This window comes from Caldimonas sp. KR1-144 (assembly GCF_049446155.1).
GTDB lineage: Bacteria > Pseudomonadota > Gammaproteobacteria > Burkholderiales > Burkholderiaceae_C > Rivibacter.
In genome coordinates this window covers 707,677-763,080 of the sequence record NZ_JBMSEE010000002.1, presented here as the reverse complement: position 1 = coordinate 763,080, position 55,404 = coordinate 707,677, and the positions used below count along the sequence as shown (strand labels likewise).

Sequence of the window (55,404 nt, the reverse complement as noted above, 5' to 3'; positions counted from 1 at the left end):
GCGTGCGGTCGCGCTCGATGTAGTAGTCGGTCTTGATCTGGACCTGGCCGTCCTTGATCAGCGAGCACTTGGCGGTCGTGCCGCCGATGTCGAGCGCGATGACGTTGGGCTCGTCGATCAGCCGCCCGAGCGCCGCCGCGCCCCACATGCCGCTGGCGGGCCCCGACTCGACCATCGTGATCGGCGCGATGCGCGCATGGTCCAGCGTATCGACGCCGCAGTTCGACTGCATGACGTAGATCGGGCCGCCGTAGCCGTGCTCGACGAGGCGGTCGCTCAGCCGCGTCAGGTAGCGGTGCGCGATCGGCTGCACATAGGCCGACAGCACGGCGGTGTTGGTGCGCTCGTACTCGCGCCACTCGCGCGTGATCTGGTGGGAGGCGACGACCGAGACCTCCGGCCACAGCTGGCGGACGCGTTCGACGACCAGCCGCTCGTGCCTCGGATCGGCATAGGCATGCAGCAGGCTCACGGCGATGGCTTCGACGCCCTCGCGGCGGAAGTCTTCGAGGATGGCACCGAGCCCGTCGAGCTCGAGCGGCGCGAGCTCCTGCCCTCGCGCGTCGAGGCGACCGCCGATCTCGCGACGCAGGTAGCGCTCGACGAAGGGTTCCGGCTTGCGGTACTGCAGGTTGAAGAAGTCCGGGCGCGCGCCGCGGGCGATCTCGAGCGTGTCGCGAAAGCCGCGGGTGGTGATCAGCCCGGTCTTGACGCCGCGCCGCTCCGTGAGCGCGTTGATGACCACGGTCGTGCCATGCGCGAAGGCCGACATCTCGCGCACCGACACCTTGCCTTCGCGCAGGACGTCGAGAATGCCCTCCTCGAAATTCGGCGGCGTGGTGTCGGCCTTGGCGGTGCGCAGGGTCTGCGCTCCCGTGGCCTCGTCGGTCTCGAAGTAGACGAGATCGGTGAACGTGCCACCCACGTCGGTGCACACGCGGATTTGCTTCTTGCTCATGCACGGTCTCCCGAGGCTTCTTCGCGGACATGGCAGCTCGCCAGCAACGGCGCGTAGACCCAGGCGCTCAGTTGCTTCGCCCGCTCCACCCGCGGCGGCGTGTACCAGCCGCGTTCGTTGAACAGGTTCACCGACCCGACGACCCGCCGCGCAACCACGATGGGCACGTTGATGCCCGAGGCACAACCCAGATCGCGCAGCATCGTGTGGTCGTCGAAGGCGCCCGCCAGTTCGGCCTCGCCGTCGCACACCATCACGGAAAGTTCATCCAGCACGGTGCGCCGCCAGGCCTGCGTACCCAGCGGCTTGCGCCCTCCCACGGGGAAGACCGCGTCGTTCGAGCTCCACAGTCGCCGCACCGGTGCGGTGGCCTGGATGTCGATGGCCGAGATGGTCATCAGTCGGTACCCCACTTCATGCGCGTACAAGTCGGCAATGCACCGGTAGACCACCGGCCATTGCGCCTGCGACAGCCCCTCGGTGACCGTCGCCAGAAATGCGTGATCAATGGATCCGCCATCCTTCATATTCAAGAAAAACCTCCTCCCTTGCAGCGGTCGAAACCGCGCAATCCTTTTGCTCTCGTGATTCAGGTGCGGGCCGAGCCCGCGCGGGTCAGGGGACGATCTGGTCGTTGAACTCGGTCCCCCGAAGTTCACTGGCGTGGCCGTTCGATCGGGCCACTTCATGGTCGCCAAAGATGTCGAGCGTGCCGGACCAGATCACCTCGGCACGCCCGTTCGGCCCGCCGGTCGCCTCGATGCTGTGCGGAATCTTGGCGTCGAAATGAAGGCTGTCGCCGGCCGTGAGCTCGTAGCACTGCTGGGCGACCCGATAGACGATGTCGCCCGACAGGACGAACACCATCTCCTCGCCCGCGTGCGACACGGTCTCGGATCGGTAGCCGACCGGCATCATGAACTTCACGGAATGCAGCACGCTGCCGGCGAACACGGTCGACAGCCGCTCGTAGCGCACGCGGCCGTCAGGCAGCTGATAGGAGACGCGCTTGGCGCCGTAGGTGTCGGGATGCGGCTCGCTGGGCTGGACCGACAGGTCGGCGATCGTGGTCTTGAGCACCGACGCCACGCTGGCCAACGAGGAGAGCGAGGGCACCGTGAGGTTGCGCTCGATCTGCGACAGGAAGCCAATGGACAGCCCGGACGCCTGGGCGACGTCTTTGAGAGTCATCTTGAGGTCCAGCCTTCGGTGTCGAAGCCTTTCTCCCAGTCGGTCGATGGCGTTCATGCTGGGTTGGTCTTCGGTCATGTTCCGTGGGAAATGATTTTAGGAAGGCTAAAGTTTTAGACAAGCTAAAACACTGACAGGCCTCTCGGTGTTTTCACCGAGGACCTCGATTCTCCTGGGAATGAAGAGAGAACGAAGCAAGAGAGATGACGGACAGCCCGGTTGAATGCCGCTTTCGATGATGGTTGATCTAAATTTTTTACTTAGACTAAACAAGATCATCCGCATCGATGGAGGGAGACGATGAGCCACTCGGAACCAGGAACCGCCGCGATCTCGATCGGCGCGCTGTACGAACGCATGCCCGTCACGGCCAGGCACTGGCAGGCCGGCCTGGTGCTCTTCATGGCCTTCGTCATCGAGTCGTGGGAAATGATGACGCTGATCCTGTGCGGCCCCTCGGTGACCAAGGACCTCGGGATCGACTACGTGGTGCTCGGTTCGCTGCTCGGCGCGCTGTTCTTCGGCATGATCCCCGGCGCGTTTGCCTGGGCCTGGATCAGCGACCGCTTCGGCCGCCGCGCCTCGATCATGTGGAGCCTGGCGAGCTACGGCGCCGTGAGCCTTGCCAGCTCGATGGCACCGGACGCCGGCAGCCTGTGGACGCTGCGCTTCATCTGCGGCTTCGCCCTCGCCGGCGTGCTGGTCAACACCTTTCCCTACTTCGAGGAGCTGCTGCCGGCCGCCGTGCGTGGCAAGGCCGCGGTCTACCTGGCGGCCGGCTGGCCGCTCGGCCTGCTGATCTCGATCGGCGTGGTGCACGCCTTCTCGGAAGCCGGCTGGCGCTGGACCGTGCGGGCAAGCTCGCTGACCGGCCTGTGGGCGATTGCCGTGTGGCTGTGGGTGCCGGAATCGCCGTACTGGCTGCAGCAGAAGGGGCGCCTGATCCAGGCCCGAGACGTGATCCGCCGCCTGTGGGGTGCCACATGGCCCTCGCATCACGACCAGCGCCCCATCGCGCCGGCGCAGGCCGCGGCCGCCGAGGCGGGGTCCGGCCTGCTCGGGCTGTTTCGCGGCCACCAGCTGCGCGTGACCTTGCTGCAGACGGTGGTCAACTTCACGTTCTCGTGGGGCTACTGGGCCCTGACCTCGTGGATGCCCACGCTGCTCGCCAAGCGCGGCCTCGATGCGCCGCAAGGCCTGGGCTTCATGGCCTTGTCTGCACTGTTCATGTTCCCCGGCTACATCGCCGCGTCGTTCCTGACCGGGCGCTGGGGCCGCAAGCGCGTCATGGTCAGCTTCGTGGCCTGCGCCGCCATCTGCGGCTTCGGCCTGGCCGCCTCGGGCAGCATCACGACGATGATGGCGTGGAACTTCGGACTGTCGTTCTTCAGCCTCGGCGCGTGGGGCGTGTGGAACACCTGGATGGGCGAGCTCTACGGCACCGAGCTGCGGGCCATCGGATACGGTTGGGGCATCGCCGCGCAGCGTGTGGCCAACGCCATCGCGCCAGCGGCCATCGGCGCGGTGCTGGCGACGCAGGGCTATGTCACGACCGTCACCTTCATCGCGGCCTTCCTGGCCGCAACCGTCGTGGCGTCGGCCTTCATCCACGAGACCGAGGGCACGACGCTGGAATGAGCGCGGCCCCGTTCGCCTCGGCGGCCCGGCTCAGAACAGGACTGTGCTGAGCCCGTAGGCCAGTGCGGCCATCAGCGCCGATGCCGGGATCGTGAAGATCCAGGCCCACACGATATTGCCGGCCACGCCCCAGCGCACCGCGCTCATGCGCCGCGTCGAGCCGACGCCGACGATCGCGCCGGTGATCGTGTGGGTGGTCGAGACCGGAATGCCCAGGCTTGTGGCGAGGAACAGCGTCAGCGCCCCGCCGGTCTCGGCGCAAAAGCCGCCCACTGGCTTGAGCTTGGTGATCTTCTGGCCCATGGTCTTCACGATGCGCCAGCCGCCGAACATCGTGCCCAGGCCGATCGCGATGTAGCAGGTCCAGATCACCCACCACGGCGGCGAGGCATCGCTCGCGGCGGCATAGCCGCTGGCCACGAGCAGCATCCAGATGATGCCGATGGTCTTCTGCGCGTCGTTGCCGCCGTGGCCCAGGCTGTACAGCGCCGCCGAGGCGAGCTGGCCGCGCCGGAACAGGCGGTCGATCTTCAGTGGCGAAACGCCCTGGAACAGGTGCGCGACGAGCACCATCAGCAGCGAGCCGAGCACGAAGCCGAGCAGCGGCGAGACGAAGATGAAGGCCACCGTCTTGCCGATGCCCGCGCCGATCAGCGCCTGCGGTCCGCTCTTGGCTATCACCGCGCCGACGATGCCGCCGATCAGCGCATGCGAGCTCGACGACGGGATGCCGAAGTACCAGGTGATCACGTTCCACGCGATCGCTCCGCACAGCGCGCCGAACACGACGTGCGAATCGACCACGCCCGGCTCGACGATGCCCTTGCCGATGGTCTTGGCCACCGAGAGGTGGAAGATGAAGATCGCGACGAAGTTGAAGAACGCCGCGAACACCACCGCCTGCTGCGGCTTGAGCACGCCGGTGGAGACGACGGTGGCGATCGAGTTCGCCGCGTCGTGGAATCCGTTCATGAAGTCGAACGCGACCGCCAGCAGCACCAGCAGCGCGACGACCCAGAACCCGAGCTGGACCGCTTCCATCTCAGAAAGCCCTTCGCCCGGGGGTCAGGAGTTCTCGAGGACGATGCCCTCGATCAGGTTGGCGACATCCTCGCAGCGGTCGGTGATCGACTCGAGCATCTCGTAGATGGCCTTGAGCTTGATCAGCTCGCGCACGTCCTGCTCCTCGCGGAACAGCTTGCTCATCGCCGAGCGCATCACGCGGTCGGCGTCGCTTTCGAGGTGGTCGATCTCCTCGCAGGCCTTGAGCGCGGCTTCCACCGCGGTCGGCTGGCTGAGCTTGGGCAGCAGCGCCACCGCGTGCTGCACGCGCTCGCAGCAGCGCGCGCTGAGCTGGCCCAGGCTGAGCGTCTCCTCGGTCATGCGGCGCACGTCGTAGAGACTCATGGTCTCGGTCGTGTCCTGCAGCAGGTCGAGGATGTCGTCCATCGCGTTGATCAGCGAGTGGATCTGCTCGCGGTCCAGCGGCGTGATGAAGGTCTTGTGCAGCAGCCGGTTGACCTCGGCGGTGATCTTGTCGGCCTGGCGCTCGGCCGTGTCGACCGAGGCGGCCAGGCGCTCTCGCTCGGTGAGGTTGCCGTAGCTCTCGATCATCTGCAGGAAGGCACGCGAACCCTCCACGATGTGGTGGCCATGCTGGTTGAAGAGCTCGAAGAAGTTGCCTTCGCGAGGCAGCAGCTTGCCGAACAGCATGGGATCTCCAGGGTTCGCGGATCGGGGTCGGTGGCAGACGTGAAACGCCCCGGGGGTGCCCGGGGCGCAGGCCGGATTGTCACACGACTGACACGCTGCCCCGCGGGCCGGTCGCGGGCCGCCGGTCAGGCGCTGCGAAACATGAAGTAGACGGCGCCGACCATGCACAGCCCGGCCCACAGGTAGTCCCACTTCAGCGGCTCGCGCAGGTAGAACACCGCGAACGGCACGAACACCGACAGCGTGATCACCTCCTGCAGGATCTTGAGCTGGCCGACGCTGAACTGCGTGGCGCCGATGCGGTTGGCCGGCACCTGCAGCAGGTACTCGAACAGCGCAATGCCCCAGCTCAACAGCGCGGCGACCAGCCAGGTGCGGTCGGCGAGGTTCTTGAGGTGGCCGTACCACGCGAAGGTCATGAAGACGTTGCTGGCGACGAGCAGGCCCACGGTCTGCAGCGGTACGGGAAGCGAGGTGGCGGTCATGGTTGGCGCGATGTCGGCCGCTCAGCCGGGACAGGCGACGCGGCGGTAGGGGAAGTCGATGGCGCGCGGCTGGCCGCCGAGCACGCCTTCGATGCGCGCATCGAGCCGGCCATCGGCGCCGCGGCGGTAGATCACGCGCTGCGGAAAGTCGTGCTCGCGGTTCTCGAACACGACCGCGCCGTCGGCGATCTCGATGGCGCGAAAGCTCGCCTCGGGCTGGCGCGCCGGCCTGGCGGTGAAGACCAGCCCGCCGCCCTCCTCGCGGATCAGCATGTGCTCGAAATCGACCAGCACGCCGGCACTGACAGTGCGGCTCGAACCCAGCAGCGCGCCGCCCGAAGGCGCCATCCATTGCTCGTCGACGATGCGCGGGCCGCGCTCGGTGCGGCGCTCGAGCTGCCAGCATCCGGCCAGCCAGCCGAGCTGTTGCACGCGCCCGGGCGCGTCGGCGGCCGCGGCCACGCCGGTGGCGGCCGAGATCGCGCAGGCGAGTGCGGCAGTGCATGCAATGCTTTGCGCCACCGCGGTCTCCCGATGTCTCGTCAGGGCCAGGGAACGACCGGCATCTCGCAGCGCTCGATGTGCTGATCGGCCACGCGATCGAGGTAGGACGCGAGCGGGCCCAGCCCCGGCGCCTCGAGCGCCGGTGCGAGTTCCAGCAGCGGTCGCAGCACGAAGGCACGCTCGTGCAGGCGCGGATGCGGCAGCGTCAGCGCGTGCGTGTGCAGCTGCCGCTCGCCATGCAGCAGCAAGTCGAGGTCGAGCGTGCGCGGCGCATTGCGGTAGGGACGCTCGCGGCCGTGGCGTGCCTCGATGTCGAGCAGCGATTGCAGCAAGTCCTCGGGTTCCAGCTCGGTGTCGAGCGCGGCCACCGCATTGAGGTAGTCGGGGCCGCTCGAATCGATCGGCGCCGTGCGGTAGAGCGAGGACACGGCGGCCACCCGCGTGGCCGGCAGCGCCGCCAGCGCGCGCAGCGCCGCGGCCAGCGCGCCGCGCGCATCGCCGAGGTTGGCGCCGAGACCGATGTAGGCGCGCTGCATGCCGGCCCGCGTGGTTCAGTCGCCCTGCGGCGCCGTGGCAGCGCCGGTCCCCGCCGGCTTGCGGCGACGACGGCGGCGCTTCTTGGCCGGCGCCGAGGTTTCGTCGACGGACGGCGCGTCGCCTTCCTCGTTCGACGCGGCGGCCTCGTCTCGCACGCGCTCGACGCGGTGCACGCGGCCGCCCGCGGGCTTGCGGCCTTCGGACTTGCGGGCCTCGTCGATCATCGCGCGACGCTCGGCTTCGTCTTCCGTCGAGGAGAACGACTCCCACCAGCGCGCGAGCGACTCGTCGACCTCGCCCACGGCGGCGCGCAGGCGCAGGAAATCGAAGCCGGCGCGAAAGCGCGGCTGCTCGACCAGCGAGAACGGGGCATTGCCGACGCGGCGCTCGAAGCGCGGCTGCATCGACCAGATCTCGCGCATGTCCGCACCGAGCTTGCCGCGCCCGGAGATGTCGCCGACGCGCGCGTCGAACACCGCGTCGATCGCGTCCTGCAGCGCCGGGAACGGCGCATCGCCGCGCGCCTTGTTCTTCTGCCAGCGCTGCAGCACCTCGTGCCACAGCAGGCAGGCGAGCAGGAAGCTGGGCGCGACCGGCTTGTCCTCGCCGACGCGGCGATCGGTGTCTTCGAGCGCGAGCTGCACGAAGCGATCGCGCTCGGGCTGCTTGCCCTCGGCCTCGACCACCGCGTCAAGGATCGGGAAGATGCCGCGATGACCCTGCCCGCCGCCGACCAGGCCGTGCGTGCGCAGCTCGGCCAGCGATCGCACCGCGTGGCCGGTCTGCAAGAGCTTGATCATCTCGTCGAACATGCGCGAGGCCGGCACGTTGCGCAGCAGCTGCGCGCCCTCGCGCAGCGGCGCCAGGGTCTTGGGCTCGATCGTGAAGCCGAGCTTGGCCGCGAAGCGCACCGCGCGCAGCACGCGCACGGGATCCTCGCGGTAGCGCGTGGCGGCGTCGCCGATCATGCGCAGCACGCGCTTCTTGGCATCGGCCAGGCCGTGGAAGTAGTCGACCACGACCTCGGCCAGCGGGTCGTAGTACATCGCGTTGACGGTGAAGTCGCGCCGCGCGGCGTCGTCGTCCTGCGAACCCCAGACGTTGTCGCGCAGCACGCGCCCGCTGGCATCGACGACGTGGCTCTTGCCGGCGAGTTCGCTCTTGCTGGTCTTCTCGTTGCCCTCGACCTGCTCGGCGGCGCTGGCGTCGACCAGGGCGCGGAAGGTCGAGACCTCGATCACCTCGTGCTCGCGCCCGCGGCCGAACACCACATGGACGATGCGAAAGCGCCGGCCGATGATGAAGGCGCGGCGGAACTGCTGCTTGACCTGCTCGGGCGTTGCGTCGGTTGCGACGTCGAAATCCTTGGGGCGCAGGCCCAGCAGCAGGTCGCGCACCGCGCCGCCGACGATGTAGGCCTGGAAGCCGGCGTCCTTGAGCGTCTTGACGACCTTGATCGCGCGCTCGTCGACCAGGCCGAGGTCGATGCCGTGCTGCTCGCGCGCGATCTCCACGCGCTTGGCCTTGACGCCCTTGCCGCCCGCGGCGGCCGAGGCCGGGCCCTTGCCGAGCAGCTTGTCGATGAGTTTCTTGATCATGAGCTCAGGTTCAGAAGACGCCAGCCGCGCTCGCGCGCCACCGCTTCGAGCGCGGGCGTCGGATTGGTGGCCACCGCGTCGGTGGCCATCTCGAGCAGCGGCAGGTCGTTGGGAGAGTCGCTGTAGACGCTGATGCGGTTGAAATCGGCCGTCGACAGGCCGTCGGCCGCGAGCCATTCGCGCACGCGCTCGACCTTGCCCTCGCGGTACGAGGGCACGCCGCGGATGCGGCCGGTCACGCGGCCGGCGCCATCGCGCTCGAGCTCGATGGCGATGAGGCTCGCCACGTCGAACGCGCGCGCGATCGGTGCGGTGACGAACTCGTTGGTCGCGGTGACGATCGCGACGCGGTCGCCGCGCGCACGGTGCTCCTCGACCAGCGCGCGCGCCGCGCGCGGGATGGCCGGCTCGATCACCTCGCGCATGAAGCGCGCCTGCGCCTGCGCGAGCTCGGCCTGGGAGCGATCGCGCCAAGGCCGCGTCGCGAAGTCGATGTAGGCGTCGAGGTCGAGCCGGCCCGCCTGGTACTGCGCGTAGAACGCGTCGTTGGTGGCGCGGTGGGCGTGTGCGTCGGCCCAGCCGATCGTGATCATGAACTCGCCCCACTCGTGGTCGGAGTCCAGCGTGATCAGCGTGTGGTCGAGGTCGAACAGGCAGAGGTCCATGGCTTCAGTCGGCGGGCGCCTCGCTGCCGAGCATCTCGCGCAGCAGCGGCACGGTCACGGCACGCTGGCGCTCGAGCGCGTAGACGTCGAGGCGGTCGAGCAGGCCCATCAGCGAGCCGAGGTCGCGCGCGTGGCGCAGCATGACCCAGCGCATCAGCTCGTCGGAGAGAAAGATGCCGCGCCGGTCGGCCTCGCGGCGCAGCGCGGCGCGCACCTCGGCCTCGGTCGGCGGCTGCAGCTGGAACACCAGGCCGAAGCCCAGGCGGGTGCGCAAGTCCTCGCGCAGCGGCAGGTCGACCGGCGGCAGGCGGCCCGCGGCCACCAGCGGCACCTGCGCGCCCTGCGCCTCGACGAACAGCGCAAAGGCGGCGTGCTGCTGCGCGGCGTCGAGCGACTCGCAATCGTCGATCAGCACCGCGCGCCAGGTTTCGTCCCAGGCCCAGGGTGCGGACGAGCGCACGCCGAAGGCGCCGATCGACGCGCCCTCGCCGTCGCGCAGCTCGCGCGCCAGGGCCTGCAGCAGATGGGTCTTGCCGGTGCCGGTCTCGCCCCACAGGTACAGCGGCGTCGCGGGCAGCGGCCGACGGCGCAGCGCCGCCAGCGCCGCGGCATTGGTTCCGGGCACGAAGTTGTCGAACCCCGGCGCGGGGCCCGGCGCGATCGCGAGCGGAAGCTGGCGCATGGCGGTCATGCGCCCACGCGCGGGCGCTGCGCGCACAGGCGCGGCGACGTCGCGATCACATGAACGAGCGGGCGAGGCACGGGGTGCAGGAACTCGAGGTAGGCGGCGGGCGCGGCGCCCGGCACCGGGCCCGACCGCAGGCTGCGGCGACACGGCGCGCATTGCGCGGGCCGCAAAGGCGCGACGATTCTATCGGGGCCGGGCCCCGGTGCGGCCGTGCCGTGACGGCGGTCAGTGGAGGTGGCGCGGGCCGGCCGCGCGCAGTTCGGCCACGCGCTCGGCGATCTCGTCGCGATCCTCAGCGGCCGGCGACTGGCTCAGGTAGGCCTCGAGGTCGGCCGCCGCGCCGGCCGCGTCGCCCAGCTCGGCACGCGCCAGGCCGAGGTCGCGGCGCTCGGTCGCGTCGGCGGGCAGCAGCACGACCAGGCGCTGCAGCACCGGCACCAGCCGAGGCCAATCCTCCTGGCTGCGGTAGAGCTCCTTCAGGTTGCGCAGCATGCGCGCGATCACCTCGCGCGGCGGCGCGGCCTGCAGGAACAGGCCCAGCGGGATGTCGAACTCGCCCAGCAGCCCCTGACGGCGCTTGTAGGGCGCGAGCCGCTCGTCGAGCTGCTCGCGCGACAGGGACTTGCCGGTGAACGGGTCGATCACCACTTCGCCCTGCGGCATCTTGAGCTTGACGAGGAAGTGGCCGGGAAACGAGACGCCGCGCGCGGCCAGGCCGATCTGTTGCGCGATCTCGAGGTAGATCACCGCCAGCGAGATCGGGATGCCCAGGCGCGTGCGCAACACCTCGTGCAGGTAGCTGTTGCCCGGGGCGTAGTAGTCATTCACGTTGCCCGCGAAGCCCAGCTCCCGATAGAAATAGCGGTTGAGCAGGCGCAGCTTCTGCACCGCACCGGCGTCGGCCGGCAGGCGCTCGCGCACGCGCTGCGCGAGGCTGTCGATGTCCGACAGCACGGCCTGCACGTCGAGCCGCGGCTCCTCGTCCTGCGCGATCGCGACCGCAGCCTCGGTGAGCGCGAAATGGGCGTCGTCGGCCACGAGCGACGCGAAGTACTCCAGCGGCGTCAGGGGAGCGTAGGTGGGCATCTCGGACACAGTGTAGGCCGTGCCTGCGCCGCGTCGGCACCGGCATTGCCCGCGTACGGATCAGCCGCGACGGATGAACGATTTCAGCCGCAGCCCGCACGCCAGCAGCGTGCCGAAATACAGCAGCGCCGCGCCGCCGAGCACGGCCGCCAGCAAGCCGGCTCGCAGCAGCTCCTGGCGGCCGAGCGCCACCCAGTCGAAGCGCCAGGTGGCCGCGGCCAGCAAGGCGCCCATCAGCGCGGTGGCCAACACCACGCGCGCGAGGAAGGCGCCCCAACCAGGCGCCGGCAGCCAGCTGCCGCGCCGGCGCAGCCCGACCATCAGCCAGGCCGCATTGACCAGGGCCCCGCAGCCGATCGACAGCGCCAGGCCCGCGTGGCCCAGCCACGGCACGAAGGCCAGGTTCAGCAGCTGGGTCAGCACCAGCACGACGATCGCCACGCGCACCGGCGTGCGGATGTCCTGCTTGGCGTAGAAACCGGGCGTGAGCACCTTCAGCCCCACCAGGCCCAGCAGGCCGACGCCGTAGCCGCGCAGCGCAGTCACGGTCTGTGCGACGTCGTTGGCGACGAAGGCGCCGCGCTGGTAGAGCACCGCCACCAGCCCCTGCGGGAACACCAGCAGCGCGACCGCGCATGGCAGCGCGAGCAGCACGACCAGGCGCAGGCCCCAGTCGAGCATCGCGGAGAACTGCACCGCGTCGTCGCGCGCCTGGGCGGCCGACAGCTGCGGCAGCAGCACGACGCCGAGCGCAACGCCCAGCAGGGCAGTCGGGAACTCCATCAGCCGGTCGGCATAGCTCAGCCACGACACCGCGCCCGGGCCGACCTGGGTTGCGATCTGGGTGTTGATCAGCAGCGAGATCTGCGCCACCGAGACGCCCAGCAGCGCCGGCGCCATCTGGCGCAGCACGCGGTGCACGCCGGGGTGCCGCCAGGCCGTCGCGATCGCGGCCGGCGCGACGCCGATGCGCGGCAGCATGCCGATGCGCGCCAGCGCCGGCAGCTGCCAGGCGAACTGCAGCACGCCCCCGAGCATCACCCCCGCTGCCAGCGCGTAGACCGGCTCGATCCCATGGCGCTCGAACACCGGCGACAGCCACCAGGCCGCGGCGATGAAGCTCAGGTTCAGCAGCACCGGCGTCGCGGCCGGCACGGCGAAGCGCTTCCAGGTGTTCAGCACCCCGGCAGCCAGTGCGACCAGGGACATGAAGCCGATGTACGGAAACATCAGCCGCGTCATCACGACCGCCAGGTCGAAGCCGCCGCTGGCCTTGAGGCCCTGGGCGATCAACCACACGAGCAGCGGCGCGCCGACCACGCCGACGATGCATGTCGCCAGCAGCGCCCAGCACAGCACCGTGGCGACTGCGTCGACCAGGCTGCGCGTGGCTTCGTCGCCCTGGCGGGTGCGCGTTTCGGCGAGGATCGGCACGAAAGCCTGCGAGAACGCGCCCTCGGCGAACAGCCTGCGCAGCAGGTTTGGCAGGCGAAACGCGACGTTGAACGCGTCGGTCACGACGCTGGCGCCGAAGGTGGCCGCGACGACCTGCTCGCGCACCAGACCGGTGATGCGCGAGGCAAGCGTCAGCAAGGAGACGGTGGAGGCAGCGCGCAGCAGGTTCATCGGGGGCCGGAGCCTGGCAAAGCGGCGGATTATAGGAAGCGGCTACTAACGTCTTGCCGCCCGGCCTGGCTTGCTGTAGGCGAGCGTGGTACACTCGCGGGCTTTCCACCCGGACACCTTTCATCTCAACATGGCCACCTCCGCCAAAGCCAAGAAGAAGTCGCCCCGCATCAAGTCGGGTCGCAAGCGCGCTCGCCAGGACGTCGCGCTCAACGCCGCCAACTCCTCGCTGCGCTCGAAGTTCCGCACCGCCGTCAAGGCCGTGCTGAAGGCCGTCACCGGCGGTGACAAGGCCCAGGCCACCGAAACCTTCAAGGGCGCCCAGAAGGTGATCGACTCGATCGCCGACAAGGGCATCTTCCACAAGAACAAGGCCGCTCGCTACAAGAGCCGCCTGTCGGCCAAGATCAAGGCGCTGGCGGCCTGAAGCCGCTGTCCGGGTGATGAGAAAAGGGCTCGCAGTGCGAGCCCTTTTCGCTTTTTGAGGGCCCGCTCGCGCGGGCCCTTTGGCTTTTAGCTGCCGACACGGCCGCCGTCGTTCTTGGTGATGGCCAGCGTGGCCGAACGCGGACGCGCCGTCGCACCGCCCGCGCCGTAGCCGGCGTTGCCCGGCCAATGGCTGGTGTAGCTGCTCGGGTTGGCCACGTTCGCCGAGGTGATCGACTCGCCGGGGTGCTGGATGTTGACGAACAGCGTCTTGCCGTCGGGCGTTTCGGCGCAGCCGGTGAGTTCGCAGTCCTTCGGGCCCACGAGGAAGCGCTTGAGCGTGTCGGCCGCCGGCTTCTTGCCGACGCGGGTGGTGATCGCCAGGGTGCTGGCATCGGCCTTCGTGTAGCTGAGCGTCACCTCGGTGCCGTCGCCCACCTGGCCCGGCACGCCGGCGAGCATCATGCAGTTCGTGACGTCGGTGTAGGCGCCGTCGTCGGTCTGGATCCAGCACAGGCCGGTGTTCTTGCTGAACCACAGGCCGTCGGGGCTGGAGAAGTCCTGGTCGGCCGTCAGCGACGAGAGGTTGATCTTCGTCGCATCGGCGTCCGACTGGGCGCCGAACAGATAGACGTCCCACGTGAAGCCCGTGGCCGCGGCCTCGCCGCCGGTCTCGGCGATGCGGATGATGTGGCCGTTGATGTTGCCGGCCGAGCCCTCGGCGCCGCCCGCATAGCTGTCCTTGTAGGAGCGCGGATTGGCCGCATCGACGGCCATCTGCGAGCCGCTGCTGGGCTCGACCTTGCGGTTGCTGTTGTTGGTGAGCGTGTAGTAGATCTCGCCGGTGGTCGGATGCACGGCGCACCACTCGGGACGGTCCATCTTGGTCGCGCCCACCGCGTCGGCCGCGAGGCGGGCGTTCACCAGCACATCGGCCTGGTCGGCGAAGGCGTAGTTCGCGTAGCCGGCGATCGCCGCATTGGCGATGTTCAACTCGATCCACTGGCCCGTGCCGTCGGCGGCGAACTTGGCGACGTACAGCTTGCCGGCGTCGAGGTACTTGTCGCCCGTGGCGACGCGGTCGGTGGCCTGCGCATCGGCGGCATCCCAGTTGGCCGTCGAGACGAACTTGTAGATGTACTCGCCGCGCGAGTCGTCGCCCATGTAGACGGCCAGGGGCTTGCCGGCCGCGAGCTTGGAGAACGACGCGCTCTCGTGCGCAAAGCGGCCGAGCGCCGTGCGCTTCTTGATCGCCTTGGTCTTGTCGTAGGGATCGATCTCGACGATGTAGCCGAAAGTGTTCAGCTCGTTGCGGTAGTCGTCGCTGCCGTCGGTCGACGCGCCGCTCTTGCTGATGTTCCAGCGCGCGTACTGGTCGGCGGCGCCACCGGTTTCCCAGCCGTGGCGGCTGGCCGCGCCCTGGCTGCGGCCGTAGCGCTGCAGCGAGACCACGCTGCGGTCGCCGCGCGCCGCATCGTCGGCCGCGCCGCGGGTGAAGTAGCCCGCCCAGTTCTCCTCGCCGGTGAGGTAGGTGCCCCAGGGCGTGATGCCGGTGCCGCAGTTGTTGAGCGTGCCGCGCGCCTGCGTGCCGGCGGTCGAGTACTTGGTCTTCATCAGCGCATTGCCGCGCGCCGGGCCGGACAACTCCACCGGCGTCAGCGGCGTGACGCGGCGGTTGAAGTTCGAGCCCTGGACATAGGCCCACTGGCCCGAAGCCTTGGTCACCTCGACGACCGACACGCCGTGCAGCGGCACCTCGCGGTCGACCTCAGCGGCCGGGCGCGGCAGCGTGTTGGTGCCGCCATTGGCGTGCACGAAGGCCGACGCGAGTTCCCCGTTGCCCTGGCTGGTGGCCTCGTGGTTCATCACCAGCAGCCCGCGGGTCGAGCTCTCGTCGTCGCGCTGGCCGGCGGCCGACAGGCCGAAGTACTCCATGCCGTCGTGGTGGTCGCCGGCGCGGTTGTCGAAATCGGCATCGGTGCCGTCGTTCTTGAAGGCGGTGGCGCCGGCCAGGATCGGGTCGCCGAGCGCGTAGATGATCGACGCGGTGTAGCCGGTCGGCACCGAGACGACGTCGGCGACGCTCTTGGCCACGGCCGTGAAGGCCAGCGTGGTCAGCGGCGCGGGCGCTTCGCTGCCGTCGTCGTCATCGTCGTCGCTGCCGCCGCAGGCCGTCATGCCCAGGCCGCCGAGCAGCGCGGTCGCCGCGGTGCCGACGCCGCCGCGCAGGATCGAGCGGCGGCTCAGGCGCGCGTCGAGCACCTCCATGAAGCTGGGGTTGGCCGAGCGGTTGCTGTCCTCTTCTTCGCTGCGAAACAGGTCGAGCGCGCGCTTGGGAAGGTCGACGAGGCGGTTCATGGTGTCCTTGCTGCTTTGAAGTGGCGGGGACGCGGGCCAGCAGCCCGCGAAGCCCGCGCACGTTAGGCAGCGCGGATGAACCGGCCGTGAAAGCAGCGTGACAGGCGCGTGACAGCCCGCGCACGCAGGCTCAGTCGATGGGCGTCAGCTTGGCCACGCCCAGCGCCAGCCACTTCATGCCATGACGGCCGAAGTTGATCTGCGCGCGCGCCTCGGGCCCGCTGCCTTCGAGCGTGACGATCACGCCCTCGCCGAACTTGGTGTGGAACACGCTCTTGCCCACGCGCAGGCTCTGGCCCGACGACGACGTCGCCTCGCGGGTCTTGGGCGCCGCGCCGTGCCAAGACGGCGGCGCGTCGACGCGACCGGCGCCGACCACCGAGCCCAGCCCGCTGCCGCGCTGCCAGGCCTGCTGGTAATCGCGCGCAAAGCCCGAGCCGAAGGCCTGCGCCTTGGGCGTGAGCCACTTGAGCGTGTGCTCGGGCAGCTCGTCGAAGAAGCGGCTCTTGAGGTTGTAGCGGGTCTGGCCGTGCAGCAGGCGCGTCTGGCTGAAGCTCAGGTACAGGCGCTTGCGCGCGCGCGTGATCGCCACGTACATCAGCCGGCGCTCTTCTTCCAGCCCATCGGTATCCGACAGCGCGCGCTCGTTCGGGAACAGGCCTTCCTCGAGGCCGGTGATGAAGACCTGGTCGAACTCGAGTCCCTTGGCCGCGTGCACCGTCATCAGCTGCACGGCGTCCTGCCCCGCCTGGGCCTGGTTGTCGCCGGCTTCCAGCGCCGCGTGCGTCAGAAAGGCCGCCAGGGGCGAGACGATCTCGCCGGTCTCGGCGTCCGGCGCGAGCTCGACCGCGGCTGGCGCCGGCGGCGATCCGGGCGCGATGTCGCCGGGCGCGAACCGCGGCTCGGTGGCTTCGCCGCCCAGTTCGTCGACCGGCAGCGCGACCGCGTCGCGCCCGAACCCTTCCTGCGTGACGAAGGCCTCGGCGGCGTTGACGAGTTCGTCGAGGTTCTCGAGCCGCTCGGCGCCCTCCTTCTCGGCGCGGTAGAACTCGCGCAGGCCCGAGGCCTCGAGCATGTGGTCGATGATCTCGCGCAGCGTGAGCCCGCGCGTGGCCTCGCGCATCGCCTCGACGAGCGCGACGAAGCCCTGCATGCGCGTGCCGCCCGCGCCGGTGACCGACGCGGTGCTCTGCCACAGGCTGCGCCCGCTCGCGCGCGCGGCATCCTGCAGCTGCTCGACGGTGCGCGCGCCGATGCCGCGCGCAGGGAAGTTCACCACGCGCAGGAAGCTGGTGTCGTCGTTCGGGTTCTCGATCAGGCGCAGGTAGGCCAGCGCATGCTTGATCTCGGCGCGCTCGAAGAAGCGCAGGCCGCCGTAGACGCGGTAGGGGATGCCGGCATTGAACAGCGCGCTTTCGATCACGCGGCTCTGCGCGTTGCTGCGATAGAGCACGGCGATCTCGCTGCGCGCCGAGCCTTCGCGGTGCAGCTGTCGCACCTCGTCGAGCAGCCACTGGGCCTCGCCGAAATCGCTGGTGGCCTCGAACACGCGCACCGGCTCGCCCGGGCCGGCGTCGGTGCGCAAGTCCTTGCCGAGCCGGCGCGTGTTCTGGCTGATGAGCTGGTTGGCCGCGTCGAGGATGTTGCCGAACGAACGATAGTTGCGCTCGAGCTTGATCACCTGCGGCACGCGGAACTCGCGCTCGAAGTCGGCCATGTTGCCGACCTGGGCACCGCGAAACGCGTAGATGCTCTGGTCGTCGTCACCGACCGCGAACACCGAGTTGCCGCCGGGCGCGCCGGCCGGCGCGGCGAACATCTTCAGCCACGCGTATTGCAGCCGGTTGGTGTCCTGGAACTCGTCGACAAGGATGTGCCGAAAGCGCCGCTGGTAGTGCGCGCGCAGGTCGGCATGGTCGCGCAGCAGCTCGTAGACGCGCAGCATCAGCTCGGCGAAGTCGACCACGCCTTCGCGCTGGCACTGGTCTTCGTAGGCCTGGTAGATCTGCTGCAGCGTGCGCGTCTGCTCGTCGCGCACGGCGATGTCCTTGGGCCGCAGCCCCTCCTCCTTGCTGCCGGCGATGAACCACGCGGCCTGCTTGGGCACGAAGCGCTCCTCGTCGAGGTTCATCGCCTTGATGACGCGCTTGACCGCCGAGACGCTGTCTTGCGCGTCGAGGATCTGGAAGCCCTGCGGCAGCGCGGCCAGTTTCCAGTGCGCGCGCAGGAAGCGGTTGCACAGGCCGTGGAAGGTGCCGATCCACATGCCGCGCACGTTGACCGGCAGCATCGTGGAAAGCCGCGTAAGCATCTCCTTCGCGGCCTTGTTCGTGAAGGTCACGGCCAGCACGCCGGCCGGCGAGACCTGGCCGGTCTGGATCAGCCACGCGATGCGCGTGGTCAGCACGCGCGTCTTGCCCGATCCCGCGCCGGCGAGGATCAGCGCATGGCCCGGCGGCAGCGTGACGGCCGCGAGCTGCTCGGGGTTCAGGTTCTGGAGCAATCGGGCGTTGCCGTCGCTCGAGGGCGCCGCGGTCTCGTCGTCGAAGGGGAGCTGCATCGCAGCATTTTAAGAAGCCCCCTCTTCAAGGCCCTTCGGCCCTGCGGCGGGCACGGCGGGACTATCCTTTGGCCATGCCCGACGCGCTGCTCATCGGAATCTCCGCGCGCATCTACCACCCCGGCGAACCGGTGGCCGACACCAGCGGCATCTTCACGAAGACGCTGCACTACCTTGAACAGTCGGTCGCGCACTGGGTGCTGCGCCGCGGCGTGCTGCCGATGATGATCCCGGCGATCGAGAGCGAAGGCCTGATCCGCCCCGGCGAGGTGCGCCTGACCGATTACGCGCGCCACCTCGACGCGCTGGTGCTGCAAGGCGGCAACGACGTCGCACCGCAGACCTACGGCGAGGAGCCGCTGCACCCCGACTGGTCCGGCGATCGCGTGCGGGACCGTTACGAGATCGGCCTGTTCCGCGCCTTCGTCGCGGCGGGCAAGCCGGTGCTGGGCATCTGCCGGGGCTGCCAGCTGATCAACGTCGCGCTCGGCGGCACGCTCTACCAGGACATCGCGACCCAGGTGCCCGAGGCGATCGCGCATCGCGACCTGGTGCGCTACGACCAGCAGTTCCATCCGGTCAACCTGGTGCCGGACAGCCGCCTCGCGCAGCTCTATGACGGCACGACGCGGGCCGAGATCAACTCGATCCACCACCAGGCAATCAAGACGCTCGGCAAGGACCTCGCGATCGAGGCACTGGGCGTGCCCGACGGCATCGTCGAGGCGGTGCGCTGGCGCGGCCCGAGCTACGTGTTCGGCATGCAATGGCACCCCGAGTTCATGGCCCAGCGCCAATTCCACCCCGGCCAGCTCGACGGCGAGCCGATCCTGCAGGACTTCCTCGATGCCGCGCGCGAGCGCAAACATCGAACTTCAAACAACTGAGCCGCACCCGATGCACCGACGCCTGATTGCCACCGCGCTGTCGCTGACCGCCGCCATGCCGGCCTGGTCGTTCTGTCCGCCGCCCGCGCCGACGATGGTGCTCGAGCGCTTCGTGCCGGCCGACTGCGAGCGCTGCTGGACCGCGGCACCGCCGAGCCCCGGCTCGACCCTGTCGCCGCGCGAACGCGTCTTCGCGATGGACTGGATCGTCCCCAGCGCCGCCGGCGACGCCGCGCCGCTGGCCGCGGCCGCCGTGGCGGAGGCGCGCGAACGCGTCGCCGGGGCCGGCGCACTGCCGCCGGACGAGGCGCTGAGCGTCGCGCGTCCGCTGCCGCGGCGCAGCAGCGCCTTGCGGCTCGAGGTCTCCGACGGCCCGGTGGTCAACGGCTACGTCGCGCTGCGCCTCGTCGCGCGCACCAGCGGCGGGGCGCTTCCGAACGGCATCGCCGGCTACATGGCGCTGGTCGAGCGCGTGCCGGCCGGCGAGGAAGGCAGCCCGGTCGACCGCCAGCTCGTGCGCGCGCAGGTCGGACCGCTGTCGCTCGACGGCTTGCGTGTCGGCGCGCCGGTCGAGCACTTCCGCGCGATCCGCCTGCCCGAGACCGCCAAGCCCGAGCGGCTGGCCGCCGTGGGCTGGGTCGAACGCGGCGAGCAGCGCGTGATCGCGATCTCCGCAAGCCCGTCGGTGGCTTGTCCGGCGGTGCCTTGAGCGCCGACATGCCGGCGTAGAATCAGCCACCGGGCCCAAATTTTGGCGCCCGGTTTTTCGTTTCCGGCCCCCGCATGACATGCGGGTCCACGCCGGACGACCGGGCATACGTCAAGTCAAGCGCTCGCAGCCCTTGCGCGGCACTGCGTTCAACGCCGAGCACCCCTGCACGAGCCGCCCCGCACGCTGCCGCGGCGGCTCGCATTGACGAGACCGCTCATGGAAATCTTCGACTACGACAACATCCTGCTGTTGCCACGCAAGTGCCGCGTCGACAGCCGCAGCGAGTGCGACACCTCGGTCGAGTTCGGCGGTCGGCGCTTCAAGCTGCCGGTGGTGCCGGCCAACATGAAGACCGTGCTCGACGAGCCGATCGCGCAGATGCTGGCCGAGACCGGCCACTTCTACGTGATGCACCGCTTCGACCTCGACAACCTGGCCTTTGCCAAGCGCATGCGCGAGCGAGGGCTGTTCGTCTCGATCAGCTCGGGCGTCAAGGCCGCCGACACCGTGGTGATCGACCGCCTCGCGGCCGAGGGCGTGGGTGCCGACTACATCACCATCGACATCGCGCACGGCCACGCCGAGAGCGTGCGCCGCATGATCGAGCACATCAAGCGCAAGCTGCCGCAGGCCTTCGTGATCGCCGGCAACGTCGGCACGCCGGAGGCGGTGATCGATCTCGAGAACTGGGGCGCCGACGCAACCAAGGTCGGCATCGGCCCCGGCAAGGTCTGCATCACGCGCCTGAAGACCGGCTTCGGCACCGGCGGCTGGCAGCTCTCGGCGCTGAAGTGGTGCGCTCGCGTGGCCACCAAGCCCATCATTGCCGACGGCGGCATCCGCCATCACGGCGACATCGCCAAGAGCGTTCGCTTCGGCGCCGCGATGGTGATGGTCGGCTCGCTGTTCGCCGGCCACGAGGAGTCGCCGGGGCAGACGGTCGAGGTCGACGGCAAGCTCTACAAGGAGTACTACGGCAGCGCCTCGGACTTCAACAAGGGCGAGTACAAGCACGTCGAGGGCAAGCGCATCCTCGAGCCGGTCAAGGGCACGCTGCCCGAGACGCTGCGCGAGATGCGCGAGGATCTGCAGAGCTCGATCAGCTATGCCGGCGGCACGCAGCTGGCCGACCTGAAGAAGGTGAACTACGTGATCCTTGGCGGCGAGAACGCCGGCGAGCACCTGTTCATGTAGCCAGGGCTCGCGCGCTGCGTCGCGTCGGCGTGCAAATCTCACGCGCCGGCGCTACCCCTGGAGCCGGTGGAACTAGGGTTAGCACTTAGCATCGCGGGTCGTTTTCCACGAGTCCGTTCAAGTGAAGTTCCTGAGCTCCTCGTTGCGCGCGGTGCCACCCGCCCTCGCGCTGCTGGCCGGCGTGACCCTCGCCGCTCCGTCTCCCCAGGCCGCGCCTGCCCTCGACCCGACGCTCGCGCGCATCAAGGAGCAGCGCGTCATTCGCCTCGGCGTGCGCGAGGTCTCGCGGCCCTTCTCCTACCTCGACGAGAAGAAGCAGCCGGCCGGCTACGCGGTCGACCTGTGCCTGAAGGCCGTCGACGCGGTGAAGGCCGAACTCAAGCTGCCTGACATCAAGGTCGAGTACGTCGTCGTCAGCGGCGCCGAGCGCATTCCGAAGCTGGAGTCCGGCGACATCGACCTCGAGTGCGGCTCGTCGACCAACACCAAGGCGCGCCAGGAGAAGGTCGCGTTCAGCAACACCTACTTCGTCGCCGGCGCGCGCTTCGCGGTGCGCAAGGACGCGGCGTTCGACTCGCTGTCCGCGCTCGAGGGCCGCACGATTGCGCTGAGCAAGGGCACGACGTCCGAGAAGCTGTTCAACCAGATGCAGCAGTCGGGCGGCTTCAAGGTCAACCTGGTGCAGTACCCGAACAACGCCGAGGCGTTCAAGGCCGTTCGCGAAGGCAAGGCCGCCGCGTTCGTGCACGACGACGTGCTGCTGATGGGCCAGATCACTGCGCAGTCGGCCGATGCCGACATGACGGTCACCGGCAGCCCGCTGTCGGTCGAGCCCTACGGCATCATGGCGCGCAAGAGCGATGGCGCGCTGCTGGCGATCGTCGACCGCACCCTCGTCGGGCTGTTCCAGTCCGGCGAGGTGCAAAAGCTGTACGACAAGTGGTTCGACAGCAAGAGCTTCAAGGTGCCGATGTCGCGCCTGACGCGCGACAGCATCGCGCGGCCGACCAAGGAAGCCGGCGTCGCGATGGTCCTGGGCTACTCCCTCTGAGTCGGCTCCGAGGCCGATAGGCGGCCCGTAAAATCGAGCATCCGCGGCGCCCTCCGGGGCGCCGCGCCGTTTCCGAGCCCGCCATGACGACCGAACTCGCCAAGTCCTTCGAACCCGGCCCGATCGAGGCCAAGTGGGCGCCGCTGTGGGAGCGCGCCAAAGCCTTTGCGCCTTCGCTCGACCCGGCCCGGCCGGCCTTCTCGATCCAGCTGCCGCCGCCCAACGTGACCGGCGTGCTGCACATGGGCCACGCGTTCAACCAGACCATCATGGACGCGTTGACGCGCTTTCACCGCATGCGCGGCTTCAACACGCTGTGGGTGCCAGGCACCGACCACGCCGGCATCGCGACGCAGATCGTCGTCGAGCGCCAGCTGCAGCAGCAAGGCCAGAACCGCCACGACCTCGGGCGCAAGAACTTCGTCGCCAAGGTCTGGGAGTGGAAGCAGCAAAGCGGCGCCACGATCACCCAGCAGATGCGACGCGTCGGCGCCAGCGTCGACTGGAGCCACGAGTACTTCACGATGGACGAGAACCTCTCGACCGTCGTCACCGACACCTTCTGCACGCTCTACGAGCAGGGCCTGATCTACCGCGGCAAGCGCCTGGTCAACTGGGACCCGGTGCTGAAGTCGGCGGTGTCCGACCTCGAGGTGGTGAGCGAGGAGGAAGACGGCTTCCTGTGGCACATCCGCTACCCGCTGGCCGACGGCTCGGGCGAGCTGGTGGTCGCGACCACGCGGCCCGAGACCATGCTCGGCGACACCGCGGTGATGGTGCACCCCGAAGACGAACGCTATGCCCACCTGATCGGCCGCAAGGTCAAGCTGCCGCTGACCGATCGCGAGATCCCGGTGATCGCCGACGACTACGTCGACCGCGCCTTCGGCACCGGCGTCGTCAAGGTCACGCCGGCACACGATTTCAACGACAACGCGGTCGGCCAGCGCCACGGCCTGCCGATGATCGGCATCCTCACGCTGGACGCCAAGATCAGCGACGACGCGCCCGAGCCCTATCGCGGGATGGACCGCTTCGTCGCGCGCAAGAAGGTCGTCGCCGACCTCGAGACCCAGGGCCTGCTGGTCGACACGAAGAAGCACAAGCTGATGGTGCCGCGCTGCGAGCGCACGGGCCAGGTGGTCGAGCCGATGCTCACCGACCAGTGGTTCGTCGCGGTCAGCAAGCCGGGCCCGGACGGCAAGTCGATCGCGCAGAAGGCGATCGACGCGGTGAGCTCGGGCCAGGTGAAGTTCGTGCCCGAGAACTGGGTCAACACCTACGACCAGTGGATGAAGAACATCCAGGACTGGTGCATCTCGCGCCAGCTCTGGTGGGGTCACCAGATTCCCGCGTGGTACGGCACCGGCGGTGAGCTGTTCGTCGCGCGCAGCGAGGACGAGGCGCGCGCCAAGGCCATCGCGGCCGGCTACACCGGCGCGCTGACGCGCGACGAGGACGTGCTCGACACCTGGTACTCGTCGGCGCTGGTGCCGTTCTCGACGCTGGGCTGGCCGGCCGAGACGCCGGAGCTGAAAGCCTTCCTGCCGTCGAGCGTGCTGGTCACGGGCTACGAGATCATCTTCTTCTGGGTCGCCCGGATGATCATGATGACGACCCACTTCACCGGCAAGGTGCCCTTCGAGACCGTCTACATCCACGGCATCGTGCGCGATGCCGAGGGCAAGAAGATGAGCAAGTCCGAGGGCAACGTGATCGACCCGGTCGACCTGATCCAGGGCGTCGATCTCGACACGCTGGTCAAGAAGAGCACGACCGGCCTGCGCCGCCCCGAAACGGCACCCAAGGTCGCCGCGCGCGTGAAGAAGGAGTTCCCTGAAGGCATGCCGGCCTACGGCGCCGACGCGCTGCGCTTCACGATGGCCAGCTACGCCAGCCTGGGCCGCAACATCAACTTCGACACCAAGCGCTGCGAGGGCTACCGCAACTTCTGCAACAAGCTCTGGAACGCGACGCGCTTCGTGCTGATGAATTGCGCGGGCCAGGACTGCGGCTTCAAGCCGCACGGCGCCGAGGAGTGCGTGCCCGGCGGCTACCTCGACTTCTCGCCCGCGGACCGCTGGATCACCAGCGAGCTGCAGCGCGTCGAGGCCGCGGTCGCGCAGGCCTTCGGCGACTACCGCCTCGACCTCGCCGCGAACGCGATCTACGGCTTCGTCTGGGACGAGTACTGCGACTGGTACCTCGAGATCGCCAAGGTGCAGTTGCAGACCGGCGACGGCGCGCGCCAGCGCGCCGCGCGCCGCACGCTGATCCGCGTGCTCGAGACCGTGCTGCGCCTGCTGCACCCGATCACGCCCTTCATCACCGAAGAGCTGTGGCAGACGGTGGCCGTGGTCGCCGAACGCAAGGTCGAAGGCGACGGCAAGCTGCTCGCGCATGCGCCGTATCCGCAGGCCCAGCTCGACAAGATCGACCCCCACGCCGATGCCTGGGTCGCCAAGCTCAAGGCCCTGGTCGGCGCCTGCCGCAACCTGCGCGGCGAGATGGGGTTGTCGCCGGCCGAGCGCGTGCCGCTGGTGACGATCGGCGACGCGGCCTTCGTCGGCGAAGCGGCGCCCATCCTGAAGGCGCTCGCCAAGCTCGCCGAGGTGCAGGTGATGGTCGACGAGGTCGCGTTCGCCGCGGCAAGCGCGAACGCGCCGGTCGCCGTGCAAGGCGAAGCCCGCCTGGCGCTCAAGGTCGAGATCGATCTCGAGGCCGAGCGCACGCGCCTGAGCAAGGAAGTGCAGCGACTCGAAGGCGAGATCGCCAAGGCCAACGCCAAGCTGGGCAACGAGAGCTTCGTCGCGCGCGCGCCGGCGGCGGTGGTTGAGCAGGAGCGCGCCCGCGTCGCGGACTTCAGTGCGACCCTTGCTCGCGTGCGCTCTCAGCTGTCGCGTCTGGCGCCGCCGGCGGGCTGAGCGCGGCGTCGTTGGCAGCCGACGGTGCAGGCGCCGATGCCGGCGCCGGCTCCTCGGGCCTCGCCGACTCGACGGCCTTGCTCATCGGCACCGGCGCGATGCCGGTTGCCTCGAGCGGCAAGGGCCCGGAAACCGGGCCGCTGCCGCGCAGCTCGCGCGGGCCGGCCGGTGCGCTGGTGAGGATCTCGTCGAGCCGCTGCGCGACGGCCCACACCGCGCGCTCGCGGGCCTGCGCCGTGTAGCCGGCCAGACGCCGCGTGACGACGACGTTGGACAAGCCGTGCAGCGGTTGCTCCGGCTCCAGCCAGCTGTGGTCGGGATGGTCGAGCCAGGCTGCGGCAATGCGGCCGCTGCGCAGCCCGAGCGCGAGCGCGTTGGGCTCGAAGATCGCCGCGTGCGAGGTGCTGACGATCACCTGGCCGCCGCGCGCTTGCTGCAGGTAGCGCTCGCCGATCAGGCCGCGGTAGCGGCTGTAGTAGGGCAGCTGCACGATCACCGCGTCGGCCGTCTCGAACAACTCGGCCAGCCCCATCGGCTCGATGCGCCAGCGGCCCCAGAGGATGTCGCTCGCGTGCAGCGAGGGGTCGTAGCCGATCAGCCGCGGCCCGAACCCGCTGAGCAGCGCCGCGATCGAGCGCGCCGCCGGCACCATGCCGATCACGCCGATGGTCGACGTCGCCAGTTCGCGCCCGACCAGCGGGATCGGCGGCACCGGCACCAGGCCGCGCAGCATCGACATCACCGCACCGATCGCGAACTCGGCCTCCGACGGGGCCGTGGCGGTCGCGCCGCGCACGACTTCGACGCCGCCGCGCGCGCAGGCATCGATGTCGATGTGCTCGAGCCCGGGGGCGACACGGCCGATCGCGCGCAGCAGCGGCGCGAACGAGAGCATCTGCTCGTCGATGCGCAACGACACCGGCACCAGGGCCGCGCGAACGTTGTAGAGCGCCTGACGGAAGCCGCGCGGGTCCTCGGCGAAATCGGGGGCGTACTGCACACGCTGGCGCGCCTGCAGCCAGCGCAGCACCTCGGACTCAATCGGCTCGGCGATCAGCAGGTCCATGCGTGCGGAACGGATGCGACGCGAAGGCACGCCGCCTGCCCGTGCTCTCCCCTCGGGTGGTGGTGGTCACGACCAGTCGCCATGACACAATGATTTGAGACCGCAACAAAATTGTAAGCATGCACATCAAGAAGGCGATCTACCCAGTCGCGGGGTTGGGAACGCGCTTCCTGCCGGCCACCAAGGCGCAGCCGAAAGAGATGCTGCCGGTGGTCGACAAGCCGTTGATCCAGTACGCCGTCGAGGAGGCCTACGCCGCCGGCATCCGCGAGATGATCTTCGTGACCGGCCGCCACAAGCGGCCGATCGAGGACCACTTCGACATGAGCTTCGAGCTCGAGGCCATGCTCGAGGCGGCGCACAAGCAGGAGCTGCTCGACGTCGTGCGCAGCGTCAAGCCGTCGGACATGGAGTGCATCTATGTGCGCCAGGCCCAGGCGCTGGGACTCGGTCACGCGGTGATGTGCGCGCAGCGGCTGATCGGCGAGGAACCGTTCGCGGTGCTGCTGGCCGACGACCTCATGGTCGGCGAGCCGCCGATCATGAAGCAGATGGTCGAGCAGTTCGCCGAGTGGCGCGCCTCCATCCTGGCGGTGCAGGAAGTGCCGCCCGAGCAGACCAAGCGCTACGGCATCGTCGCCGGCACGCCGGTCAACGATCGGCTGATGGACATCAACCGCATCGTCGAGAAGCCGGCGCCCGACGTCGCGCCCTCGCGCCTGGGCGTGGCCGGTCGCTACATCCTGACGCCGGGCGTCTTCCACGAGATCGCCAACCAGCCGCGCGGCGTCGGTGGCGAGATCCAGCTGACCGACGGCATCGCCGGGCTGCTGCGCCGCGAGAAGGTGTTCGCCTACCGCTACGAGGGCCGCCGCTTCGACTGCGGCAGCAAGGAAGGCTTCCTGGAAGCCAACGTCGAGCTCGCGCTGACGCACCCGGAGCTCGGCGCCGACTTCCGCGCCTATCTCCAGGCCCTGCAGATCTGAGCCTTTCGGCGCCCCAACGACAAAGGCCGCCCGTGGGCGGCCTTTTTGCTGCGCGGGTGGTGCGGAGGAGGCGTCAGCGCCGGCGCAGCACGTGGATGAACTCGTCGCCCAGGTTCTGCTGGTCGAGCAGTTCGTTGCCGGTCTGGCGTGCGAAGGCCTGGAAGTCGCGCACCGAACCCGGGTCGGTGGCCACGACCTTGAGCGTCTGGCCGCTGTTCATCTCCGCCAGCGCCTTCTTCGCCTTGAGGATCGGCAGCGGGCAGTTGAGGCCGCGGGTGTCGAGTTCCTTCGAGATCTCCATGACGGATTCCTTGTCGCGCGTGGCGCTGTGCATTGAATTCTAGGTGGCGCGCCCCCACTCGACCCATTGGGGTTCGACCCCGCGCACGCGCAGCCAGTCGGCCAGCGCGTAGCCGGTGCCCGCGGGCCAGCACTTGACCCGCGCCGGCTCGAACAGCCGGTACTCGGCCAGCTCCGGCGACAGGCGGATCTCGCCGTGCGCGCGCACGTGGTAGGCGATGATCACCTGGTTCATGCGCTGGAAGTCGTAGACGCCGATCAGCGCCACCGACTCGGCCACCAGCGAGGTCTCCTCGGCCACTTCGCGCGTGATGCCCTCCTGCGGCGTCTCGCCGGCCTCCATGAAGCCGGTGATGAGGCCGAACGACTTGCCCGGCCAGGCCGCGTTGCGCGCCAGCAGGAGCTGGCCGTCGCGGTCGGTGCATTCGAGCACCGCGGCGAGTACCGGCGTGGGGTTGTTCCAGTGCGTCCAGCCGCAGGCGGGGCAGCGCAACCGAACCTTGTCCCCGCCATCCTCGGCCGCGCTGATCTCGGCCAGGCCGGTGGCGCAGACCGGGCAGAATCGATAGCCGGGGTTCACGCCGGAAACACACCGGTCGAGAGGTATCGGTCGCCGCGGTCGCAGACGACGAACACGATGGTCGCGTTCTCCACCGTGCGCGCGATCTGCAGCGCGACCCAGCAGGCGCCGGCCGCCGAGATGCCGCCGAAGATGCCTTCCTCGCGCGCGAGGCGGCGCGCCATCTCCTCGGCGTCGGCCTGGTCCACGAGCACCAGCTCGTCGACGCGGCTGGGTTCGTAGATCTTGGGCAGGTAGGCCTCGGGCCACTTGCGGATGCCGGGGATGCGCGAGCCTTCAGCGGGCTGCGCGCCGATGATGCGCACCGCCGGGTTCTTTTCCTTCAGGAACCTGGAGACGCCGGTGATCGTGCCGGTGGTGCCCATCGCGCTGACGAAGTGCGTGATGCGGCCCTCGGTGTCGGCCCACAGCTCGGGGCCGGTGGTCTCGTAGTGCACGCGCGGGTTGTCGGCGTTGGCGAACTGGTCGAGCACGCGGCCCTTGCCTTCGCGCTGCATGCGCTCGGCGAGGTCGCGCGCGTACTCCATGCCGCCGGCCTTGGGCGTCAGCACGATCTCGGCGCCGAAGGCCTTCATCGTCTGCGCCCGTTCGATCGACAGGTCCTCCGGCATGATCAGCAGCATGCGGTAGCCGCGGATTGCCGCGGCCATCGCCAGCGCGATGCCGGTGTTGCCCGAGGTGGCCTCGATCAGCGTGTCGCCCGGCTTGATCTCGCCGCGTTCCTCGGCACGCGCGATCATGCTGATGGCCGGCCGGTCCTTGACCGAGCCGGCCGGGTTGTTGCCCTCCAGCTTGCCGAGGATGACGTTGCCGCGCTTGGCGATCTCGGGTCCGGGAAGGCGCTGCAACTGCACGAGCGGCGTGCGGCCGATGGTGTCTTCGATGGTGAGGTAGCGGGTCATGGCGTCTCGCGAAGAGCTTGCGGCGATTGTGGCAGCAGCGCCGGCAGCCCCGGGCGCGAAGGCATAATCCGCGCCGGTCCTACCTCCCCGCGCGCGGCCCCGCCGCGACGAACCCCTCAAGCCCGGGTGGCGAAATCGGTAGACGCAGGGGACTCAAAATCCCCCGCCGCAAGGCGTGCCGGTTCGAGTCCGGCCCCGGGCACCATGGTTCCCCACCATGGTCAGAGCTAAGTGGTTGATCCTTCGTCGCTCTTCCCACTCTTCGGGCTCGAAGAACGGGGGAAACCTCTTTCACTCTACGGCGTTCTACCCCCTGGGAGGCCTCGTTGTGTTGCCCCTACGTTTCCCCCGCATGTTTCCCCCACCTTTGTAGAATGACGCCGATCTACGGTAGAGGGAGATACCACCATGGCATCATTTGAACCGCGCCCCAATGGGGTTAAGGCCGTCATTAGTCTCGGACGCAAGAAGAAACTCGCGCGGGTGTTTCCGACGCAGCGCGAGGCCGAAGAATGGGCGCGCAAGCAAGAGCTCGCCAAGGATTCTGGAAACCTGAGCGCCGGCGCCGCCACCAGCGTCGCGGTGCTGCTCGAGATTTGGTATGAGCGCGAAGGCGCCCACACCGACTCGGCGGTCTGGAATCTCAACGCGATCAACCGCATCTGCAAAGAGGCCTGGACCCGCCAAGCCGTCGCCCAGGTCACACCCGACGTGATCAACAAGCGCAACCGCGCCCGTATGGTGACGGTCAAGGAAACCTCGGTCGCGCGAGAGATGAATCTCATCAGCAAGGCGTTCACCTACGCGATGGACAGCCTGCTGTGGATCAAGACCAACCCCTGCCGGCGCAGCATCAAGCTCAACAACCACGACCGGCGCGACCGCCTCATCACCCCCGGAGAGATCGCAGCTGTGCGTGCCAGCACTGGCGTCGATGACGACCCGGACCTGCACACCCTGACCGCGCGCGTCGGCGCTTGCTTCCTGGTCTCGATGGAGACCGGCGTGCGCAGCGGTGAGCTGCTGCGCGTGCGCCCCGAGCACTACTCCCCCGAGCGCAAGGTGCTGCGGGTGGCCGCGGCCGAGCGCGGCGGGCGCAAGACGGCCCGCTCTGGCAAGCGCCTGGCCTGGCGCGACGTGCCGCTGACCGACGAGGCGATCCGCTGGCTCGACAAGCTGTTGGCCACGCGCGACAAGAAGCAGCCGTACCTGGTGGGCCTCACCGACTCTCAGCGCGACGCGCTGTGGCGCAAGGCCCGCGATCGCGCGGGCATCGAAGACCTGCAGTACCGCGACCTGAAGCACACCGCCTGCACGAAGCTGGCCGAGCACCTCGACGTGATCGCCCTGTCGCACGCCGTGGGCACGAAGAACCTCAAACTGCTGCGCGACACCTACTACAGCCCGGACGCCGAGCGCCAAGCGCAAAAGCTGCCGGCCCGCCTGGTGGGTTGAAGTCGCGCCCTATTTTCTACCGCAGACTGCGGTACTCTAGGAGCCGCGGCCGTGAAGCCACGTGTCCCCGTTGCGATCCGCGATCGAGTCAGAGCACTTGAACGCGAGGGCGTCGTCTTTGAGAGAGCGGAGCAGCGCAAGGGTACGCACTTCTTCGTGTGGTTCAAAGGCATCCCCGAGCCGCTGCTGGTGAACAAGAACCCTCCGGGACCGCGAGCTGAGAAGAACCTCGTCGCCCACCTCCGTCGATTGATCAAGAAGCACCACCCATGACCACCATCTACCTCACCCCCGACTACCGGATGCTGCGCATCGGCTTCGGCAAGTTCGAAGGGCGCTGGTTCGCCCGCGTCGACCTTTGGTGGGTCGGCGTTCGACTCTCTCAAAAGGCCTGACCATGTACCACGAGTACGAGATCTCCGTCGTCTACACCCCTACCGCCCAAGCCTTCTTCGGCCTGCGGGCGCGCGGGATCACATCCGAGGACGCTCTGCTCGAAGCGCTGCGCGCGCTGCCGCGAGACTTGCACCCGGAGTTCGACCCGATGGAGCCGGAACCCTCGATGCTCGAGCGCGCAAGGAAGTGGGCGCCGCTGGTGTCGGTCATCAGCATCACGAAGTTGCACCGCGAGGACGTGCTCGACGATCTGCCCGCGGAATGGCCGCGCCATGCCTAGGCCGCCGCGACGCACCCTGCGCCCGAGGTTCGACCGCGTCGACATCTGCGAGGCGTACCTGGTGCTCGAGTGGGACTACAACGTGGGCGGCTGGCTGCACGAGCGGCCGTCCAACCAGCGCCGGCGCGAGGCCACAGCCGTGCAGCTGCATCGCATGGGGTTCAAGCCCCACCCGAACCTCGACTTCAGCACGCTGACGAAGAACGGGCGGGCGATCTACCGCGAGCTCGAGCGCCGCTACAGGTTCAACATCCAGCGCGCCGCGTGAGCGGCGCCTTTTTCTTTGCTCTCAGCTCTTAGCCCCAAGTTTCTTGGAGCTGGGTATGGGGCGCGGGGAAAGGGGCTAGACGTTGGGGCCGAAGAGCGTACGGGCGAGCCCCGGGTTGTCGTTGAAGATGGCCCACAGTCCGGTCTCGAGCGCGCGGACGTGATCCTCGGTCAGTTCCGCCGTGCCGTAGAGATCGCCCGCCGCGTGGATGATCTCGTGCAGCAGCGTGCGTCGCTGTAGGTGCAGAGGGCTCGACGCGTCGATCGTGATGCGCAGCTTCGCGTCGTCGAACATGCCGCGGTTCTCCGCGGTGATGCCTTCGGGCACGGCGGCGATCACCACCGCGTAGTCGCTGCCAGCAATGCGCAGCCTTGCGGGCAGCGCGCGGGTTTTCGTCATAGGAGAGCCTCGCGGTAAACCGGGTTGAAGGGCAGCGCGCGCACCAGCGTCTTGTCGGCCGGGTCGACCAGCGCGTCCGTGACCTGCTCGACCGTCGGGCCGAGCACGCCGAACGGGTCGGCGTTGATATCCATGCCGATCTGGCCCACGCCCAGCAGCCCCGCGCGCTGCACGCCGTGCATCACCCAGTCGCCGGCGTTGTAGCCCTGCATGTACGCCGGCAGCTCGCCGCCGCCTTGGATCAGGCCCTTGACGATGTCGCTGGCGATCATCACCGGCACGTACCAGACGAACGCGGCCATCGGGCCGAAGTTGCCCTGCTGCAGCTCGCGCACGGCGCGCCGCAGGATCGTCTGGTGGAAGCTGTAGGTGAACTGCTTGAGGTGGAAGAGCAGCGAGTAGCTCGGGTCGCTCGCCCAGGCCGGGCGCTGCGCCGCGTTGGGGCTGAGCACCGCGCCCGTCACCCAGCGGTTGATCGCGCTGTGGACCGTGGCGATACGGCTGCGCGCTTCCTCGATCGACACGCCCTGGGCCGCGGCCAGCTCCGGCGCACTCGTGATGAGGCGCCCGTCCTTGTCCAGCTCGACGCGCCCCGGCTCGAGGCCCAGCTCGCGCGTCCAGCGCACGCTGTCCTCGCCCTTGCCGTTGCCATGGCGCTCGATGAACTGCACCGCCGCCTTGGTCGCCGCGATCTTCATCGAGCGGTTCCAGGCTTCCATGCCGTTCACGGTGAACAGCTTGTTGTTGAGGCGCCGCGCGCGCTCGTCCAGGTACTCGGAGGCGTAGGCGTCGCCCAGCGTGTCCAGGAAATGCTGGTCGTCGACCACGCCGACGAACTCGGCCAGGCGCTCCCACTCGTCGGCCTTGGCGGTGCGCTCCTTGCCGAGCGCACGCCGCCAGCCGTCCATGACGCCGCTGACGCCGCGCACGAAGGCGTTGTAGGCGTCCTGCAGCTCGCCGCCGCGCGCCACGATGCCCAGCGGGTCGACGATGGAGCTGAACAGCGCCAGCGGCAGCAGGCGCAGGTTCTGGTAGACCATCGCGTAGCTGTTGACCTTGCGCACCCAGGGCTTCACGTCCTTGCCCAGCGAGCCCTCGATCGCGCCGACGCTGCGCTGCAGGTTGTGCATGCGCCGCTCGACCCAGCCGGCCTTGTCCTGCACGTCGTCGGGCACCGATGCCGCGAGCTCGCGCTCGATGTCGACCAGCAGGCCTTGTGGGTCGCTACCCGGCACCGCCTTGTAGAGCTTCTCGCCGCGCTCGCCGAAGCGACGGGTGTACTCAGCCGCGCGCACGCCCTGGCGGAAGTAGCGCGTGAGCGTCGTCACCAGGTCCTTGTCCAGGAACGGCTCGACGTCCGCCGCCTCGAGCCAGCGCAGCTCGCGCGTCTGGTTCGCCTCCATCCACGGCGTGAGCACGCCGTCCTCGCGCGTGGCCGCGAGCTTGTCCTCGACGCCGCCCTGGGCAACCAGGCTCTCCCACAGCAGCAGCGCGCCCGTCTCGGGCGTGCGCGGCACCGCTGGGTCGCCACTGTGCTCGGCGATCGACACCATGCGGCCCGCGTACTTGGTCGCCATGAGCTGCACGAACTCGTCGCGCTTCTCCCACAGCGCCTGCGTGTCCCACACGCGGGGGAAGTAGTCCTGCACCTTGCGCAGCTTCAGCCCCGCCTCGGTGGCGTAGGTGTGATAGCGGTCCAGCAGCGCGCGCACGCGCTTGTGGGCAGCCTCGACCGGCGCAAAGCTGCTGCGCGTGTTGGCCTGCAGATGCTTGACCAGCTCGGCGCGCTCCTTCTCGTCCAGGCCCTCGATCGCCTCGGACACGAGGTTCAGGTACTGGCTGGTCACGCGCTGGCGCGCGTTCAGGTAGCCCTCTTCCGTCGCGTCCTGGCTGGCGCCCGGCTGCACGTAGAGCATCTGCGCGAGCTTCTTGGCCGTGGGGCTGTCGAGCTGGGCGATCACGTCGTGTGCGGGCAGCGCCAGGCCGGCGAGCTTGTTGAGCTGGCGGTCCAGCTTGCGGCGCGTGGCGCGCGGCCAGGTGCCGTAGTTGAGCGCGGCGTGGATGGCCTGGCCGGCGGCGCTGGGCTCGGCGAGCTGACCCTTGTGGAACAGCTCGAAGATCTCCTGGGCGCGCTCCGCGTCGCTGGCCAGGCGCAGCGCGCGCTTGAAGAAGCGCGCCACCTTCTGGAACAGCGTGCGCGGCGCCGGCGCGATGTCCAGCAGCCCCGCCGCCCAAAACTGGTAGGCGTAGGCCACGCGCTCTTCCGCGTCGGCCAGCTGCGCGAGTGCGGCCGGCTGACCCGCCAGCAAGCGCTGCAACTGGCGCAACACGGCTGGGCTCGACGCCACGCTGGCGAGCGTGCGCTTGAGCTGCGGGTGCGCGGCCACGAAGCGCGACCAGAAGGCGTGCATCGCCTCGTGGTACGAGACCTGCAGCACGCCTGGCGCGGCCGCGGTGCTGATGCGCATGACGTTGCGCGCCTCGATCCACTCGCCGGCGTAGCCCGTGATGCGCTCGAACTCCGTCGTGATGGTCGGGCCGAGAACCCGCGCCACGTACTCGCGCGCCTCGTCCATCTCGGCGTCGGTGGCGACGCGCTCGCTCTGGCCTTCCTGAGCGCTACGAGGCCCAGCGGCCTCGCGCTGGGATTTTGGGGCGGCGGGTGCCGCCACCTCCGGGGCGGCCTTCTGCGCGACCTGCTCGACGCCCACCAGGCGGTCGAGCATCGCGTCCATGTTCTCAGTCGTCACGCGCTGAGGATCGCGCGCCATCAGGCGCACGATGTCGCGCTTGACCGCCGGCGAAATCGAGCTCTCCGGGGCGTTGCGCAGCACCTCGGCCGCGCGTTTGCGCCAAGCCAGCATCTGCTGGCGCAGGCCGCTGTCGTCATCGCGGGCAATGGTCTGCGCGCCGCGGCGCGTCAGCTCGGCGATCGGGCTGACCAGCCAGGGCGCGGCCTGGACATCGCCGCGGCGCTGGCCGGCGGCACTCAGCAGCTGCTCGATGCGCGCGATCGCTCCGCGCTGACGGTCCGGGTCCGCATCGGCTAGCTCGTTCTGCAGGAAGTCGGCATAGCTGCGCGCCACGGGGCCGGCGGCGTTGATGCGCGTCAGTCGGAACTGGCCGGTGGGCGAGCGCAGCTGCGTTGCGGACATGATCCGCGCGCCTGTGAACTGCGGATCGTCGCGGTCGAAGTCGAGCGGCGTTGCGCCGTCGTCTTCGGTCTTGGCACGGCGGTCCGTGAAGGCGTTGTCGATCGCCTCGGTGTCACCCGACACGTCGTCGGCGAGCTCTTCGCCCTCGTTCTCCGAGAACCGGTTCGCCTCCGGGTCAGCGACCTTGCGCTGCGCGCGCAGGGCGCGGCCGGCCTCCATGCCGCCGGCGGTCGTGCTGACTAGGCGCAGGCTGGGCGGCACGCCGTCTTTCGTGAAGCGTTCGACCTTGCCCGCCTCGTTGAATTTGTACGGCAGCTGCTTGGCGTCGACCAGGCCACTGTCGAGCAGCATCGCAATGCCGGCGCTGAGATCGTCGAGGTAGGACTTGTTCGTCTCTCGCGCCTGGGCGCCGCCGGCTTCACCTTCGCCGCGCGCTTTGCGCGCCAGGTAGACCAGGTCGCTCACGCGTACCGGGAAGTCGCCATCCTTGGCCGCGGCGCTGGTCGAGCGGAAGTGCAGGATGTTGGCCGCGCCCTCGGCCGCGCGCGCGTCGTTCGAGCCGGCGGTGAGGCCCTTGGTCGCGTTGTCCACGGCGGCGCGGCCGTCGCGGTCCAGGCGCTTGACGTCGGACAGCTTGACCTGCGCCGCCTCCGGGTCCGTCATGGGCGTGACGCGGATCGTGCTGCGGGTGCGGAAGTACTCGTAGGCCTCGGCCTTGGCGCGCTGCACGATGCGCTCTTCCTCGGCGGTGCGCTGCTCGCGTTCGAGCAGCTGCTCCACCTCGGCGAACTCCGAGCCGCGGCGCTCGCCGGCCTTGCTGCGGCCGGCGGCGGCGATGAACGCGCGCAGCACCTCGTCGCCGGTAATGCGCTCGTCCTTGAAGAACTGCGTGGCCGGCACGGCCTCGACGGCGAAGCGCTCGGTGCCGTCCGGGTTCAGGCGCTCGCGGACCTCGTCCAGGCGCGACTGCAGGGCCGGGCGACCGTCGCTGAAGGTCTCGTCGGCCGCCATGAAGCGGCGGCGCGGGTCGAAGACCCGGGTCTGCACACCTCGCGTGGTGCTGTTGCCGTCACGCCAGTAGTACGTGGCCTCGCCGCTGCGCTTGGCGACCTTCTTCTCGGCCTGGCGCTGCTCGAAGTCGGCGTCGGCCTCGTCGGTCACAACTTCGTCACTCTCCGTCACGTCGCCGTCAGAACTGTCGCCGGCCACCTTGCCGGCGGCGCGGTCCAGCGCCTCGGCGTCCGTGGCGCCCGGGCGGCCGTCATCCAGCAGGCTGAGCATCTGCTCCACCGCCGGCGAGCCGAACAGGGTTTCGAGCTGGCGGCGCTGGGCGGGCGTGCCGCGCTCGCTGAAGTCCTCGACCACACGCAGCAGCTCGTCGCGGCCGCGCGCGGTGCGCAGGTCGATGCCCTCGCGCGACAGACGCAGCTCGGTCTCAGCGCCCAGCGCGTCGACCATCGAGCTGGCGAGCTGAGCGCGGCGCGCGCCGGCCGCCTGCACGCCGGCGGGGGTCAGCTGGGCGCGGACCTCCTGGCGCACGTAGTTGGCGACGGCGTCGTTCTTGCCGCCGACGGTCAGGGCCTCGTCGATCACCGCCGGTGCGTCCTGGCCGTAGAGGCCCACGATGCGCTCGATCGTGCGGTTGAGCGCGGCGTTGCGCTCGGGGATCTGGCCCTGGTTGTCCTGCGCGCGGGCGCGCGCTTCTTGCAGCGCGTAGAACAGCCCGCTGGCGGCGCGACGCACCGGGCCGGCGCCGCGCACGGCCTCGGGCACCCGGTTGGCCATGAAGCGCGCGCCCAGCTCGGCGCGGGCCTTGTCGACGCCCGGGCGCTCGGTCGAGCCGGCCCAGTCGTCGAAGCTCAACGGCTCGTCGGCGCCTTGAGCGTTGCGCTTCGAGCCGAGAGTCATGCCGGCCATCTGCGAGACGACCTCGCGGGCGCGCGCCAGGCGGCCCTCGCCCATCACGAGCTGCGCGCCGGCGTCCATGTCGTCGGCCGCCAGGGCGCGCGCGGCGCCGGTGCGTCGGTCGTCCGTGGCGTCGGTGCTGCTGGTCAGGGCTTCGAGGCGGCTGCGCACGAGCGCGCGGCGCTCGCCGTCCTTCTGCTTGAGCCAATCCGCAGCCACGCCCGCGTCGGTGATCTGCTTGGGCACCTTCTGCGCGTAGCTGCCGTCCAGCAGGTCGGCCTGCTCACTGGCCAGCTCGAAGGTCGCCGTCGCGCGGTCGGTGGCGTCCTGGCCGGCGCGCTTGAGGCGGTCCAGCACCTGGACGCCGTAGTCGCGGGCCTCGCGCGCCGCCCGAGCGGCGCCGGGCGCGCGCGCCTTGGCGCCTTCGTACAGGTCGATCGTGGCGCCGCGCGCGGCCTTGCCGGCGCCCACCACGGCGTCTTTGGCCTGGCGCGCGGGGCTGTCGGGGTTCTGTAGGTCCAGCACCTCGCCCGCGCGCTCGCCCAGCGCGCCGGCGGTCTGCCGGCCGAGGCGGGCCAGCTCGCCAGCGCTGCGCGCGCCCGCGTCGATCGCCGTGCCGCTGACGGACATACCGCCGCCGCCCACGGCGCCGCCCACGAACTCGTTGAGGCGCGCGGAGGCGTCGCCGGTGGTGTCACGGTCGGGGTTGATCTCGCCGATCTGGCGGCGCAGCAGCTCACCTTGCGCCAGCTCGGTGCCGCCTTCGACGGCCGCACCGCCAGCCAGGCGCAGCGGGAGTGCGGCGCGGCCGCGCAGGCCGCGTGTCACGGCGCGGGGGAGGCCGGCACCGAGCGCGGCGGGCAGCAGGGCCTCGCCGCCTGCGGCGAGCGCGCCGTAGCGGCTGGCCTGGTCGTTGAGCTCCTGGTCGTTGAGCTGGCTGGCGACGGGGTCGGCCTGCAGCTCCGTGTAGCCCTCACCCTTCATCTGGCGGTAGGACGGCACGTAGGCGCCGGCGCCGGCCGACAGGGTGCCCAGCGCCAGGCCGGCGGCCCGCGCGACGGGGTTGGGTGCCATGCGCAGGCCGGCGCCAGCCACGCGGCCGGCTGCGCCCGCCGCGGCGCCCGCCAGGAGCGGGTCGGCGGTGCTGGCGAGCGCCTGGCCGACCGTGCCCAGGCCATAGTCGACAGCGTCGCCAACCCCGCCGATGTCCTCGACGCGGCTGACGCTCGGAGCCGCGATGCTGATGCGGTCGCGCAGGCGGTTCTGGCGGCTGCGCAGGCCTTCGGCCGTCGCGTAGTCGCCACGCGCGCGGGCTTCAGCCTCGTCGGCGGCCAGGTAGTTGGCCTCAGCACCCAGCGTGCCGGCGCGCAGGCCGCGGCTGAACTGGCTCATCCCAGCCGCTTCGGCCCGGTCCTGAGCGTCCAGGATCGTCGGGGATTGCTCTCGGATGCTGATGCCGGCGTCGCGCAGACCTGCCATGGGTGTTCCTCTTGTTCTACGGCAGTCTACCGCAGATGACTAGCCCCGGGAACCCTGCTACAAGGCGCCCCATGAACAAGCCCCTCTCTACCCTTGTCCAGGCATTGCCGGCGGTCCTGCTGCTCGTCGCTGCGGGGGGCTACTTCCTCTACCAGCACGAGCAGAAGCAGGAAGCGGCCCGTCAGGCACAGGTTGAGGCGGCCCGGGCCGCGTTCGCCACCCCTTGCGAGCAAGCGCTGCGCGACACACTCACGAAGGCGGGCATTGGCTACGTCGCATTGCGCCCGGACTACCAGTACGACACCACTCAGCTTGGCGTGAACACCGGCTTGGTGCGCGCCCAGCTACCGGGCGACTCATCCCTCAGCGGCCCCTCGTTCCGCTGCGACGTCAAAGACGGCGTCGTCGTCGCTCTCGAGCGCGTCTCTTAACGGCCCCGGCGCGTCTCCCGGTCGATGAGGTCGATCTCTTCGACGCTCGGGTTCGGAAGCACGTAGCTGCGGCCCGACGCATCGCGTACGAGATAGTCGCCGGCCGAGACGCCAGGCGTCACCACGCCGCGCAACAGGCCCACGCGCTCCGAACTGCCGCCCCGCAGGCTGGGGCGGCCGATGTTGGCTGCGGGCTCGCTGGCGAACGGGTTGATCGCGTCGATGCCAACGCGCGCCGGCTGAGCCAGGTTCTGCGTCGTGCGGGCCTCGGCGATGGCCTGGGTCATCAGCGCGCGCTGTTGCGCCGGCGGCAACTGAGAGAACTCTGGCGCGGTGCGCAGCAGCGCGTTGGCCGCCTGGCGCGCGCCCACCTCGTCGAACGAGCGCTTGCCGTCCTTGTCCACGGCCGTGAACTCGCCCTTGAACATCTCGACCGTGTCGTCGAGGCGCTTGCGGGCGCGCTCGTCGGCCTTGTCGACCTGCTGCGCGCGCAGTTGTGCGCTGGCGATCGCGGTGCGCGCGTCGGCGCCGTAAGTGGAAGCCTGGTAGTCGAGATCCTGCCCGCGACGCGCGGTGACCGTGGCCTGGTCGCCCAGGCGAGCGCGCGTGCGCGCCTCGAGCGCGGTGTTGTCGCGACTGGCCTGGATGCCGGCCATGCCGACGCGCTCGCGCGCCTCGGTCTCCGCGGCGTTGTTCACGACGCTGGCCAGTGCAGCCGCGCCGGCAGCGCGCGCGGTGCGCGAGCCGCCCAAGCGCATCTGCTGCTCGGCCAGGTAAGCCGCGCGCGCCGGGTCAATGTTGCCCACGGTTGGGTCGCCGCGCATGCCGTTGATACCTACGGCGGGGCCGCCCCCGCCGCTGGCCTCCTGCGCGGCGTCGACGGAAGCTTGCCGGATCTGGTTTGCGCGCGCCTCACGCCCGAGCGCCTCGTCGGCCGAGCCGGCGTCGCCAACGCTCACGCCGTAGGCTTGCGGGCCGAACGCGCTGCCGCGACGGAAGATGCCCTGCGCGCGGCCCTCAGCGTCGAGCTGGGAGCCGACCACGCTGCCGTCGCGAAGTCGCCGGAAGCCGGCCGAGCCGGTGGGTGTGGAGGTCGGAACCTCGGGCGTAACGGCAGCGCTGCGCGCGGGCGCCGGCGGCGCGGCGGGACTGGCTGCGGTCTCGCCAGCCAGGCTGAGCGCCGCGGCCGGTAGCGTGGCCGCGCTGGCGGTCTGCGTGACCCCACCCGCGACGGTGCGCGCCGAGCGCAAGCCCGTCAGCGCGGCGCGGCCGGCGCGCACAGCCGACGGGATGCGCGCCGCCGAGCCAAGGCCCGGTAGCGCCATCGCGGCGTTGTTGATGTTGCGCCCGACCTCGGTCTCGCTGAAGAAGTCCCGCTCGACGTTCGGGTTCGGCGGCGTGTAGTCGTAGCGCAGGCTGCCGTCCGGGTTGACGCCGGTCGGGATCTCGTTCGCGCGGGGGGTCGTCGCCATGGGTTACCTCTGCCGTAGTCTAACGCAGATCACTCGACGACAGTCGAGTCGCTGCCGCTGATGCTCGCCGAGGCGTGCAGGCCGTTGAGCGCCGCCGCCGCCTGGGTTCCCAGGCTCTGCGCGGCGGCCATGGCCGCCTGGACGCGCTGACCGAGGTTCTCGAGCGAGCCGCGCACGCGCAGCTCTTCGCCGCGCATCTTGAACTCGGCGTTCGCCGTGGCCACGCGTACGGGGATCTCGGCGGCCTGGACCTGCGCGCGGTAGAAGTCGCTCGCGGCGCCGGCCAGCTTCGCCTGCGCGTCAGCCAGGGTGCTGGCGTACTCCACGCCCAGCTGCGGGCCGAGGGCGAGCGTCTTGATGTACTCGGAGGCGCTCTGGATCGCGCTGGTGCGCAGGTTGATGGCCAGCTCGACCGCGCGCTGCGCCAGCTGCACCTCGGTCTCGAATGTCTTGATCGCCACGTCGCGCGAGGCCGCGGCAATCTGCTGCTGGGTCGTGCGGCGGATCTGCTCGACGGCGGCCAAGGCGGCGCCGGGCGGCAGCGGGTAGCCGCGCGCGGCCCACAGCGCGACCGCCTCGTCTTCCTGGCGCTGGGCATCGGCCAGCAGGCGTGCGCGTTCGCGCTCCCACAACTGCGCCTCGATCGTCGGGTTGATCGCGCCGCCCTGCGTCAGGACGCGTTCGATCCACTCGCCGGCCAACTCAAGCTCGTCGCCCAGCGGGAAGTAGTCGCTGAAGAACTGCACCAGGCCATCGCGGATCAGTTGCTCGACCTGGTCAGCCAACTGGTTCAGGTACGCGGTCGCCTCGGCCGGAGACATCGGCGTGGGCAAGCTTGGGACGGCCGGGATCGGGAAGCTGCCCTCGATGATGGGCACAACAACGTTGGGCAGCGCGCCGCCCGCGGCCGCGATGGCAGCGTCGGTGCGCGAGAGCGCGTCGTCGCGCAGCTCGCTGGCGACCTGGTTGGCGAGGGTGAAGACCTCGCCGACAACGGCGGGTGCGCCTCCGGTGAACGCCATGATTTAGATCCTCCGGGTGGTGTTGGTGGCGAAGAACTCGGCGCTCTCGAGCTCGAAGTCCGCGCCCTCTTGGTTGAAGACCTCGAACGTCAGGAACGTCGCGCGGATGCCGCGGCCGACGTCGATGCGCTGTTGCTCAAGCGCTTCGCTGCTCGTGCGCGCCTCGTAGACGTACTCGGTGCCGTCAGGCAGCGTGACTTTGAGCAGCATCCCGCCAGTCGACGAGACGCCCAGGTACGCGGCTTCGAGCCGCTTCTCTTGGCGCGTGCCGAAGTCGGTCTTGCCGATCGCCGCCGACGCGCGGATCGGCTGCCCTTCATCGTCGTCGCCGTCGAGCAGGTAGACGCCGTCGGACTTGACACCAAATGCCTGGCCGTCGAGTAGACCGTAGCTGTTGAAGTCATAGGCCTCGTACATGCCACTGGCGCCGGTCTCGGTGTTGATGATCCACACCTGGCCAGCCTGGTCGAACACGGGCGGCGCGTCACCAGCGAGCAGGAACTCGTGGATCGTCGCGAGCAACGCGCGGTCGGTGCCGTACGTGACACTCATCGCGGCCGCCGCCGGCAACTCCGCGTCGACTACGATGTTCATGCCCAGCACGGCCAAGATCACGCCTTGCGTGTTCATGACCACAGCGATGAGCTTGGCCCCGCGCAGGCTATCGGCCGCGGCAAGGCCGCTGTAGAGCGCCACGCCGTCCGTGAGATCTTCGAACGTTGCGTTCATCGCCGGCGCGCGCATCTGCAGATCGGCGGCCATGTAAGCCCTGCCGGCCAGGATCTGCATCGGCTGGAACGACAAGTCGGCGCTCCACCGATTGGGTTCGGCCATGAGGCCGATGCCTTGCATCGGCGACATGAACGCGTTAGCGCCCATGTACGCCGGTTCAGGCGTGCCTTGGAACGAACCCACCCCCCGTAGCGGGCGCATCGACTTGCTCAGCCCCATGTAGAGTCTGCCTCCGGCCATACTGGCGTTCAGCTCGGCCGGCAGAAACGACAGCTCGGCGCCGGTCTCGGCGGGCGTCACGGCGATGATCTTCGGCTCGTCGATCGAGTCACCCGGCGCGTACAGCATGGCGACCATGTTCGTACGCTCGGTGTTGAGCGCGTTCGAGCTGGTGTAAACCACTGCGCCGTTCTTCTTGTAGGTCGTCACGCCGGCGGCGCGCTCGATGCGCAACAGGTCGCCAGGCACGTAGCTGCCGACAAAGAGTCGCGAGTAACCATCCTCGCGCACGTAGAGCTGCCCGCGCTCGAGCCAGAAGGCGTGGCGCTGCATGTGCCGTGTCATGAACTGCGCGCTGTCGATGGGGCGGTCCGCCAGCGAAGCGCCTTGGGGCACCTCGAAGCCCACCGCCGCCGAAACCAGGCCGGTGACCGGCTTGAACTCGATGGCCGCGTCGCCTGCGATCGCCTGGACCGAGCGCGCGCCGCCGTTCCAACCGACGCCGTTGCCGGGCGAAGCGGTTGGCGTTTGTTCGTCCGGAACGAACTCGTAGCGCGGCGGGGTTGCCGGCGTGCCAGGCACGGTCTGGTAGATCGTCAGGTCGTCGCAGTAGAGCAGCGCGCTGCCGTCGGGCTTTGGCGTCAACGTGGCGCCTTCGGGCAGCTGGGGGTTCTTCGTCAGCCAGTCGAGCGGTACGGTGATGCACACGCGAGTCGTGACCGGCACGACGGTCTCCGGCGTCTCGGGAGTCCCTGGGTCGACCAGCTCCCAGTGGCCGCCAGAGCCCGCGCCGCCCTCGCCAGGCTGCTCGTTCTCCACATCCTCGTACTGGATGAGCGCGTCCTGCGCCGGCACGGGGGCGCCCAGGTAGCCGCTGGCCTGGCGGTAAGTGCCGGGCACGAACGTGAGCGTGCCGCGCTTGCCGTCGCCGTCGACGAATGCGCGCTCGCCGGTGGGGAAGAAGCCCGCGCCCGAGGCCGACACGTAGAACCACGTGTCGATGGTCGGCGCATCGGAGCTGCTTAGGCCGCCGCTGAAGAAACGGCCGGTGGCCGACCAGTAGAGCGTCGCCGTGACCGGCCCCGCGGGTGCGTCCGGGTCCGGCAACGGCGTCGGCGCGTCCTTGATCAGTGCGTTGGTCATGGCTTGTCGAACTCTCCCGGGAAGGCCGGATTCACGTACCGACGACGCGTCGCGCCGTCACCGATGTAGACGAAGTAACGGCCCGCGTAGCCGATGAACTCTTCCTCGATGCCGGGTGCAGCAACGTCGCCCGCGGCGGCGAACGCGCTCAGATCCCCACCCGTCGCCAGCCACTCGATACGCCCTGCGGCTTCGTCCACGCGAGGGAACAGCACGCGGCCGGGCGAGGTATCGGTGCGGGGCCGCACCGTCGTGCCGAGCGCCGTACCGATGAAGTTGTGGTTGATGTCCGCCGGCAGCTCGGGCGTCAGGGTCCAGGTGTCGCCAGCATCGACCGTCACGAGCAGCTTCATCTTGTTGTCGTGGTTCACCGGGTAGTACGCGCACCCCGGCCCCCACGAGAACCAGTGGGCGAAGAAGTACCCACTGAACGACAACACCAAATCGGCGCTACCGCCGAACTCCGATGGCGCAAGCCACGTGCCTGAGTCTGCAGGCCACGCAACGCGCGAAAATCCGCTGCCTGCGTCGCGGAACAACAGCGTGCCCCACTGGCCGGGCGCGATCCGACACTGCGGCACCATCAGCAAGCGTGTGTTGTTGCCGACGTAGACGACGCGCGCCCCCATCATCATGTTGAGCAGCTGGTTGCCGTTCATCACGAAGCGGTCGAAGTGCGTGATACCCGGCGGCGACCACGGGTCGCTGCCGAGGCCGGTGCCCGGGAGCATCTTGAACTCGATGTACGGCTCGAGAAAGTCGGCGTCGCTTTCGTTCCACGACGCGCCGTGGTCGTTCGACGTGACGAGCTTGACCTTCACGCGCGGCTTCCACGTGCCAGCGTAGTAGCTGTCTTCCGGCGTGCCCATGTCGACGTAGTCGACCGACTCGACCGTCTCCAACGTCGCTTTCAGCGCCGCGAGCTTCCCAGGGCCGCCAACGAAGATGCGCGACATGCAGATCTCGCGGTTGGTCGAAGCCCAGGTCTGCGTGCTGACGGCGAAGTCGAGCGTGTTCGAGAACCACGCGCGGTACTCGCGCACGCGGTTTGTGATCGCCAGCGTGCCGTTGCTCGGGCCGCCGACGCGGAAGATGTCTTCGCCGTCCGGGTCTTGCCACAGGCCGCCGTAGCCGAAGCGGTACTTGGTGCCGTCCCAGCCCGAGGCGAACGCACCAATGATGCGCTGAAACTCATTGATGTCGGCGCCGCCTTCCAGGTTCGCCAACCCATAGAACGAGATCGACTTCCCGCGGTTCTCCGAGGCGGGCGGGAACTCATCGCCCAGCGTGTCGCGCACCAGCACGGGCCAGAACGGGCCGTCGGCCGACGACGAGTCGCGCCCGATGCGCAGGAGGTAGCGATCGCCGACGTAGTTGTAGAACGACGAAGTTGGTTGGTAGGTGCTGCCGGGGCCGATGACCACCCCGTATGTCTGCAGCACCTTGCGCTTACGACCAGGATCGAAGCTCGCCGTAGCGAGTACGCCGTCAGAGACGTAGTCGCCCCACAGATACGGCGCCGACTGCGCGGAGGCGATCTTGGTGACCTCGTAGAAACCGTTCTTGGCGCGCGCGATGTAGCCCGGCGTCACCCGCTTCAGAAACGGCGCATCGACGCGCTGCAGGCCGCGCGCTGCGTCTTCGCCCTCGGGCGTGATGCCGTTCCAGAGCTTAGGGTACTTCATGGCTCAGGATGAAGTCGGTCCAGAAGTCGCCTGTCGGGCCGGGACCGGGGCCGCCCCCACCGTCGAGCCATGCGCTGTAGCCTGCTTCGGGGTGCGCTATGTCGGCGGCAGTGACGTTGAGCGTGAATTTCCCGAACGGCGCACCACCGTTCGGGCGCGCATTGAGCCAGGGGCGCACCTCGGCGCCGGCCACCCATGCGTTGATCGCCGCCCAAGCCGTTGCATCCGCCGGGTCAAAGGCCTGGGACACGCCGTTGATCTTGATCTTGTCTAGCTTGCCCGCGCCGAGGTCGAAGCAGAAGCTGAGTACGTCGCCTGTCGTCACCAGCGGCCACAGGCCGCTGTTGTCGAGGTTCGTCTCGCTGGATGAGGACCAGAAATCGGTGTAGCTCACCGCCTCGCTGCCGGTGCCGTCGTAGATGCCCACCCAGCGCGCGACCGCGTCGACGCCGTACATGCTGGTGTAGAGCGACTGCTTGGCCACCACGAAGCCCAGGATCGTTTGCGTCGTGATTTCGTCCGCGACGATCTCGAACATGCGCTTGCCGGCGTTGGTGCTCGGCGCCACCCCGAGCACTTCCGCGCCGTCGTTCGTGGTCGGGGTGCCCTCGTCGAGGAACTCAAACGTCTTGGTGCTGTTGCTGTACGCGAACCCGGCTGCGTTGCCGCCGTACGGAATGGGCGGATTGCGCCAGTAGCCCGCTTCACTCGCGCTTGTGTTCCAGGACTTTGCCTTCGCGTCCGGCGGGCCGAGGAAGTTGTGCGTGATGCCGAAGTCGAGTGCGTACGTCGCGCTGACCACGTAGACATCCGCGCAAGCGGTCATCGACGCTTCGGACGCGGTCTCTTCGAGCGTGGCGCCGAGCTCCCACACTCCGGCGTTGAGCTCGTACAGCAGTGCGCGGGCCGCCCGCGGTGCGGGGCTACCACCGTACGGATCGTCGAAGTAGCTCACGAGCATGCGCGAGCCGTCACCGTTCAGCGTGGGGATGTTGAGAAAGCCGTATTCGGGGTCGTACGTGTCCTCGATCAGCTGATGGTCGACCCAGTCCCACGGGCCGCCCGCGTTGCTGAGTGTGTAAACGTGGACCCCTGCGCCGAAGCCGTCCGTGTAGTACGGGAACGCGACCTTGAGCCCGTCGCCGGACAGCGTCATCTGCGCCGACCACGTCCCCATGGTCTCGCCGGGGAACACGTTGGTCTCAGTGACAACCGTCGGGAACGAGCCCGCGCCGTCGGAGGCGAGCATCACCAGGCGCGACGTCGTGATCGACCCGATCGTACGCAGCATCGCGAGGCGCGAGCCGTCGCTGTTCAGCGCCCCCGCCAACACTGTGAAGCCGGCCGGGAGCGTCGGATTGCTGGTGTTGGTCCACGTGGTGCCGTCGCGCGTCCACGTTTTGACCTCGGTGCCCGTCGAGGATGAGTAGAACGATTGTGGGTGGCGAAACACCACGACGGTCGCGCCGTCGCCCGAGATGACCGGTTGCGCGAAGCCGTTGGACCCAGTGAAGAACGACTCGCTGTGCTCGAGGTTCCACGCCGATGCGCCGCGGCGGTAAATCTCCAAGTCCGACGTGGTGCCGCCCGCGAGCGGCTTGCGGACGAGCACCAACCGCTGCCCGTCGCCGCTGATGCGCAACTGCTCGACAGAGACGCTGTCGCCCAACGACAGCTCGGCGAGGCCGGCGGGACTGAAGGCCATGCCCTACTCCGTCACAGAGTCGGCAGCGCGACGTTGAAGAAGTCGACCGGGGGCAGCGGCGTGCCGCTGACGAGCGCGGTGCTGGTCATGTTCAGGTCCGCACCGGCGGTGCCGCACGTGCCTTGCAGACGCGGTGCGGTCGTGCTGACAGCGCCGGTGTCGCCCGTCTGCACGAAGCGGAAGAAGGTCGCCGTGCCGGTGGCGACGGGCGTGCCTGCCCACACCTGGCCGGCGAGCTTGGCCAGCACGCCGCCGACAGCCGCGGCGGCGAAATCGAGGCCGCCGCCCAGGCCGTCCTCGGTGATCTCGCACAGCAGCGTGGCGCCGCCGATCGCTTCGTCCGCGGTGCTCGGCACGGAGCCGCCGTAGATGCGCAGTACGCCGTTGTCGAGCAGGCTCTTGAGTGAACCGCTCGCGAGCATGGCGTTGCGCAGGCCGGTGGAAGTCTTCATGTGGGGACTCCGATCAGAGAGAAGCGAGGTTGAAGCCGGCCGAGACGCGCATCACGGTCTCGGCTTCGAAGGACTTGGGCGTCGGGAAGCGCACCGCAGACAGCAGCACGCCGGCGGTCGAGCCCTTCGCGGGCGCCGAGGTGATGAAGCCGCCGTACACCGTCTTGTTGGCGTTCGACGTGAACTCGGCGCGATTGCCGAGGTTGTCGACCGCGCCATTGGCGACCGCGCCTTCGACCAGCTCGCGGCGCGTCGCCTCGGTGTAGCTGGTGCATTCGACGGCGAGCGCCGGCAACTGCGCGGCCGTGAGGTCGGGCGTCGGCGTGTAGTTGCCTTCGTAGATGCCGATGTACCAGGTGGGCACTTGCGCGCCAGCCTTGAGCAGCACCGAGAGAATGTGGTTCAGGCCCTCGACGGGGATGAGGTTGTGGACGACTTCGCGCTCGATCACCACGCCGTTGCGCAGCGTCTCGATGGTCCACACGAAGCCGGCCTTGGCCATCTCATTCATAGCTGGGTCTCCTTGCGGATCACTTCCGCGTCCATGAAGCTGCGCGCTGCGATGTGCTCGGGGCCGGTGCCGAAGAGCCCGGCCACGAGTTGGCGTTCGCCGTCGCGCTCGCGGAACGCAGTGGCGCCGGCACGGGCCGGGGCGACTGCAACGTTGTCGTCCTGCACGAATGTGAGCTGGCCGCCGGGCAACGCTGTGACCAGACCGCGCTCACTCATCCAGAAGCAGCCGGTCGACTTCTGCTCACCGGCGGGGCGCGGCATCTGGCCGCCCGTGCGTGGCACGCCGCGCGACGGCGCAACCACGCGCGCCTCGGCCACGCCGAGGTCGCCAAGAAACCAGTAGGTGGCCTCAGCCACGACGTAGACGCCACCGCCGACCGGCTCGACCACGCTGATGGGCTCCGGGAATACGATGAAGTTCTTCAGCGGGTTCGTCAGGCCTGGGGCGAAGGGCTCCGAATAGAAGAGCGCGCGACCGTCCGCCGCCAACAGGCGGCCGTTGCTGAAGCGCACGACGTTGCCGGGCGGCATGCGGGTCAAGCCGATGGTCGTGCAGCGTGGGCCGGCGGCAGGCAACACGGCGAGCACGAACGTGGTGGCCGGTTCGGTGAGCACCGCGGCGCGGTAGATCTGGTCGCCATTGACTGGCGAGGCGTAGACGACGACTGACGTCACGCCGGGTGAGAACGCTGCGGGGAGACCGAACGCCTCGATGCGGCCGTCCTCGGGCACCTCGATCTGCAGCGGATGCGTGGCCGGCGACTCGCGGCCGTCGGCGAAGCGCTGCGTGAAGCACACCTGGTAGGTGCCCGGCGGCAGCGCGCCGCCGCTCGTAGCGACGGCGAAGGGTTGGGGGCTGAGCGGGGGCGGCGCCAGTGGCTCGAACACGCCGCCCACGATGCGGCCCAGCTCGGCGCCGTTCGAAGCGTAGAAGCCGCCCTCGGGCGCCTCGGCGTAGCTGAACGGCAGTTGGGGCGCAAAGCCGTCGCGGATCAACGCGCGTGTCGGTGCCGCCGGATCGCCGCTGAGCTGATAGAGCGAGCCGCCGTCGGCGTAGAACGCCGCCGCCCCGCTGGGCGCGGCCCACCCCGAGTGACACTCCGCCCCGGAGATGACGCGCGCGTAGCCCCGGCGGCGCTGCAGGCGCCCCGTGGCGGCGATGTCCGCGTTGACGCTCGAGCGCAGGAAGCGGCCGTCCTCGCCGGCGTCCAGCTGATGGTCCGGGCGGCGGTTGTTCATCCCGAGCGCGAAGCCGGAGATGCGTAGGGGGATGGTGCGCGCCGCCATAGTCTACGGCATTCTACGGCAGAGGTTCAGCCGTGTCAGCCCACTGTTGCAGGCTGGTCAATTGCTCGGCGGTGAGGCGGCACTGCTGGTAGTTGGCGCGGACTGTGCGGGTGTAGGTAAGGAGATCAACGGGCGCGGCGCCCGCAAGAGCAGCTCGGGCGCTTTCCGGGTCACCACCTGTGGCGGCGGCGTCGTGGAGCACGCGCTCAGCAGCAGGCAGGTAAATGCGAGCGAGGTCTTGGTCATCGCGGAGCTCCGGGGCGAGTTGCTCGATTTGCGTGATCGTCTCAGTGACGGTCTGCACGCGGTCGACGTACTTGGTGACGATCTTCTCGGCGCGCGCGGCCTCGCGCTCGAGCCACTTCACGACCACGTGCGTGCTGGCCAGGCGCGCGGCGTCCAGGTCTTCTTGCGCGGACTCGCGGGCGGTGAGCCAGCCGTGCCCCCACAGCGCGGCGCCGAGGGCGGCCAGCGCCAGGAAGCGGTACGGCCAGGGGATGAGGGCGGTGAGGTTCATAGGTTGGCGGTTGCTGTGACGGCGATCTCGTCGTGCTCGACCGCGCAGTCGATGTCGTCGTGCGTGGCGGACACCGCGAGCTCAGGGATGGGCAGGCGTACGTAGATCGCCGGTGCGCTGATCATCACGACGACCTGGTGCTCGTACTGAACATGGCGCTCGCCGATGCGGCCAACCGAAACAAATGCGGCGAGGATGGCGCCGCCGGCCGCTCGCGCCTCAGCGGCGATCGCGCCGCTGCTCGCGAAGTCAGCGAGCGCCGACGCGCCGTCTGCTCGAGCGCCCAGCCGGATCGCCGCCACCTGGTCGAATGCGTCGAGCGCGCCGCCGCCGCCCGCATTCACCAAAGCACCGGCGTTGGCGCTGAGCACGAACCCGCCCATGGTGGTGGTGGTGGCGCTGGCTTGCACCTCGGCGCGCATGGCGCCCGTGGCGCCGAACGCACCGAGTGCGGCGGCGCCGACCGCCGCGACGGAGAAGGCCGCCGCCGCGACCTGCGTGAAGCGGTCCACCGCGGTGGCGCCGGACGCAGAGGCGAGCGCGGTGGCGCTACCGACGCTGGTGATCGTCGCAATGACCGTGCTGCCGGAGAGCGTCGCTCCGGTGGCGGCGGTGGTCATTGTTCCCTGCGAGGCGACGCCGTTGAGTGCCACGGCGCCGAACCCATACGTCGTGTCGGCGAAGAAGTCCGTCACGACCGTGAAACCCGTGCCCACGCGCGTAGCGTTGCGGCCGTTGCCGGACAGGTCCGGCTCGGTGGCGTTGTCCGTGCGGAATCGCAGGTCCATCGCCGTTGTCGCGCGCACCGCCGTGATCGGCTTGCCCGTCGCCAGCGTGTTGATCTCGTCCGTGGTCAGGCTGTCGTTGAGCAACAACGCAATCTGGCCCAGCGGGTTCTGCCACCCGCGGTCTGCGGCGCCGTCGGCGCGACGGCCAATGTTGAGCGTGCCGGCGGTGATGGCGCCGGTCGTCCAAGTAGTCGAGCCGCTAATGCCGCCGGACGCGACCGTGCTGCCCTCGGGCACCACGTAAATCTGCAGGCTCGTGCCGACGCGCTGGATGACACACAGCCGGTCGACGCCGTCGTTAGGGAACTCGACGCCGGCGCCACCGATGCCGAAGTTGACTTCGGTGCCCGTCGAGCCGAGCGCGCGTAGCGTCCACGTGTTGCCCGAGGCCTGGGAGGCCTCGGGGGTGAAGACGTGCAGACTGTTCGCGCCGCCCAGCGTCCCCATGCTGAGGGCGTACTGGAACCCCGAGCCGGTGAAGTCCACCGCTCGAATCCAGCACAGCAGCGCCCAGTTGCCGTCAACCAGCGCTGGTAAGGGCGCTGTGAAGTACCGAGTTCCGCCGCCGTTGTCTGCGCCGAAGCTCAGCGCCACGGGCTACCTCACGCGTTGGGCGCGGTGATGGTCTTCGCGGTCACAGTGACCTGCTGACCATTGGCCAGAACCGGGTTGTCGACGGTGATGTCGTAAGTGAAGGCGATCGTCGCCCCGTTCGCCACGCCGGCCGTCGACGTGTGCGACAGCGTCACGGTCGTGCCGCTGACGGCGGCCACGACTGCGCCCGCAGGGATGCCAGTGCCGCTGGCGTTCATGCCCACGACAACGCCGGTCGTCGCCGCGAAGTTCAGTACGTTGCCGTTCGCCGCCGTCACGGCATTGGTGTTCAGCTGCACTTGCTGGCCGCACGTGCCTTGCTCGTGACAGGTCGTGCCGGCGTTGTCAACGACGCGGTAGTACCCCACCGTGCCGGCGGCCACCGCGTTAGCCTGCCACGTGCCGGTAAGAGCCTTGACGCCGGCGGCGGCGTCGGCCATCCAGTTGGCGGGCAAAGTGATCTCCGCCAGCAGCGTGCCGGTCTGAGCAGCGGCCGGGTTGGCCGGCGCGGCGCCGGTCAGGAGGCGCAGCTTCGGTTGCGCAGCAGCGCCGGTGATCGAGCCGCCGGCGCCCGTGCCCGCGCTCACGGCCTGGCCGTTGCAGGCCACTTCGACGGCCTCGGCGATCGAGTTGCGCACGGCAGCGGAGTATTGGACGGTCATGGAATGTCCTTGGATCAGTTGTGAGGCGTCACGGTGACCGCCCCCGCGAGAAGCGGCGTAATGGCGCCGGAGGGCGCGATGAGGTCGAGGTCGTAGACACCCGCCTTCCACTCGAGCGCGCCGGTCTCGACTGCGCTGATGTCGAGCGTGATCGTCCGGTCGCCCTCGTTGATCGTGATGCGGCCGTTCTCCGTGGTCATCTCGAAGAGGACTTCGCCGCCGACCTTGCTTTTGACGACCAGGCGCGCAGTGAAGCCGGTCAAGTCGAGCGGCGCGTGGAAGACCAGGTATCCGCCGCTCTTGTAGACCTTGAAGTTGGCCGAGCTGACCTCGTTGAACTCGACCGTGTCCTCGTCCACCACGGTTGCGCGGCGGAAGTCGGAGCCGGTTGGGGGCTGGCTGCCCGCGTTGAGCTCGGTCATGCCGAGCGCGTCGACGACGGCAACGGGCCACCCTTCGGGGATGCCGTGGGCGATGGCGGTCACGCGTGCCGGCCCGCTGCGGGCCATGCCAGTGATCGCGCGGTACACCAGCGTCGGCGCTTGCCACCGCACGACCTTCTGGAACGTGTGGCCTTGCTCGATGGTGAGATTCAGCTTGAGTGCCATCACAGGCCCCCGTAGGCCACGGTCCCGCCGCGGCCGGCGCGGCGGCGCGCTTCGCGGAACGCGCGCGCAGCGGCCTGTTCGAACAGCGCTTTGAAGTCGCTGGCCTTGCTCTTGTCCAGCGTCTCAACGTCCTGCTTGAGGTATGCGAGCGAGCACACGCCGTCGAGCAGCGCGTCTTGGTGCTCGTCACGCAGCTCGAACTCGTCGCCGGCGCCGGTGATCTTCTCGAGCGGCAAGCGCTTGACCACCAGCTGCAGGGTGTCGTCCAACTCCGGGATGCCGACCGGGCGCACACCGCCCTCGTCCTCACCGGCCACGAGTGCGACCAGGCGGCTGACTCGTGGCGTCGCGCGCGCGTCGGCGTGGCCGGCGCTGATCACGTCGACCGGGCGCCCCTCGCCATTGCGCGCGGAGACCACTTCGATCACACGCGGGTCGAGGGGGATGAATTCGTCGCCGGCAGCGACGGAGACTCGCGTCACCTCGCTGCGGCTGTCACGCAGGCCCCCGATCAAGCGCACGAACTCCCGCTGCGCCTGATCGGCGTAGCCGTAGAACTCCGCGTCCGACCACAGGTAAGGCGCCTTCGTGTCATGCACCTTGAGTCGGAAGCTCTTGAGCAGGGTGCCCGCGTCCATGGCTTACTCGGCCTTGGAAGCCTCGATCAGCGCCCAGGCGGCGTCGCGCTCGTTGGCGTGGACTTCCCAGCCCAGCGTCTTGGTGAGCTTGCCCGGCGCCGGCTTGTTGCCGGCCGTGAAGTCGAGTTTGCCGGTCGCTTCCAGCGTCTTCATCGCCTCGGCGATCAGCAGGATGCGCTCGTCGGGGTCCGTCGGCGCCTTCACGCCTTCGGGCTCTTCGACCACCTTTTGCACTTCGACTGCGGCGGTTTCGTCAGCGGGGACCACGCCTTTCTCCATCACGGAGCTGACCAGGCGGGGCGGCACGTGCTGCGGCACGCCGGCTTCGAACGCGAGGACGTGGCCGAACTCGGTAGCGATCGTGCGCGCGATCGGGGAAACCATCAGGGGCATTGTTTTCTCCTTAGGGTGGGGAAGTGGTTGGGGCAAAAAGGACGGGGGCGTCCTCAGACGACCCCCGCCAAGCCCCAAACCGATTACGGCAGCATCTCGTTGGCGCGGCCGACGACGATGTACTCAACCACCACGCGGCCTTTGCCAGCCGTGGAGGCCGCGGCACCGGCGTTCGGCGTCAGCACGATCGTCTCTTCCGCGGTCAGCGGCGTGCCCGTCACGGCGGCGCCGTTGACCACCGCCGCGGCGGCCAGCGACGCGTCGTTGGCGTACTTCGCCAGGCTGCCGGCCACGCCGACGTCGAGCGTCGGCGTGGCGCCGTTGAAGATCGTCTCGGTGATCACGCGCGTGCTCAGCACGATCGCGCCCACCGGGAGCTTCGGCGCCAGCTTCACCGGAGCCGCGGCCAGGTCTTCGAAGTCGAAGGCCTGCTCGAGGAACAGCGCGTACTGGCGACCGACGTTGGTCATGTTGCTCATTGGAAAACTCCTGTGTTCTTCCGTCGATTACTGCGCGACGTACACCGAGAACAGGCCGAAGTCCTGCAAGGTGTTGCCGGCGTACAGCGACTTGAAGCGCGGCTTCAGGAAGCCGAACATCTTCGCGACCGAGATACCCGGGCGGTTGTCGTAGTCGAACTCCTTCTCGACCCACTCGGCCTCGCCGATGTCCGCCATGCCCAGGCTCTGAGCGCCCATGAAGAGCACCTGGCAGCCGTCCTGCGTGCCCGTCGCGCCCCACTTCGAGCCCGACGCGGCGCCCATGGTGTTGTAGACGTACCGGTGTTCGTGCAGGTACAGGCCGTCGACCTTGACCGCGCCGCCCTTGAAGAGCTCCGAGCCGCGGCCGGTGCTGGTCGCTTGCGCGCGAAGGTTAGCCATGTAGTCCGGGTCCAGCTTCAGCTGGGCCATGGCACGCGGGGTCAGGAAGACGTGGAAGGTTTCCTCGCCGCCCTCTTCCTTGATGCCGCGGATCATCTGGTCCTTGGCGTAGGCCTTGGCCTCGACCAGCATGCCCCAGGTGACCTTGTCGGCCGCCGCGATGGCGTTGGTCGCGCCGTTGGTCTCGAGCGCCTTCGCGGTGCCGTTCCAACGCAGCCGGCGCAGGTTCGTCGGCGCGCTCACGTCGGCGGCGAAGGCCAGCTGCGACAGCGCCGAGCCCACGCGAGCCACGCCGTTGTTCTGCATGCCGTACGAGACGCCGGAGGCGGTCAGGAAGGCCAACTGATCCACGCGATCGGACAACCAGTAGGCCAGCACGTTCTTCGACTGGTTGCGGAACGAGACCACCGAGCGTTGCTCGGCCATGCGGCCTTCGTGAACGTTGGCGTGGCGGAGCTGATCGATCTGGATGATCTGGTCATAGCTCTTCATCGCCTCTTCGTTGCCTTCGAGCTGGCGATCGCCGGCAACGCCGTCGCCTTCCAGGTCCGCAACGAGGGTGATGATGGCGCGCGCGCCCTTCTTGTCCTTCTTCAGCTCCGTGATGCGCTGGACGACGCTGTTCTCGTCGCTGCCCAGGAACTTGTTGATGAAGGACATCTGACGCGCATGGCGCCAGACGTCTTTCGACCAGGTGAGGATCTGCTCCGACTGAAGCCGACCGAAGTTGGTTGCGGACATTTGGAATTGACTCCGTGGGTTCGTTTCTTCCGGGGTGCCCCGGCGGCGTGCCATGCGCTGGCGCGGCGGTGAAACGACCTGCGACGGAGTCGGCCCGCCTGCTCGTTGGGCGGGAGCAGGAACCGCTTGAGTTCAGCGACCGTTCGATCCCACGGCGTCGGCCCGTCGTCTTCCCAAGAGCCCCCGGCGCTGGGCCGGGGGATGGGAGGGAGATCACACGCAACCGCGGTGGGGAGGGCACCGCGTGATTTGTACTCTACGCCGTTCTACGTTGAGTGTCAACGATCAACGAGCACCCAGTCGCGCGACAGCATGTCGCTGTGGCTGGCGACCCATGGCACGCGGTCGCCCTGGGCCGTAAACATGAAGATGTACGGCAGGCTCATCTTGCTGTGCTCGTCGGGGGCCTGCAGCTCGAGCCACATGCCTTTCCCGTTCCAGCCGTTGCGCGCGACGCGCGCGCCGTTCTCGAGGGAGAACAGCGCCGCGCCGAAGTTCATGAGGCGGGGTGTGGTCATAGGCCCTCCGGCTGGGTAATAGCGCGGATGCAAGCCATGAGGCCTTTGCTCATGTCGGTCTCGCCGACGAGCAGCCAGTAGGGTGCAACGTCGGGGCGGGACCGCAACTTCTCGATCCAGGCCTGGACCTGAAGGCCGAGAGAATTGCCCTCATTCATCAGGTCGACCTGCTCTTGGCTGAGTGTCTTGTAGCCCTTGACGGGCGGCGGGGCGTAGGTCTGTTCAGCCACGGCATCACTCCAAGAAGTCGCCGCGCAGGCGCGCCTTCTGCTCTTCCGACAGGGCGGCGAAGTCCTTGTCGCTCATCTTGGCCACCGAGGCCGGATCGCCCTCGCCGGCGCCGAGCTTGTGGCTGTCCAGGCCCGGCGCCTTGGCGGTGGCCGCCGGCTGCTTGCCGGAGGCCTTGGCGGCCTTGGCCGCCGCGTCGCGGG

General features: G+C 69.2%; 54 protein-coding genes and 1 tRNA gene (2 of these 55 cut by a window edge). 15 read left to right on the top strand and 40 right to left on the bottom strand.

The window, feature by feature from the left end; translation table 11 throughout:
- The 3 genes from ACO2TI_RS07860 to ACO2TI_RS07850 form a co-directional block, all read right to left on the bottom strand.
- On the bottom strand, positions 1-958 hold the beginning of the coding sequence (locus tag ACO2TI_RS07860) for a hydantoinase/oxoprolinase family protein (protein ID WP_423283285.1). It extends 1,142 nt beyond the left edge of the window; the window shows 958 of its 2,100 coding nt (coding positions 1-958); it begins with the start codon at positions 956-958; its stop codon lies off the left edge, out of view.
- A complete protein-coding gene (locus ACO2TI_RS07855; RefSeq protein ID WP_423283283.1) occupies positions 955-1,491 on the bottom strand; it encodes a hypothetical protein in 537 nt (178 codons plus the stop codon). Before ACO2TI_RS07855 ends, ACO2TI_RS07860 begins: the two co-directional genes overlap by 4 nt.
- A gap of 82 nt (positions 1,492-1,573) precedes the next feature.
- The gene (locus ACO2TI_RS07850) at positions 1,574-2,206 is read right to left on the bottom strand and encodes a helix-turn-helix domain-containing protein (RefSeq protein WP_423283282.1); all 633 of its coding nucleotides are present in this window, start codon (positions 2,204-2,206) and stop codon (positions 1,574-1,576) included.
- 243 nt (positions 2,207-2,449) lie between these two features.
- Here ACO2TI_RS07850 and ACO2TI_RS07845 point away from each other — a divergent pair, with 243 nt between their 5' ends.
- Positions 2,450-3,787: an MFS transporter gene (locus ACO2TI_RS07845; protein ID WP_423283280.1), complete on the top strand. Its 1,338-nt coding sequence runs from the start codon at positions 2,450-2,452 to the stop codon at positions 3,785-3,787.
- 30 nt (positions 3,788-3,817) lie between these two features.
- On the opposite strand, the gene ACO2TI_RS07840 is transcribed toward ACO2TI_RS07845, so the two are convergent.
- From ACO2TI_RS07840 to murJ, 10 genes are all read right to left on the bottom strand, one after another.
- Entirely contained in the window at positions 3,818-4,828 is a 1,011-nt protein-coding gene (locus ACO2TI_RS07840; RefSeq protein ID WP_423283278.1) for an inorganic phosphate transporter, read from the bottom strand.
- 24 nt (positions 4,829-4,852) lie between these two features.
- A complete protein-coding gene (locus ACO2TI_RS07835; RefSeq protein ID WP_423283276.1) occupies positions 4,853-5,500 on the bottom strand; it encodes a DUF47 domain-containing protein in 648 nt (215 codons plus the stop codon).
- A 125-nt stretch (positions 5,501-5,625) separates the two neighbouring features.
- Positions 5,626-5,985 (bottom strand): DMT family protein, encoded by a 360-nt coding sequence (locus tag ACO2TI_RS07830; protein ID WP_423283274.1) that lies wholly within the window; start codon positions 5,983-5,985, stop codon positions 5,626-5,628.
- Positions 5,986-6,006: 21 nt separating this feature from the next.
- Complete coding sequence (locus ACO2TI_RS07825) at positions 6,007-6,507, bottom strand: DUF6265 family protein (RefSeq protein ID WP_423283273.1); 501 nt, start codon at positions 6,505-6,507, stop codon at positions 6,007-6,009.
- Positions 6,508-6,527: 20 nt separating this feature from the next.
- On the bottom strand, positions 6,528-7,025 hold the full coding sequence (gene folK, locus ACO2TI_RS07820) for a 2-amino-4-hydroxy-6-hydroxymethyldihydropteridine diphosphokinase (protein ID WP_423283272.1): 498 nt from the start codon (positions 7,023-7,025) through the stop codon (positions 6,528-6,530).
- 15 nt (positions 7,026-7,040) lie between these two features.
- Positions 7,041-8,624 carry a polynucleotide adenylyltransferase PcnB gene (pcnB, locus tag ACO2TI_RS07815; RefSeq protein ID WP_423283271.1) on the bottom strand — a complete coding sequence of 528 codons (1,584 nt, stop codon included), beginning with the start codon at positions 8,622-8,624 and terminating at the stop codon, positions 7,041-7,043.
- Entirely contained in the window at positions 8,621-9,289 is a 669-nt protein-coding gene (locus tag ACO2TI_RS07810; protein ID WP_423283269.1) for an HAD family hydrolase, read from the bottom strand. The genes pcnB and ACO2TI_RS07810 overlap by 4 nt, the downstream gene beginning before the upstream one ends.
- Positions 9,290-9,293: 4 nt before the next feature.
- The gene (hda, locus tag ACO2TI_RS07805; RefSeq protein ID WP_423283268.1) at positions 9,294-9,971 is read right to left on the bottom strand and encodes a DnaA regulatory inactivator Hda; all 678 of its coding nucleotides are present in this window, start codon (positions 9,969-9,971) and stop codon (positions 9,294-9,296) included.
- Between the two features lie 231 nt (positions 9,972-10,202).
- The gene (locus ACO2TI_RS07800) at positions 10,203-11,063 is read right to left on the bottom strand and encodes a SirB1 family protein (protein ID WP_423283266.1); all 861 of its coding nucleotides are present in this window, start codon (positions 11,061-11,063) and stop codon (positions 10,203-10,205) included.
- A gap of 60 nt (positions 11,064-11,123) precedes the next feature.
- Positions 11,124-12,689 (bottom strand): murein biosynthesis integral membrane protein MurJ, encoded by a 1,566-nt coding sequence (murJ, locus tag ACO2TI_RS07795; protein ID WP_423283265.1) that lies wholly within the window; start codon positions 12,687-12,689, stop codon positions 11,124-11,126.
- Positions 12,690-12,819: 130 nt separating this feature from the next.
- On the opposite strand from murJ, the gene rpsT reads away from it, so the two are divergent.
- Positions 12,820-13,116 carry a 30S ribosomal protein S20 gene (rpsT, locus tag ACO2TI_RS07790; RefSeq protein ID WP_423283264.1) on the top strand — a complete coding sequence of 99 codons (297 nt, stop codon included), beginning with the start codon at positions 12,820-12,822 and terminating at the stop codon, positions 13,114-13,116.
- Between the two features lie 86 nt (positions 13,117-13,202).
- On the opposite strand, the gene ACO2TI_RS07785 is transcribed toward rpsT, so the two are convergent.
- Entirely contained in the window at positions 13,203-15,473 is a 2,271-nt protein-coding gene (locus tag ACO2TI_RS07785; protein ID WP_423283262.1) for a PhoX family protein, read from the bottom strand.
- Between the two features lie 130 nt (positions 15,474-15,603).
- Positions 15,604-18,033, bottom strand: a complete 2,430-nt coding sequence (locus ACO2TI_RS07780) for a UvrD-helicase domain-containing protein (protein ID WP_423283261.1) — start codon at positions 18,031-18,033, stop codon at positions 15,604-15,606.
- Positions 18,034-18,107: 74 nt separating this feature from the next.
- Between ACO2TI_RS07780 and ACO2TI_RS07775 the strand changes: the two genes are divergently transcribed.
- The 5 genes from ACO2TI_RS07775 (at position 18,108) to ACO2TI_RS07755 (ending at position 24,801) form a co-directional block, all read left to right on the top strand.
- Entirely contained in the window at positions 18,108-18,920 is an 813-nt protein-coding gene (locus ACO2TI_RS07775) for a gamma-glutamyl-gamma-aminobutyrate hydrolase family protein (RefSeq protein ID WP_423283259.1), read from the top strand.
- 10 nt (positions 18,921-18,930) lie between these two features.
- On the top strand, positions 18,931-19,629 hold the full coding sequence (locus ACO2TI_RS07770; RefSeq protein ID WP_423283257.1) for a hypothetical protein: 699 nt from the start codon (positions 18,931-18,933) through the stop codon (positions 19,627-19,629).
- 219 nt (positions 19,630-19,848) lie between these two features.
- The gene (locus ACO2TI_RS07765; RefSeq protein ID WP_423283256.1) at positions 19,849-20,826 is read left to right on the top strand and encodes a GMP reductase; all 978 of its coding nucleotides are present in this window, start codon (positions 19,849-19,851) and stop codon (positions 20,824-20,826) included.
- A gap of 121 nt (positions 20,827-20,947) precedes the next feature.
- Positions 20,948-21,877 carry an amino acid ABC transporter substrate-binding protein gene (locus ACO2TI_RS07760; protein ID WP_423283255.1) on the top strand — a complete coding sequence of 310 codons (930 nt, stop codon included), beginning with the start codon at positions 20,948-20,950 and terminating at the stop codon, positions 21,875-21,877.
- A gap of 83 nt (positions 21,878-21,960) precedes the next feature.
- Positions 21,961-24,801 (top strand): valine--tRNA ligase, encoded by a 2,841-nt coding sequence (locus ACO2TI_RS07755; RefSeq protein WP_423283254.1) that lies wholly within the window; start codon positions 21,961-21,963, stop codon positions 24,799-24,801.
- Here the strand turns inward: ACO2TI_RS07755 and ACO2TI_RS07750 are convergent.
- Entirely contained in the window at positions 24,740-25,867 is a 1,128-nt protein-coding gene (locus ACO2TI_RS07750) for an NAD(P)-dependent oxidoreductase (protein ID WP_423283252.1), read from the bottom strand. The genes ACO2TI_RS07755 and ACO2TI_RS07750 overlap by 62 nt on opposite strands.
- 119 nt (positions 25,868-25,986) lie before the next feature.
- On the opposite strand from ACO2TI_RS07750, the gene galU reads away from it, so the two are divergent.
- Entirely contained in the window at positions 25,987-26,853 is an 867-nt protein-coding gene (galU, locus tag ACO2TI_RS07745; protein ID WP_423283251.1) for a UTP--glucose-1-phosphate uridylyltransferase GalU, read from the top strand.
- A gap of 73 nt (positions 26,854-26,926) precedes the next feature.
- Here galU and ACO2TI_RS07740 read toward each other — a convergent pair whose 3' ends face one another.
- Genes ACO2TI_RS07740 through cysM form a run of 3 tightly spaced genes read right to left on the bottom strand, consistent with a single transcriptional unit; the run spans position 26,927 to position 28,635 of the window.
- Positions 26,927-27,154, bottom strand: a complete 228-nt coding sequence (locus ACO2TI_RS07740; RefSeq protein ID WP_423283249.1) for a sulfurtransferase TusA family protein — start codon at positions 27,152-27,154, stop codon at positions 26,927-26,929.
- A gap of 39 nt (positions 27,155-27,193) precedes the next feature.
- A complete protein-coding gene (locus ACO2TI_RS07735) occupies positions 27,194-27,733 on the bottom strand; it encodes an NUDIX domain-containing protein (protein ID WP_423283247.1) in 540 nt (179 codons plus the stop codon).
- On the bottom strand, positions 27,730-28,635 hold the full coding sequence (gene cysM, locus ACO2TI_RS07730; RefSeq protein ID WP_423283245.1) for a cysteine synthase CysM: 906 nt from the start codon (positions 28,633-28,635) through the stop codon (positions 27,730-27,732). The genes ACO2TI_RS07735 and cysM overlap by 4 nt, the downstream gene beginning before the upstream one ends.
- A gap of 120 nt (positions 28,636-28,755) precedes the next feature.
- On the opposite strand from cysM, the gene ACO2TI_RS07725 reads away from it, so the two are divergent.
- The 6 genes from ACO2TI_RS07725 (at position 28,756) to ACO2TI_RS07700 (ending at position 31,034) form a co-directional block, all read left to right on the top strand.
- Positions 28,756-28,840, top strand: a tRNA-Leu gene (locus ACO2TI_RS07725).
- A 203-nt stretch (positions 28,841-29,043) separates the two neighbouring features.
- Entirely contained in the window at positions 29,044-30,090 is a 1,047-nt protein-coding gene (locus ACO2TI_RS07720; RefSeq protein WP_423283244.1) for a tyrosine-type recombinase/integrase, read from the top strand.
- A gap of 51 nt (positions 30,091-30,141) precedes the next feature.
- Positions 30,142-30,363, top strand: a complete 222-nt coding sequence (locus tag ACO2TI_RS07715; protein WP_423283242.1) for a hypothetical protein — start codon at positions 30,142-30,144, stop codon at positions 30,361-30,363.
- Positions 30,360-30,485 carry a hypothetical protein gene (locus tag ACO2TI_RS07710; RefSeq protein WP_423283240.1) on the top strand — a complete coding sequence of 42 codons (126 nt, stop codon included), beginning with the start codon at positions 30,360-30,362 and terminating at the stop codon, positions 30,483-30,485. The genes ACO2TI_RS07715 and ACO2TI_RS07710 overlap by 4 nt, the downstream gene beginning before the upstream one ends.
- A 2-nt stretch (positions 30,486-30,487) precedes the next feature.
- On the top strand, positions 30,488-30,766 hold the full coding sequence (locus ACO2TI_RS07705) for a hypothetical protein (RefSeq protein ID WP_423283238.1): 279 nt from the start codon (positions 30,488-30,490) through the stop codon (positions 30,764-30,766).
- Entirely contained in the window at positions 30,759-31,034 is a 276-nt protein-coding gene (locus tag ACO2TI_RS07700; RefSeq protein WP_423283237.1) for a hypothetical protein, read from the top strand. Before ACO2TI_RS07705 ends, ACO2TI_RS07700 begins: the two co-directional genes overlap by 8 nt.
- 75 nt (positions 31,035-31,109) lie before the next feature.
- Here the strand turns inward: ACO2TI_RS07700 and ACO2TI_RS07695 are convergent, their stop codons facing one another.
- Positions 31,110-31,433, bottom strand: a complete 324-nt coding sequence (locus ACO2TI_RS07695; RefSeq protein WP_423283235.1) for a hypothetical protein — start codon at positions 31,431-31,433, stop codon at positions 31,110-31,112.
- Positions 31,430-37,972 (bottom strand): hypothetical protein, encoded by a 6,543-nt coding sequence (locus ACO2TI_RS07690; RefSeq protein WP_423283233.1) that lies wholly within the window; start codon positions 37,970-37,972, stop codon positions 31,430-31,432. The genes ACO2TI_RS07695 and ACO2TI_RS07690 overlap by 4 nt, the downstream gene beginning before the upstream one ends.
- A 71-nt stretch (positions 37,973-38,043) precedes the next feature.
- On the opposite strand from ACO2TI_RS07690, the gene ACO2TI_RS07685 reads away from it, so the two are divergent.
- Complete coding sequence (locus ACO2TI_RS07685) at positions 38,044-38,403, top strand: hypothetical protein (protein WP_423283231.1); 360 nt, start codon at positions 38,044-38,046, stop codon at positions 38,401-38,403.
- On the opposite strand, the gene ACO2TI_RS07680 is transcribed toward ACO2TI_RS07685, so the two are convergent.
- From ACO2TI_RS07680 to ACO2TI_RS07590, 19 genes are all read right to left on the bottom strand, one after another.
- Positions 38,400-39,875 (bottom strand): hypothetical protein, encoded by a 1,476-nt coding sequence (locus tag ACO2TI_RS07680; RefSeq protein ID WP_423283229.1) that lies wholly within the window; start codon positions 39,873-39,875, stop codon positions 38,400-38,402. The two genes, ACO2TI_RS07685 and ACO2TI_RS07680, sit on opposite strands and share 4 nt — an antisense overlap.
- Before the next feature lie 29 nt (positions 39,876-39,904).
- Positions 39,905-40,897, bottom strand: a complete 993-nt coding sequence (locus ACO2TI_RS07675; RefSeq protein ID WP_423283228.1) for a hypothetical protein — start codon at positions 40,895-40,897, stop codon at positions 39,905-39,907.
- Positions 40,898-40,900: 3 nt separating this feature from the next.
- Complete coding sequence (locus tag ACO2TI_RS07670) at positions 40,901-42,991, bottom strand: hypothetical protein (RefSeq protein ID WP_423283227.1); 2,091 nt, start codon at positions 42,989-42,991, stop codon at positions 40,901-40,903.
- Entirely contained in the window at positions 42,988-44,583 is a 1,596-nt protein-coding gene (locus ACO2TI_RS07665; RefSeq protein ID WP_423283225.1) for a hypothetical protein, read from the bottom strand. Before ACO2TI_RS07665 ends, ACO2TI_RS07670 begins: the two co-directional genes overlap by 4 nt.
- A 79-nt stretch (positions 44,584-44,662) precedes the next feature.
- Positions 44,663-46,381: a hypothetical protein gene (locus ACO2TI_RS07660; protein ID WP_423283224.1), complete on the bottom strand. Its 1,719-nt coding sequence runs from the start codon at positions 46,379-46,381 to the stop codon at positions 44,663-44,665.
- 11 nt (positions 46,382-46,392) lie between these two features.
- On the bottom strand, positions 46,393-46,833 hold the full coding sequence (locus ACO2TI_RS07655) for a hypothetical protein (protein ID WP_423283222.1): 441 nt from the start codon (positions 46,831-46,833) through the stop codon (positions 46,393-46,395).
- Positions 46,834-46,846: 13 nt separating this feature from the next.
- Positions 46,847-47,344: a hypothetical protein gene (locus ACO2TI_RS07650; RefSeq protein ID WP_423283221.1), complete on the bottom strand. Its 498-nt coding sequence runs from the start codon at positions 47,342-47,344 to the stop codon at positions 46,847-46,849.
- Entirely contained in the window at positions 47,341-48,633 is a 1,293-nt protein-coding gene (locus tag ACO2TI_RS07645) for a hypothetical protein (protein WP_423283219.1), read from the bottom strand. The genes ACO2TI_RS07650 and ACO2TI_RS07645 overlap by 4 nt, the downstream gene beginning before the upstream one ends.
- A 13-nt stretch (positions 48,634-48,646) precedes the next feature.
- Positions 48,647-49,150 carry a hypothetical protein gene (locus ACO2TI_RS07640; protein WP_423283218.1) on the bottom strand — a complete coding sequence of 168 codons (504 nt, stop codon included), beginning with the start codon at positions 49,148-49,150 and terminating at the stop codon, positions 48,647-48,649.
- Positions 49,147-50,532 carry a hypothetical protein gene (locus tag ACO2TI_RS07635; protein WP_423283217.1) on the bottom strand — a complete coding sequence of 462 codons (1,386 nt, stop codon included), beginning with the start codon at positions 50,530-50,532 and terminating at the stop codon, positions 49,147-49,149. The genes ACO2TI_RS07640 and ACO2TI_RS07635 overlap by 4 nt, the downstream gene beginning before the upstream one ends.
- Positions 50,533-50,540: 8 nt before the next feature.
- Positions 50,541-51,194 (bottom strand): hypothetical protein, encoded by a 654-nt coding sequence (locus ACO2TI_RS07630; RefSeq protein ID WP_423283216.1) that lies wholly within the window; start codon positions 51,192-51,194, stop codon positions 50,541-50,543.
- A gap of 14 nt (positions 51,195-51,208) precedes the next feature.
- Positions 51,209-51,802, bottom strand: coding sequence for a hypothetical protein (locus ACO2TI_RS07625; RefSeq protein ID WP_423283214.1), 594 nt, complete (start codon positions 51,800-51,802; stop codon positions 51,209-51,211).
- Positions 51,802-52,440 carry a hypothetical protein gene (locus tag ACO2TI_RS07620; RefSeq protein WP_423283213.1) on the bottom strand — a complete coding sequence of 213 codons (639 nt, stop codon included), beginning with the start codon at positions 52,438-52,440 and terminating at the stop codon, positions 51,802-51,804. Before ACO2TI_RS07620 ends, ACO2TI_RS07625 begins: the two co-directional genes overlap by 1 nt.
- 3 nt (positions 52,441-52,443) lie before the next feature.
- Positions 52,444-52,824: a hypothetical protein gene (locus ACO2TI_RS07615; protein ID WP_423283212.1), complete on the bottom strand. Its 381-nt coding sequence runs from the start codon at positions 52,822-52,824 to the stop codon at positions 52,444-52,446.
- 92 nt (positions 52,825-52,916) lie between these two features.
- On the bottom strand, positions 52,917-53,312 hold the full coding sequence (locus tag ACO2TI_RS07610) for a hypothetical protein (protein WP_423283211.1): 396 nt from the start codon (positions 53,310-53,312) through the stop codon (positions 52,917-52,919).
- A 27-nt stretch (positions 53,313-53,339) separates the two neighbouring features.
- On the bottom strand, positions 53,340-54,455 hold the full coding sequence (locus tag ACO2TI_RS07605; protein ID WP_423283210.1) for a DUF4043 family protein: 1,116 nt from the start codon (positions 54,453-54,455) through the stop codon (positions 53,340-53,342).
- Between the two features lie 278 nt (positions 54,456-54,733).
- A complete protein-coding gene (locus ACO2TI_RS07600; protein WP_423283208.1) occupies positions 54,734-54,973 on the bottom strand; it encodes a DUF2829 domain-containing protein in 240 nt (79 codons plus the stop codon).
- Positions 54,970-55,203, bottom strand: coding sequence for a DUF7681 family protein (locus ACO2TI_RS07595; RefSeq protein ID WP_423283207.1), 234 nt, complete (start codon positions 55,201-55,203; stop codon positions 54,970-54,972). Before ACO2TI_RS07595 ends, ACO2TI_RS07600 begins: the two co-directional genes overlap by 4 nt.
- A gap of 4 nt (positions 55,204-55,207) precedes the next feature.
- A protein-coding gene (locus ACO2TI_RS07590) for a hypothetical protein (protein WP_423283206.1) crosses the window boundary here: on the bottom strand, positions 55,208-55,404 show its end. 919 nt of this gene lie beyond the right edge of the window; only the last 197 of its 1,116 coding nucleotides appear in the window; its start codon lies off the right edge, out of view; it ends in the stop codon at positions 55,208-55,210.

Excerpts from the sequence above, each read along its gene's own strand:
- ACO2TI_RS07675 (WP_423283228.1), bottom strand. The coding sequence starts at position 40,897 with ATGGCGTTCACCGGAGGCGCACCCGCCGTTGTCGGCGAGGTCTTCACC.
- folK (WP_423283272.1), bottom strand. The coding sequence starts at position 7,025 with ATGCAGCGCGCCTACATCGGTCTCGGCGCCAACCTCGGCGATGCGCGC.
- ACO2TI_RS07720 (WP_423283244.1), top strand. The coding sequence starts at position 29,044 with ATGGCATCATTTGAACCGCGCCCCAATGGGGTTAAGGCCGTCATTAGT.
- ACO2TI_RS07625 (WP_423283214.1), bottom strand. The coding sequence starts at position 51,802 with ATGGCACTCAAGCTGAATCTCACCATCGAGCAAGGCCACACGTTCCAG.
- rpsT (WP_423283264.1), top strand. The coding sequence starts at position 12,820 with ATGGCCACCTCCGCCAAAGCCAAGAAGAAGTCGCCCCGCATCAAGTCG.
- ACO2TI_RS07850 (WP_423283282.1), bottom strand. The coding sequence starts at position 2,206 with ATGAACGCCATCGACCGACTGGGAGAAAGGCTTCGACACCGAAGGCTG.
- ACO2TI_RS07630 (WP_423283216.1), bottom strand. The coding sequence starts at position 51,194 with ATGACCGTCCAATACTCCGCTGCCGTGCGCAACTCGATCGCCGAGGCC.
- ACO2TI_RS07710 (WP_423283240.1), top strand. The coding sequence starts at position 30,360 with ATGACCACCATCTACCTCACCCCCGACTACCGGATGCTGCGCATCGGC.
- ACO2TI_RS07610 (WP_423283211.1), bottom strand. The coding sequence starts at position 53,312 with ATGAGCAACATGACCAACGTCGGTCGCCAGTACGCGCTGTTCCTCGAG.
- cysM (WP_423283245.1), bottom strand. The coding sequence starts at position 28,635 with ATGACCCGCTACCTCACCATCGAAGACACCATCGGCCGCACGCCGCTC.
- ACO2TI_RS07660 (WP_423283224.1), bottom strand. The coding sequence starts at position 46,381 with ATGGCCTTCAGTCCCGCCGGCCTCGCCGAGCTGTCGTTGGGCGACAGC.
- ACO2TI_RS07775 (WP_423283259.1), top strand. The coding sequence starts at position 18,108 with ATGCCCGACGCGCTGCTCATCGGAATCTCCGCGCGCATCTACCACCCC.
- galU (WP_423283251.1), top strand. The coding sequence starts at position 25,987 with ATGCACATCAAGAAGGCGATCTACCCAGTCGCGGGGTTGGGAACGCGC.
- ACO2TI_RS07690 (WP_423283233.1), bottom strand. The coding sequence starts at position 37,972 with ATGGCAGGTCTGCGCGACGCCGGCATCAGCATCCGAGAGCAATCCCCG.
- ACO2TI_RS07640 (WP_423283218.1), bottom strand. The coding sequence starts at position 49,150 with ATGAACCTCACCGCCCTCATCCCCTGGCCGTACCGCTTCCTGGCGCTG.
- ACO2TI_RS07830 (WP_423283274.1), bottom strand. The coding sequence starts at position 5,985 with ATGACCGCCACCTCGCTTCCCGTACCGCTGCAGACCGTGGGCCTGCTC.
- ACO2TI_RS07845 (WP_423283280.1), top strand. The coding sequence starts at position 2,450 with ATGAGCCACTCGGAACCAGGAACCGCCGCGATCTCGATCGGCGCGCTG.
- ACO2TI_RS07605 (WP_423283210.1), bottom strand. The coding sequence starts at position 54,455 with ATGTCCGCAACCAACTTCGGTCGGCTTCAGTCGGAGCAGATCCTCACC.
- murJ (WP_423283265.1), bottom strand. The coding sequence starts at position 12,689 with ATGAACCTGCTGCGCGCTGCCTCCACCGTCTCCTTGCTGACGCTTGCC.
- pcnB (WP_423283271.1), bottom strand. The coding sequence starts at position 8,624 with ATGATCAAGAAACTCATCGACAAGCTGCTCGGCAAGGGCCCGGCCTCG.
- ACO2TI_RS07755 (WP_423283254.1), top strand. The coding sequence starts at position 21,961 with ATGACGACCGAACTCGCCAAGTCCTTCGAACCCGGCCCGATCGAGGCC.
- ACO2TI_RS07655 (WP_423283222.1), bottom strand. The coding sequence starts at position 46,833 with ATGAAGACTTCCACCGGCCTGCGCAACGCCATGCTCGCGAGCGGTTCA.
- ACO2TI_RS07740 (WP_423283249.1), bottom strand. The coding sequence starts at position 27,154 with ATGGAGATCTCGAAGGAACTCGACACCCGCGGCCTCAACTGCCCGCTG.
- ACO2TI_RS07680 (WP_423283229.1), bottom strand. The coding sequence starts at position 39,875 with ATGGCGACGACCCCCCGCGCGAACGAGATCCCGACCGGCGTCAACCCG.
- ACO2TI_RS07620 (WP_423283213.1), bottom strand. The coding sequence starts at position 52,440 with ATGGACGCGGGCACCCTGCTCAAGAGCTTCCGACTCAAGGTGCATGAC.
- ACO2TI_RS07695 (WP_423283235.1), bottom strand. The coding sequence starts at position 31,433 with ATGACGAAAACCCGCGCGCTGCCCGCAAGGCTGCGCATTGCTGGCAGC.
- ACO2TI_RS07810 (WP_423283269.1), bottom strand. The coding sequence starts at position 9,289 with ATGGACCTCTGCCTGTTCGACCTCGACCACACGCTGATCACGCTGGAC.
- ACO2TI_RS07600 (WP_423283208.1), bottom strand. The coding sequence starts at position 54,973 with ATGACCACACCCCGCCTCATGAACTTCGGCGCGGCGCTGTTCTCCCTC.
- ACO2TI_RS07840 (WP_423283278.1), bottom strand. The coding sequence starts at position 4,828 with ATGGAAGCGGTCCAGCTCGGGTTCTGGGTCGTCGCGCTGCTGGTGCTG.
- ACO2TI_RS07650 (WP_423283221.1), bottom strand. The coding sequence starts at position 47,344 with ATGAATGAGATGGCCAAGGCCGGCTTCGTGTGGACCATCGAGACGCTG.
- hda (WP_423283268.1), bottom strand. The coding sequence starts at position 9,971 with ATGCGCCAGCTTCCGCTCGCGATCGCGCCGGGCCCCGCGCCGGGGTTC.
- ACO2TI_RS07785 (WP_423283262.1), bottom strand. The coding sequence starts at position 15,473 with ATGAACCGCCTCGTCGACCTTCCCAAGCGCGCGCTCGACCTGTTTCGC.
- ACO2TI_RS07780 (WP_423283261.1), bottom strand. The coding sequence starts at position 18,033 with ATGCAGCTCCCCTTCGACGACGAGACCGCGGCGCCCTCGAGCGACGGC.
- ACO2TI_RS07700 (WP_423283237.1), top strand. The coding sequence starts at position 30,759 with ATGCCTAGGCCGCCGCGACGCACCCTGCGCCCGAGGTTCGACCGCGTC.
- ACO2TI_RS07670 (WP_423283227.1), bottom strand. The coding sequence starts at position 42,991 with ATGACCAACGCACTGATCAAGGACGCGCCGACGCCGTTGCCGGACCCG.
- ACO2TI_RS07685 (WP_423283231.1), top strand. The coding sequence starts at position 38,044 with ATGAACAAGCCCCTCTCTACCCTTGTCCAGGCATTGCCGGCGGTCCTG.
- ACO2TI_RS07705 (WP_423283238.1), top strand. The coding sequence starts at position 30,488 with ATGTACCACGAGTACGAGATCTCCGTCGTCTACACCCCTACCGCCCAA.
- ACO2TI_RS07800 (WP_423283266.1), bottom strand. The coding sequence starts at position 11,063 with ATGCCCACCTACGCTCCCCTGACGCCGCTGGAGTACTTCGCGTCGCTC.
- ACO2TI_RS07645 (WP_423283219.1), bottom strand. The coding sequence starts at position 48,633 with ATGGCGGCGCGCACCATCCCCCTACGCATCTCCGGCTTCGCGCTCGGG.
- ACO2TI_RS07770 (WP_423283257.1), top strand. The coding sequence starts at position 18,931 with ATGCACCGACGCCTGATTGCCACCGCGCTGTCGCTGACCGCCGCCATG.
- ACO2TI_RS07615 (WP_423283212.1), bottom strand. The coding sequence starts at position 52,824 with ATGGTTTCCCCGATCGCGCGCACGATCGCTACCGAGTTCGGCCACGTC.
- ACO2TI_RS07835 (WP_423283276.1), bottom strand. The coding sequence starts at position 5,500 with ATGCTGTTCGGCAAGCTGCTGCCTCGCGAAGGCAACTTCTTCGAGCTC.
- ACO2TI_RS07750 (WP_423283252.1), bottom strand. The coding sequence starts at position 25,867 with ATGGACCTGCTGATCGCCGAGCCGATTGAGTCCGAGGTGCTGCGCTGG.
- ACO2TI_RS07765 (WP_423283256.1), top strand. The coding sequence starts at position 19,849 with ATGGAAATCTTCGACTACGACAACATCCTGCTGTTGCCACGCAAGTGC.